Consider the following 57,671-nt stretch of genomic DNA (forward strand, 5'->3'; position numbering starts at 1 on the left):
CGTCCGCCACTCAGTCACCAAAAACTTCATCCGAAGAATCTGTCCAAAGTGCTTCGTTCGACTTGCATGTGTTAAGCACGCCGCCAGCGTTCATCCTGAGCCAGGATCAAACTCTCTAAATAAATGTGCGCATCAAGATTTTCATGTGCTTGTACTAATGAAAATCGTGCGTTCATCGAGCAGAACTTGTTCTGCGAGATTTGCTCCAGGTCAAAATCAACTCTTGGCTAATTTATCCCTTTTACTGTTTTTTAAGGATCTTTCGATCGTTCGTTTTTATGATTTTAAAAAGAACTTTCGAGGAATGTGTTTCACTGTTCAGTTATCAAAGATCAGTTTTGCATTGCCGTTTGTCTCAAACAGCTTTGCTATTATATCATGTCGTTTCCTGCCTGTCAAGAACTTTTTCAACTTTTTTTGAAGTTGGTTTATGTTTTCGACTCATCAGCAACAACTTTTGCATCATATCACAACTCACTCTATATTGTCAAGAACTTTTTTCACTTCTTTGATTCAATCGTTTTCGTCAGTTGCAACTCTGATATAATAGCATTTATTTCTGTTTTCGTCAACTGTCTTTTTACATTTTTTTACATTTTCTTTGATGTATTTCTTACATTACCTTTTCTGTTCCAGAAAGCGAACTGCATCTCTGATGTTATCCACCGGAATCAGCGTGATTTCTGTTTCCTGTCCCACACTTTTCATGCATGCTGCCGGAAGGATTACCTTTGTAAAGCCCAGTTTCTTTGCTTCCTGTACCCTCTGTTCTGCCATGCTTACCGCACGTACTTCTCCGCTCAGACCAACTTCTCCGAATACCAGTACCTTATCATCAATCACAATATCTTTATAACTCGATACCACAGCAAGCAGGATTCCCAAATCTATCGCCGGTTCATTCATACGGATTCCCCCGGCGATATTGACATATGCATCACTTGCCGAGAGATGAAGTCCCAGACGTTTTTCCAGTACGGCCATCAAAAGATTAACTCTGTTATAATCCGTACCTGCTGCCGTTCTTCTCGGCATACCGAAGTTGCTGGCACATACAAGTGCCTGGATTTCTATCAGGATCGGTCTGGTTCCCTCCATGGAGCAGGCTACTACGGAACCGGATGCTCCCTCTGGTCTTCCCGCCAGCATAAACTCCGAAGGATTTTCCACTTCCACCAGCCCCTCTTCACGCATTTCAAAGACACCGATCTCATTGGTAGATCCAAAACGATTCTTTACTCCACGCAGAATTCGGTAGGATGCATGGCGATCGCCCTCAAAATAAAGCACTGTATCTACCATGTGTTCCAGCACTCTCGGTCCTGCTACATTTCCATCCTTTGTCACATGACCAACGATAAATATGGAAACCCCAAGTCCTTTTGCTATCTGCAGCAGCACCCCTGTGGATTCTCTTACCTGCGACACACTTCCAGGAGCAGAGGACACCTCTTCGTTGTACATAGTCTGTATCGAATCGATCACAACTACTGTTGGTTTTTCTTTTTCAATCACCTGGCGGATCATGTCCAGATTGGTCTCACACAGCAGCCGCAGCCGGTCTCCAAACGCACCGATTCTCTGTGCCCGCAGTTTGATCTGTTTTAATGATTCCTCACCGGATATATAAAGAACGGATACTCGATCTGCCAGATTTCTGCATACCTGCAAAAGGAGCGTCGATTTTCCGATACCCGGATCACCACCTACCAACGTCATCGAGCCCTGCACGATCCCGCCGCCAAGAACCCGATCCAGTTCTTTGATACCTGTATGGATACGGTCTTCTTCATCCAGGGAAATCTCGGAAAGTGCTACAGGTTCGGCTTTCTTTCTTCCTGTTGCCTCCTGATGTTTTGTCTGGTTTGGACTCACAGTCTCTTCCACAAATGTATTCCAGCTTTTGCATCCCGGACACTGCCCCATCCATTTTGGTGATTCATATCCACACTCCTGACAGAAAAATACTGTTTTCTTCGCTTTTGCCATGCTCTTTCTACTCCTGTTCACCCTCATACACAACATAAGCTGCCACCCTACCGTTTTCCGGTAAGACGACAGCTTTTTCATCACAGGCTTTTGATCACTTATAATTTTTCAATCTCCACACAAACAGCTTTATCCGGGGATAAGTCTGCGCTGAAAGACAATTTTCCTCCCAAATTGGTTTTCATATGACCAACGCTCACGTCATCCAGAAGTACTTTATATTCGCAATCCGCTTCCATCTCTACTGTAATCTGTGTATTATCTGTCCCTTCTACAGAAAATACCATACCGTTATTTCCGATCTTCATATCTAAAACTGTGGTTCCCGGAACGGATTCGTATACGAACATTCCGTTTCGCTCCAGCTTTGTAATCTCCTTAAAGGTTTTTACTTTATATAAATCACCATCATATTCATAATCAGAAAGTTTCGTCTTGGTATCCAGTTCATAATTACCGAAACTGATTCCTCCAGCTGCTTCTGTTCTGATCAATTCTTTAATCGTAGCCATAATATCCTCCTAGTTTTCCTCTGTGCGTTCCGCCATCTCTGACGCTGCTTTTGTTTTGTAGATATTATATAATAAATTCAGAAAAACATCTAGTCATTGACTGAAAATTTAATAACTTTTTTAGATACAGACACAATAACCCGATCCCCTCTGTGAATCTTTCCAGCCAGTATCTCCTCTGCCATCCTGTCTTCCAATTTGTTCTGGATCGCTCTTTTCAGAGGTCGTGCACCATATTTGCTGTCAAATCCGTTTTCTGCCAGATAGTCTTTTACACTGCTTCGGACAACCAGTTCGATATCCAGCTGTTCTTTGCATCGTTTCTCCAGTTTTTTTACCAGAATATTAACAATCTGGCGAATCTCCTGTTTATCCAGCATATGGAAGACCAGGATCTCATCGACACGATTTAAGAATTCCGGCTTAAAGATTCTTCTCACTTCTTCCATAACACCGCGTTTCATATCTTCGTAGTCTTTCTTCTTGTCTTCTCCCTGAGAAAATCCAAGACGTTTTGGTTCTACGATTGACTGTGCACCGGCGTTTGATGTCATGATGATACAGGTCTGTTTAAAATCCACTTTTCTGCCCTGCGCATCTGTGATATGACCGTCATCCAGCACCTGTAATAAAATATTAAATACATCCGGATGTGCTTTTTCAATCTCATCGAACAGAATCACACTGTATGGATTTCTCCGTATCTTCTCGGAAAGCTGACCACCTTCTTCATATCCCACGTATCCCGGCGGTGAGCCGATCAGTTTTGATACACTGTGCTTTTCCATGTATTCCGACATATCCACACGGATCATCGCCTGCTCGGAGCCAAAGACTGTCTCTGCCAGTGCTTTAGACAGTTCTGTCTTACCAACACCGGTCGGTCCTAGAAACAAGAAAGAACCGATCGGCCTTGCCGGATCTTTCAGTCCCACGCGTCCTCGCTTGATTGATTTCGCCACCGCTTCCACCGCTTCTTCCTGACCGATCACCCGTTTGTGCAGTTCTTTTTCCAGGCTTGCCAGACGTTTGGACTCTTTCTGGGCAAGTTTCTGTACCGGAATCTTGGTCCAGCTGGATACGATCTGGGCAATATTTTCTTCGGTTACCTGCATTTTTTTATTTTTATAGCGCTGTTCCTGACGTTTTTTCAATTTTTCGTAGGATTCTTCCAGCTCTTTTTGTCCTTCCTGCAACTCCCGCGCTCTTGAAAAATCGCCTTCCCTGATCGCTTCCTCTTTTTTTTCGGCAAGTGCATGCAGATTCTGCTCTACCTCTTTTAACTGCGGAGGCACTGTAATACCTGTTAACTGTACCCGTGAAGATGCTTCATCCATCAGATCAATGGCTTTGTCCGGCAGATGCCGGTCTGCAATATAACGGATAGACATCTTGACTGCTGCCTCCAGCGCCTCATCGGTAATGGTGACTCCGTGATGTTTTTCATAATAAGGGCGCAATCCCTTCAGAATCTCAACTGCCTGCTCTTGCGTCGGTTCTTCTACCGTAACCGGCTGAAATCTTCGTTCCAGTGCAGCATCTTTTTCGATATGTTTTCTGTATTCTTCAATCGTGGTCGCACCGATGATCTGAATCTCCCCTCTCGAAAGAGAAGGTTTTAAAATATTGGATGCATCCAGTGCTCCTTCCGCACCGCCTGCTCCGATAATTGTATGCAATTCATCAATAAACAGCAGAATCCCCGGATGTTCCATCACTTCTGTAATTACTTTTTTGATTCTTTCTTCGAATTCACCGCGGTATTTTGATCCTGCCACCATACCGGACAAATCCAGAACAACCAGCCGTCTGTTTTTCATTTTTTCCGGCACCAGCCCCTGCGTGATCCGCTGAGCAAGTCCTTCTACTACCGCTGTTTTTCCAACACCCGGTTCTCCGATCAGACAGGGATTGTTTTTCGTCCGGCGGCTCAGAATCTGGATTACCCGACCAATCTCATCTTCTCTTCCGACCACCGGATCCATAACTCCCTGACGAGCCATCTCAGTCAGATCTCTGCTGTACTGATCCAGTGTCGGCGTGCCTGTAGCCGCTTCATTTCTGGATCGTGCATTGCCGTTATCTCTTGGATTGGCAACTTCTTCTCCCATCGCTGCCAGAACTTCATTCTGCAGTTTTCGGATATTTACTCCCATCGTGTGCAGCAGACGGGTTCCCATACAGTCAACTTCCCGCAGCATCGCAAGCAGAAGATGTTCTGTTCCTATCTTTTCACTGCGAAGATCATCTGCTTCTTCCACAGCTCCTTCCAGCATTCTTGTCGCCCGTGGGGTATATCCTGCCCGGTCCGCAGTCAGCACATTACTCTCTTCCGGTGCAATCAGTTTCCGGATCATTTCCATCAGCCGTTCTTCACTGATTCCCATGTCGCGCAGAACCATACCGGCCGTTCCCTCTTCTTCGTGTAAAAGACCTGCCAGTAAATGTTCGGTTCCGATATAACTATGTTTGTATCTGCGTGCTGTCTTTTCCGCATATTTTACCGCTGTCTTTGCCTGATTCGTATATTGTGTACTCATGCAGCGTTCTATCCTCCATTTTTCGTATCCTGTTTGCCCGCAGATTATTCTAACGGGTCTTCGGGGGATTGCTCCCACATATCATAGATTTCATCCAGCAGCCTATGTGCTTCCTGCCGGGAAATGTTATGACATCGCCCCTTTGCCAGAATGATATACAGATTCTGACGCATTTCTTCCAGTGCCAGCAGTTTGTTTGAATCGATGCAGATCACTGCACCTTTTCTCCGGTCTATAGATACGATGCCCTCTTTCCTGAGAACAGCGTACGCTTTATTTACTGTATGCATATTAATTCCGATACATTCTGCCATCTGTCTTACTGACGGGAGGGTATCTCCGTCCTGCAGTCTGGATGTGGCGATTCCAAGTATGATCTGGTTGCGAAGCTGCATATAAATTGCTTCTTCGCTGTTAAAATCTATCTCCAGCAATTCTATCTGCATCTGTTCACCCTGCTTTCTCTTTTCTGTGTGTTATACATCATATAACAGATCCCACGTTTTGTAAAGCAGACCCTTACTGATATTCCCGGATCAGACAGTATTGTTTCAAATTAAAGTTCTTTTTTAAGATTCCATACTCTTTGAACTGGAACTTTTTGTAGAATTCCAGATTTTTTTCGTTGTGTGTTTCCAGTGAAATCATCATTCCATGTTCCTGGGCATACCGGATTGCTTCATCCATCAGCATCGCTGCCATTCCGTGGTGCTGCATCCTTGGATGAACCGCCAGGTAAATAATATGCAGTCGTTTTGTCTGATGAAGTTGTTGTGTCCAGCTCGAATTCAGGTAGTCGCCGCCTTTGATAAAATTATAAAAGGTATGAAAAGACGGATCCTCCTTGATCAGATACAGATCATTTTGCAGGGTTGCCTTCGCTTCTGTCAGCAGGAAATGAAACAGATTGTAGGACTCTGTCTCATCGGATACCACCAGCACGCTGTTAAGTTCTTCGCTGTCCGCAAAAATCTCACATGTTTCATAGAATTCATCCATATCGCAGTGGAACAGCTCCGGCATCAGACGTTTTCTCACATCCGGATCCGGGATCAGTGTCTCGTACAGTGGATCGTGTGCAAAACAAATGTTTAAAAGTTCCTCTAACTTAGGTAAATCTTCTTTTTTTACCCGATATAACTTATCGCTTTCCATATTTTTCAGCGGGTTTCCCCGTCACCTTTCTTATTGTTCCTGTATCGGATGCACAAAATGTTCTTTCACGGTTTGATAAATCTCTTCCATTGTCTGTTCTGCCATTTTGTACTGTTTATCGATTACTTTTGCAAGTGCTACTGCCTCTTCCCGACAGTCTTTTTCTCCTGCTTCTTCTTTTTTCAGCAGCTGTTTTACCAGATCGTACAGATTTTCATGCTGCATCAGACGTCTGTATCCCCATTTCAGCCGTTCTTTTGGCTGATGGTACACATAATCGGTAAAATGTTCGTAGACTTCTTTATCAAACATAAATGCATAGGCATTGTTATCCACATCGTACAATTTTCTGAGTGCTATTGAAATTTCTCCTTTTTCGAGATTCTTTTTTGCTCCCTCCAGGAGGTGGATGTTTCTCAACAGTATCTCATGTGGGTAAAATACATTTCCGTACCAGTCGATGCGGACAAATGCATCCTGTTCTGTTTTGAACCGCTCCAGAAGTTCTGCTTCTGTCTGCCGCAAACTCTGATACAGTTCTTCCCGTTTTTCAGGATCTTCGCATGTTTTATATTCGCTGTTTTTCTGCATAAGCCAGCGGTAATTCTCTTCCTGTTGTTTTTTTGCGTCGCTCAGTAATCCGCTGATTGTTTCGTACTTTTCTCCCAGACAGCCGTTTTCACAGGATTTTATCAGTTCCAGTCCTTCCTGTGCTCGTTTCATAACACCGGTAAAGGAGAGTGGCACCACGGCAGTCGCATCAATAGCCAGAACCAGCAGTGCATACAGTTCATGATGAAACTGGTATACCTGTGGATCATAATATTCGTCGTTATCAAACTGAGAATGATAGTGTGTCTCCATAAAACTTCCACCGGTAAAATCATTTACCATGGAAGGGATGCCTGCGATCGCCATCGAAAAATCATCGGACCATGTCTCGATTGGTGATACAACGGATGCCTCCTCCGGGTATGCTCTGGTCAGCATCGGAAGTTCCTCCAAGAATTGTTCCAGAAACGGCTGATATTCATAACAACTTCGGATCCGTGCCCCTGCACCGTGTGCCAGGGCCGGAAGCTCAAAGTTCAGGTCGGCGATCACCTTTCCCACCCATTCTGGATGTACGGTAAATACCTGTTCGTAGGCACCTGTGGACCAGTCAAAATCCGAATCAATCACGCCCCACTCTTCTGCTGCCATCGCACAGATCAGGATCGTATTGTCCGGCTGAATCCTGGCATCGATCAATGCTTTCGCGATCCCGAACATCATGGCCACCGCCGTATTATCATCCTGAAATCCGTCAAAATACGAATCGTAATGAGCAGAAAGCACGATCAGACGGTCTTTGTGTTTTCCCTGGATCTGTCCGGTAATATTATAAGTTTTACACTCCGGCATCACCCGGCTGTCCGCTTCCAGTGTCACCCATAGCTCCCGGCTTTGCTGATTATCCAGCTGTTCTTTCAGCCACTGGGCATCTCTTCTGGATATGGAAAATGCAGGAGCATCTGCCGGTCCTGCAATATCCTGGGCATTTAACGCATCTTCATCGATCTCGCCATAGCCGCCCTGCTGCACCGCGATCAGTGCTTTTGTACCTTTCAGATGTGCCTGATATACCGGGAAATTGATCCACCATTCGTCACGTTGGTTAATGTCAACTAATACCAGTTTATTCTTTACATCGATGTCTTTATAGTCTAACTCTGTTCCTTTTCCAACATAGACCAGCGGATATTCTTCTGCCCCATCAGTCACGCAGTTTGTCTGGTAAGCTCCCAGCCGGATCTCACGTTTCTTTCCATTTTCATCCAGTACATACAGAACTGCTTTACGAAATTCCCAGCCGTCTACGGTAATCTCATCTTTCGCTACCCCGGACAGACCAATCTCTTCCATCTCTTTTTTTAACATCTCGCCGGTCAGAAACTCTGCTTTTGATCCTGCCGACCGATATCCCAGCTCCGGATTACACCGATACATCTCCATACGTTTTGCCAGTTCATAGGAATATGGAATATCCAGATGTGTTAATACTTTCTCTTTCTCGTTCATTGATACCCTCCTGCCAAACGGTGCCTGACATTTGCTGTCGGGATCGTATTCTTATGTCGGCTTTATTATACCGCGCGCACCTCTGACTGTCTATTTTAATTTTTATGCATAATTTTTCAAAAAAAGTGTTGACTTTTCTGTTTTACGGGGATATAATATCACTTGTCTTTCAGAGAAAGAAAGCGCGCGGGAGTGCTGGAATTGGCAGACAGGCAAGACTAAGGATCTTGTGGGTGTATGCTCGTGTGGGTTCAAGTCCCATCTCCCGCATACAGAGAAAAGGGCAGAAAGCTTTGATTTTATTCAGGTTTTCTGCTTTTTTTATTGTCTGAATGATACGATTTTTGTCTCACGCTGTCTCACGTTTTTGGGTGGTGGGGCTACTATATCTTGTGGTGGCTGTAGGGCGGATAAAACCAGTTGGTCTTTTTGTTCGGTGTTGGTTCGGGTGAAAATGTAATGTTTTAATTTTTATTCTATTCATACGGAATACTTTCCATTTGAACATCCGTTCGCAATGTGATATACTACATTTGTGCAATCAAATAGAAAGCAGGATGTGATTTCTGATTATTTGATGCCCTCTGATCTCATGAAAGGAGGGTGATGCCCTATGAACGCAATGGAAGTTCTTACTTTATTGTTAGTAGTTTTCGAGGCTCTATCTTACATAGACAATCATAAAAGAAGCATAAGCGTAAAAAGAAACGCAAAAAGAAATAGCATCCTCTACCGCCCAAAGTTTAGGATGCTATTTCTTTAATAGTTTTTAACAGAGGGCAAATCGGAGTTATATCCGATTACCTTTCTAATTAGATTATACACTTGAGCACTTGTTTTTGCAAGTGCTCATTTGAATTTTCCAACTAAGGTTCTATTGTAATATTTAGAATAAAATCACATTATTCACATTTTAATATTTCTTTCAATTCCCGAAGTGTCGGTGCTTTGGCATCCTTCTCCGAAAGCTGTTCACGATTGTCTTTTTCAATAGGAATCGGCCATTCTATTCCCAGTTCATTGTCTAAAGGAGTCAATGCTGTTCCTGACATTCCCGGAGCCCACTCGTTATCAAAGAAATATAAATACTCTGTTCCTTCTTCCAACGCCTGAAATCCGTTGCACACGCCCTGTGGAACAAAAACCTGTATTCCAGGTGTAATATGTACTGTTTCTACTGCACCAAATGTTTTACTGTCCGGTCTTGTATCCACATACACACCAAATACGGAACCGGTTGCCACTGTAACCAGCTTTGCCATGGCTTCTCCATGCAGACCGCGAACCGCTCCACGTTTTGTACGTGTTAAATTTATCTGTTTCCACGAAGAAAGTGTTTCCGGTAAAACTTCTGAATGGCTACTCTCACGATAGAGTTCTCTCACTGTGCCTCGATCATCCGTCACCATTTTTACATTAATAATACGCAATCCATCAATCTTTGATTCGGATGCTGAAAAAGGATATATTTGCAACGTCATCGGATACCCCCTTTTTTCTTTTTATTTTTAGTTATATCATACACAATTTACCTTATTTCTGCAAATGTTTATTGTATTTTCCCTGTGTTTCTAAAAAGTAATGTTACTGTGAACAGAAGCAAAGTAATGATCTGAACCGTCCCAGTCACTGTCAACACAATACTTCCCACTTGCACCCTTCTTTTCTCTTCGCTATAATAAATACATGACAAAATCTTATAGATAGAGTAAGAAAGGACACCGTTATGAAAGAATATAAATGGGCTACTCTCGGATGTGGCGTGATCGCCAATCAGCTGGCACAGGCGTTTGCTGCAAACGGACGGAAACTATATTCCGTAGCAAACCGTACGCACGAAAAGGCAGTTGCTTTTGCTGAAAAATATGGAATTGATAAAGTTTATGATCAGATTGACGATGTATTTTCGGATAATGAGGTGGACATTATCTATATTTCCACTCCGCATAACACACATATTTCCTACCTTCGGAAGGCTTTAAGTGCCGGAAAACATGTACTCTGTGAAAAATCCATTACCCTCAACGCTGAAGAACTGGAAGAAGCGGTTCGTCTCGCTGAAGAACATCATGTAGTTCTTGCCGAGGCCATGACGATTTTCCACATGCCAATCTACAAGGAACTTCGCAGCCGGATGGATACCGGGGAATTCGGGGAACTTCGGCTTTTGCAGATGAACTTCGGAAGTTACAAAGAGTATGACATGAAAAACCGCTTTTTCAACCGGAATCTCGCGGGCGGAGCACTGCTGGATATCGGTGTGTATGCGCTGTCTTTCCTTCGCTGGTTTATGTCCTCAAAACCGGATCAGATTCTCTCTCAGGTAAAATACGCACCTACCGGCGTGGATGAGCAGGCATCGATTTTGTTGAAAAACAAGGAGGGGGAGATGGCTACCGTCATTTTGTCTCTGCATGCCAAACAGCCAAAACGAGGAACGATCTCTTTTGATAAGGCTTACATCGAACTGTTCGAGTATCCGCGGGGCGAGGAAGCTATCATCACTTATACGGAAGACGGTCACAAAGAAGTGGTATCCGTCGGTTCTACCGACCGGGCGCTGGAATACGAAGTGGCCGATATGGAAGTGGCTGTCGCCGGAGAGGAAAACCGGATGCATCTCGACTATACGATCGATGTGATGGATATGATGACCTCGATCCGGAAAGACTGGGGGATGAGATATCCTGAGGAAGAAGAAGGTTGATTTTTTATCTTTCAAAACAGGGGCAGAAAACGATTCTTCTTTCGTCTTCTGCCCCTGTTATTTTTTACCTTATCTTATGCCTCGTCAATCGCTTTTCCAATATCATGACGATAATATTTATTATCAAACTCTACAAGATCGATAGCTTTATACGCATTCGCTCTCGCCTGTTTCAGGTCATCTCCTTTAGCTACTACTCCAAGCACACGACCACCGTTTGTCACGATCTGTCCGTCTTTCTTTGCGGTTCCTGCGTGGAATACATAGTAACCTTCTTTTTCTTTGAATGCATCCAGTCCTTTGATCGGGAAGCCTTTCTGATAAGATACCGGATACCCGTCAGATGCCAGAACGACGCACACGGCTGCATTGTCTTCGAATTCCAGATCGATCTGATCCAGTGTTCCATCGATACATGCTTCAAACACATCGACGATATCCGTCTTCATTCTCGGAAGAACGACCTGTGCCTCCGGATCACCGAAACGGGCATTGTATTCCAGAACCTTCGGGCCATCGGCAGTCAGCATCAGGCCGAAGAAAATGATTCCCTTGAATTCTCTTCCCTCTGCTGCCATCGCATCTACCGTTGCCTGATAGATGTGTGCCTTACAGAATGCATCCACTTCTTCGGTATAGAACGGACTTGGAGAGAAAGTTCCCATACCACCGGTATTCAGCCCCTGATCTCCGTCTTTCGCACGTTTGTGATCCTGTGCGGAAGTCATCGGTTTGATGGTTTTTCCATCCACATAAGTCAGAACGGACACCTCACGACCGGTCATGAACTCTTCAATCACCATTGTATTGCCGGCACTGCCGAATTTTTTATCTTCCATGATCTCTTTCACACCGTCTTTTGCTTCTTCCAGTGTGTTGCAGATCAGTACACCTTTTCCAAGTGCCAGTCCGTCCGCTTTTAAAACGATCGGGAATTTTGCAGTTTCCAGATAAGCAAGTGCTTCCTGCGGATCGGTAAAGTTTTCATAAGCAGCTGTCGGAATGTTGTATTTTTTCATCAGATCTTTGGAAAATGCTTTGGAACCTTCCAGGATCGCTGCATTTTTTCTCGGTCCGAACACACGCAGTCCTTCTGCCTCAAAAGCATCTACCACGCCGCCAACCAGCGGATCGTCCATACCGATAACGGTCAGATCAATCTCTTTTTCTTTTGCAAAAGCCACCAGTTTGTCAAACTCCATCGCACCGATATTGACACATTCTGCATATTCTTCAATTCCCGCATTGCCCGGCGCACAGTAGATTTTGTCAATTTTCGGACTCTGTGCCACTTTCCATGCGATAGCATGTTCTCTTCCGCCGCTCCCTACGATCAGTACTTTCATGTCTTTTCCTCCTATCTGGATCTTACCAGTCCGTCAACTACCTCTATCTTATCATTTGCAATCAGATCAATCGCTTTCGGCATGATCACCCATTCTGCCTCTTCCATAACTCTCCGCTGCAGAATCTCCGGGGTATCTCCCTCTTTCACCTCCACCGCTTTCTGCAGAATGATAGGGCCGGTATCCGTTCCCTCATCCACAAAATGCACAGTAGCTCCGGTTACTTTTACGCCTCTTTTCAACACACCCTCATGAACTTTCAGTCCATAATAGCCGGTTCCGCAAAAAGACGGGATCAGCGCCGGATGAATGTTGATGATTCTATTCGGATAAGCTTTTACCATGATCTCCGGAATCACAACCAGACATCCTGCCAGTACCACCAGATCTACACCATAAGACTGAATAGCCGCCAGAAGAGCCTCGTTAAATGCCTCTCTCGTCTCATACTGTTTTGGTGAAATGCATCTTGCTTCGATGCCATGTTTCCTTGCCCGTTCCAGTGCATAGGCATTTGCATTGTTACTGATCACAACGGAAATCTCCGCATTGGTGATGGTTCCGTTTGTTATGCTGTCAATGATCGCCTGAAGATTGGTACCGCCGCCTGATACCAGAACTGCCATTTTTAACATAAGGTCACTCCCTTTTCACCTTCTGTGATTTTACCTACAACGTACGGAGTATCACCTGCTGCACGCATGGCTTCCATGGTCTTGTCCACATCTGCAGGATCTACGGCAACGATCATACCGATACCCATGTTGTAAGTGTTGTACATCATCTGCTCTTCGATATTCCCTTTCTTTGCCATCAGGGTAAAGATCGGAGGGATCGGATAGCTGTCTTTTTCGATCACTGCGTGAACACCGTCTTTTAACATACGCGGAATATTTTCATAGAATCCGCCACCGGTGATATGGCTGCATGCTTTTACGGTCACACCTGCATTTTTTACATTTTTCAGTGCTTTTACATAGATTCTTGTAGGAGCCAGCAGAGCCTCTCCCAGTGTGGTTCCCAGTTCGTCATAATAGGTATCCAGGGATTCTTTTGTCATATCGAAAACTTTTCTTACAAGAGAAAATCCGTTGCTGTGTACGCCTGTGGATGCCATACCGATCAGTACATCTCCGTCTTTCAGGTTTTCGCCGGTGATCATCTCTTTTCTGTCGCAGACACCAACGGCAAATCCTGCCAGATCGTATTCCTCTTCCGGCATCAGACCTGGATGTTCTGCAGTCTCGCCACCGATCAGGGCTGCATCGGACTGTACGCATCCTTCTGCCACACCGCTTACGATCTGTGCGATCTTCTCCGGATAGTTCTTACCGCAGGCAATGTAATCCAGGAAGAATAATGGTTCTCCGCCTGCACAGGCAATATCATTCACACACATGGCAACCGCATCGATTCCAATGGTATCGTGTTTGTCCATGATCATCGCCAGTTTTACTTTGGTTCCGCATCCGTCTGTTCCGGACAGCAGTACCGGATCTTCCATCTCTTTGATCTTTTTCAGAGAAAATGCACCGGAAAATCCGCCAAGTCCGCCAAGAACTTCTTCTCTCATGGTTCTTTTTACATGTTCCTTCATCAGTTCTACGGATTTGTAACCTGCTTCAATATCTACTCCAGCTTTCTTGTAATCCATCTTGATCCTCCATCTGCTCTGCGGCACTTTTATTTTGTATAGTTCTTATATCCTACTTCTTTTAATTTTGCGTCTTTTGCTTCTACTTCTTCTTTCATTTCCTGTGTATATGCTTTCAGGCGGGAGAGCAGCGCATCATCAGATGTTGCAAGAATCTTCGCTGCGAGAATCGCTGCATTGGCTCCTCCGTTGATTGCCACGGTTGCCACCGGGATACCGGTCGGCATCTGTACGATCGAGTACAGGGAATCTCTGCCTCCCAGAGAAGTGGTGTGCATCGGGATACCGATAACCGGCATCGGGAAAATAGCAGCACACATACCCGGCAGATGGGCAGCCATACCGGCGCCTGCAATGATTACTTTAAATCCTTTCTCCTCTGCGCTCTTCGCATACTCAAAGAATACATCTGGTTCTCTGTGTGCAGAAATAATCGTCATCTCGTAATCTACGCCTAATTTTTCCAACATTGCTGCGGCTTTGCTCATCACCGGCATGTCAGAATCACTTCCCATAACAATTCCTACTTTAGCCATTGCTTGTCTCCTTTGCTCATAAATACTTATTAGTTTCTCTTATAAGTAGTTTTAATTAATTCATCTCTACTTATTAGTAATAATACTAAGTCTGTCACTTCTTGTCAATATAAATCATGAAAATTGCCAGGAACAGTCAAAAAAAGAGAACCTCTCAACCGGCTGTTCTCTTTTCTTCTCTGTTATCCGATCAGTTGTTCCAGATATTCTTTTCCTGCCAAAATATCTTTTTTCTGTTCTTCTCCTGAGATTTCTCTCTCGATGGTAATATCTCCGTCATATCCCACTTCTTTTAACCGTTCTATAAAGACCGGATAATTGACCTTTCCCTGCCCGATCGGCACTTCTTCTCCAAGGAAATGACCGTCCGTCGGGTATTTTCCGTCTTTTCCGTGGACGCCGCGCACATATTCCCCGAAGACCTCCAGCGCATCCACCGGGTTGGCTTTTCCGTACATTAAAAGATTCGCCGGATCCAGATTCACTCCCACGCATCCTTCGCCCACATCTTTTTCTATATCCTGCAGCGCCCGTTTCAATGTGACCGGAGTCTCCTGTCCGGTCTCGAACAGGAAGACCTGTCCGTTCTTTTTACACCGTTCTGCCACTTCCTTACAGGCATTCAGTGTTCCCTGATAGTTCGTATCATATGGATTTTCCGGCATATACCCTACATGGGTGACAAAATCGGTAACACCGAGTTTTTTTGCAAAATCAGAGCCTTCCAGAAGCATCCTTACCCGTTCTGCCCGGTAATCTGCCGGGACCAGACCCAGGGTCAGCTGACCATCATAAAAATCCCAGACTTTTCGGCCACCCCAGCCACACCAGAATGCACTGATGGTAATCCCGTGTTTTTCAGCTGCCGCCAGAATCGCTTCTGCTGCCTTCTCATCGTTGATAATCTTCCGCTCCCAGCATACCAGCTGACAGCTCTCCATGCCCATCGCACGGACTTCCGCAAATTTTTCGTTAATGTCTGTGTCCGCTTCCATACGGACGATCACTCCTACCCGCATATGTTCCCTCCTGCATGTTCTCAGATATACATTTCTTTTTTCTCACGAAGATACAGCTTTGCAGCTTCCCACTCTTCCAGTGCCTGTTCTACGGATTTTACGCCTTCCTGAAGCGGTGCGAGGGTGATTTCTTTGCCATCCCGCAGACATTCCAGAAAATATTTGATTTCTGTATAATATGGTCCGAGATTCGTGATGTTGATACCGGTATTCGTCTGCCCCTCATACTCCGGATGCAACTCGGGAACGATCTCTGTTCCATCAGCTTTGTATACCGCAAGCCCCGGCTGCCCTGCCTGATTAAAGTAAACAGTTCCATTTTCAAAATACGCCCGGAATCCTGCCTGGAATTTCGGTATCGGAGACACATCCCACACCCCTTCTGCCGTAGCAAATATATCACCGAACTCATAGGTGGTGATTACCTGATTGATCATACCGGAATCAAATGTCGTTGCCCGTACTTCAAAATCATCCGGCTCACCCAGCATGTATCTCAAAAAATCCAGGTCATGGATATGAAGATCCAGCACAACGGAACCACTCTTTTTCTCATCATGGAACCATCCCTCAAATCCCCAGCGGACATTGCCGCTCACACGTTGCATCACGATCGATTTAAGCTTTCCGAGTGTCTTGTTATCGTACACTTCTTTCAGATAGCGGTATTCGTCAAAGGCACGGACCACCTGTCCTACCATGACTTTCACTCCTGTTTCTTTCTGTGTCTCCAAAAGCAGTTCTCCTTCTTCTCTGGTCAGGCAGACCGGTTTTTCTACCAGAACATTCATGCCCTTTTTCATAGCTGCTACGGCATGCTCTGTATGCAGGTAGCTTGGAAGGCAGATATGTACTGCATCCAGATTTTCACGTTCGATCAGCTCCATTCCATATGTATATGTCCGCGCTTCGGGAAATTCTGCTGCTGCTTTCTGTAAAAATTCTTCCCGGCAGTCTGCCAGTGCGACCACTTCCACATCCATCTGAGAAGACAGAACTTTTAAGGACAGATAATGGGTAGTTCCCATTCCGCCACATCCAATGACTCCTACTTTCATCTTTTGATACCTCCTCTTGCTGTTTCCTGTGTATTTATGTATTATTTTGTGTTTTTTGCTTTTCTTTTTTCTCTTCTACATTAGCATTGCCTGTAATTTCTGTCAATTTTTATTTTTACCTGCTCAAATTTCAAAAGCGACCGGAAATCAACTCAGAACTTTTCAAGGTTCTCTCTGATTTCCGGTCGCTTTTTTATCCTCTGTGTACTTTTTTATTTTTCCAGTGCGTCCAGCTCTTTATTCAATTCTTCTGTTCCCGCAAGAACAAATCTTCCGTCCTGAATCAGCGGAATCTCTCTTCCATCCGCTGTCTCAACCAGGATGGCTCCCAGTTCATCATACGGAATCGTGATATCGGTGTGACAGCCCAAATATGCTTTGCTCACATCTTCTTTTCTCAGAATTGAAACTTCATTATCTCTTGCTATGATTTCTTTTCCATCCGGATTATATACTTTCGTATCTTCCGCCCAGCTGTAACAGGTATCCCCCACCGCAAAGTGCGGTCCCGTCTTTTCTGCAATCAAAATCGGAAGTTTCGCCTCGATACCATATTCTCTCGCCACCCGGTATGCCGTTGTATTGGTTCCGATCGCAAACTCACCCATCGGAAGTGTCGGGTGATGATAGAGAATATTTTCCCGGATATATTTTTTATTTTCCTCTTCGGAATCAAAATTGGTGCAGCTATACTCTGTAATCTTTCCATCTGTAAAAACCAGTTCCAGATTCTGATACTGCAGCTCATTGAGATAAACTTTTGTTACATGCAGTTTTCCGTTTGTTCCCATCAGTTTCGGGGAGGTAAAGACTTCTCCCACCGGGATATTGACATCTGCCACGCAGTTTTCAAAATTTGTCTGTTTTTCCGGATCTTCCAGCTTGTGTAGCTGTACACGCAGATCTGTCCGGTTTTCACCTTTTCCCAGAATATGCACACTCGTTCCGAGATCCAGTGCATCGATCAGCTTTTGCTGAATCTGCTGATACAGATTATAGTCCAACGTATTGATTTTTACCGTCTCACGAAAGATTTCTTCAAACTGATCTCCGATCGCCGGTACCGGATAGGCGATGATCGTGAAACTTCTCTCCTCGCCTTTGATATAGCGGTTCGTAATCTGACCAATCTCATTTTGCATATGCACTTTTAACTTCTGCTGCTTTTCCGTAAGCTTCATCGCATATTCACAGGTCTCCGGTACAAATGGCCGTTCTCCGAAGATTTCCACAACGGCAGGTCCGGCATGCACACCCGCCAGTTCCTTATAAGTTTCATATGCCCCGCGGGTTGCCCGCAGCTTCCGGCTGACAAAATCATCATCCAGATACAGTGCAATATCGTTACGATGGTCATAGTCAAACTGCGGATTCGGAATCGCTCCGTAATAGCCGATCCGGTGCAGTCCCTTATTTACCATGTGCACAGCACTCCGGTAGATCACCGGCTGTAATCCCATCTGCTCAAACTGCGTAATCGCAGCACGGATCATCCGCTCAAATCCCAGCACATACCGAATATTCACGGTTTTCTTTCTGGACAGATCTTTGCCGGTAGCGATAAAGCCTATCCGATAGCCTTCCGTATAGGTGCGCGCCATCGCAGTAATTTCTTCTTCCGGCAATGTATTTAAAAAGGCGGCGGTCTTTTCTTCCTCTTCGGTCACATATTCGCCGAACTGATACAGATAACGCAGATCCGTCAGATCTGCATCTTTTATGATCTTTACTGCAAAATCCAGAGCCGGATCCACCGCCTGGCGTATCCGTTCTTCCACCATTTCCTGACAGTAATCGTTCACATACCAGTATAAGATTTTCCTCACATTTTCCCTGGTCGGTACTTCTCCGTCCTCAAACTCACTATACACCTGTAAAAACAGTTCCAATCCTACCAGAAAATCCCATTCTTTCTGTTCCCAGGCATACACGATCATACCTTGAAGTTCCGTATACAGGAAGCTTAACAGTACACCCAGATCTTCTCCCAGTATCTTTGCCGCATAATCCGGACTTGAATAAGAGGTCGGATAATTTTCCGGCAGAATATCCTGATAATACCCGATATTTTCCAGGCGCAGTTCTTCCAGTGAAAGTTTTTTCATCTCTCCGGTTTCTACCCGGTTCCGCAGGCAGATCATCTCTTCCAGAAATCCGGCTGTCTTTGTAAAAAAATCCAGATAGGGCTCAGCCACTGTCTTTTCCTCCCGAATCTCCCGGATCCGTTCCACTGCCAGATCATATCTTTCTTTTGCTAATTCATCCACAGACATTCCCTCTACATTTCTTTTACTTTTCTCGTTTTATAATCCAATGAGAATCAATGCCAGCCATCCAACAGAAATCACTCCGTTCGCCATCGCTCCCATCACACTGAACCGATAGTTTTTCCCTTTTTCTTTAAAGCTCTTCATTCCGATCAAAAAGCCGCTGACTGAAAAAAGTACCGCCATCAGACCAAGCGCTCCGATCCAGCTTTCCGCTTTCCCTTCCCAGAAAAACGAGAGGCACGCAGATACCAGAAACAGTATCAGGGAGCAGCCGGCAAACACCAATGAAGAAAAACCACCTTCTGTCTCTTCTTTTCTGGTAAATGTGTATTTAAATTTTCTTCTCATAAATCATTCTCCTTATCCCATTACAGATCCAAAAGGACAGATATCCAAACAATACCCCCAGTGTATTTAAGATCAGATCATCCACATCAAAACATCCCACCTTAAAAATAAGCTGAATGGACTCCACCAGAAGACTTAATCCGAATCCTGACATAGTTACCAGAACACCATTCCGTAATCGTCTGCTCAGAATCGGAAGAAAGAACCCAAACGGAAGGAAGCCGATCACATTGCCTGCCAGATTCAGAAATGACACCCAGAATCCTACCCGGTGGCGATAGATCCAGAACCTTTTGATTTCCTGAAATGGTGTCAGATTGTATCGATACATCCGCTGATCAAAACTTGTCCTTCCATATTCTTCCGAGAGAAACAGAAAGTAGATCAGCAATCCTATATAAATCACAAACAGAATCCAGCTTATGACCCGGATTCTGTTTTTTGTTTCATCTTTCACTTCTTTTTTTACCCCTTGATCCCCGTACTCTGGCTGCCTTCTTTCTAAAAAGTAATCTGATATTTCTGTTTCAGAAGTTTTGCTCCTGTTACGATCATCAGCACACCGGAGACAATTCCTGTCACCAGTACCACGATGCCAAGTGCAAGGCTGGCACCGCCGCTGTGGGAAATTGTTCGGTAAATTTTTTCATTACTCATATCTTTTACCTCTTTCCCTTCTATTTTGCACCGTACTGTTCATAATATGCATCGATGGCCGCTTTTAATGTATCGTCGATCACTACTTTTCCGTTACATTCTTTGTTATACAGGCATTCTACCACATCAGCCATGGATACGATCGCTGCTGTGTCAAATCCGTACAGATCTTTAATTTCATCCAGTGCACATTTTTTTCCACCTTTTCCTACTTCCATACGATTCAGGGATACCATCAGACCAACGATTGTTACATCTGCTGCATTTCTTACTTTTGGCACAGTCTCCTCCATGGATTTTCCGGAAGTTGTAACATCCTCGATCATGATGACTCTGTCACCGTCTTTTAATTTACTTCCCAGAAAGCTTCCTTTATCTGCACCGTGGTCTTTTTCTTCTTTTCTGTCGGAACAGTAACGTACTTCTTTTCCATACAGTTCACTGTAAGCAATAGCAGTTACAACACCAAGCGGAATTCCTTTGTAGGCCGGTCCGAATAATACGTCAAAATCGTCTCCGTAGATATCATGAATCGCTTTTGCATAATATTCACCCAGTCTTTTCAGCTGCGATCCTGTCACATACGCACCTGCATTCATAAAAAACGGAGATTTTCTTCCGCTTTTCAGAGTAAAGTCTCCAAATTTTAATACATCACTCTCTACCATAAATTTAATAAAATCCTGCTTATACTGTTCCATGCTCTGTCATCCTCCTGTTTTACGGCTTGCGCCCGAATTTTTCCATATTTAGTATAAGTATACTACGTTACGCACTTTTTTTCAACTGTTGCATAAATTCCGGTCTCGCGAAAACTGAGCGGATTGCAAATATTTTTGAGGATTGTGAGAGTAAGAAGTACGACTTAATCCAATACACCGCAAAAAGGCACCAGAAGAAATATTTTTCTTCCGGTGCCTTTACCTGTTCTTATTATAGCAAAAGCCTTTGTTACTTTCTAGTGATAAATTAATAAATCTCCATTTTCACCTATCGAACAATGCCTACCATATCTTTTACTGATGTGAATCCGTTTTTCTTCATATAGTCTTCGATTCCGTCGATCACTTCCATCGTCACTGCAGGATTGTGGAAGTTGGCCGTTCCCACGGATACGGCGCTTGCTCCGGCAAGGATGAATTCGATTGCATCTTCTGCACAGGAGATACCACCCATACCGATGATCGGGATGTTGACTGCCTGTGCCACCTGATAGACCATGCGGACAGCAATCGGTTTTACGATCGGACCGGATACACCACCGGTTTTATTTGCCAGGGCAAAGGTCTTTCTGTTAATATCAATCTTCATACCGGTCAGTGTGTTGATCAGTGATACCGCATCTGCACCACCGGCTTCCGCTGCCTTTGCGATTTCTGTGATATCTGTCACATTCGGTGTCAGTTTCATGATCACCGGCTGTTTTGCAATTTTTTTGATCTGCCCGGTCAGTTCTTCCACATGGTGTGCATCCTGACCGAAAGCCAGAAATCCCGCATTTACATTTGGACAGGAAATATTGATCTCCATCATATCAATTGGTTCGTCTGCCAGCCTTTCTACTACTGCCAGATATTCTTCCGGTGCATGGCCACATACATTGACAATGATTTTTGTATCATACTTTTTCAGAAACGGGATATCTCGCTTACAGAACAGATCGATTCCCGGGTTCTGCAGACCGATCGCATTCATCATACCGCCGTAGACTTCTGCCACACGGGGTGTAGGATTGCCGCTCCAAGGAACATTTGCCACACCTTTGGTGGTCACTGCACCCAGGCGGTTCAGATCCACATATTCTGAAAATTCTTCTCCGGATCCAAAAGTTCCGGATGCAACAGTTACCGGATTTTGCCATTCTACGCCGGCAATATTTACACTCATATCCATCAGATTTCCACCTCCGTAGAAAGAAAGACCGGTCCGTCTTTACAGATTCTCTTGTTGTTCACGTTGCTGTGTGCATCTTTTTCTTTTGACTTGCAGACACATGCCAGACAGGCACCGATACCGCATGCCATACGCTCTTCCAGTGAAATATAACATTCGATGTTATTTGCCTCGGCATACTGTTTGATCGCCCGAAGCATCGGTGTCGGACCACAGGCATAGATGATATCCGCTTCCAATTTCTGTTCCCGGATCGCATCCATTACATTTCCTTTTGTTCCCACACTGCCATCTTCTGTGGAAATATACAGTTCTCCGGCTGCTTCGAATTCTTCTTTTAAGAACGTCTGCGCGTTACGGTATCCCACAACGATCTGTTTTTTCTCACACTGCATCTGTTTTGCCAGTTCCAGGATCGGCGGTACTCCGATACCTCCGCCCATCAGAAAAGCTCGTTTTCCTTCTGCTTTTTCTACTGGGAAGCCATTTCCCAGCGGTCCGATCACCGGGATCGTATCTCCGGCTTTCAGTCTGGAAAACTCTTCGGTTCCGGTCTTCGCTCCCGTGACACGATACACCAGACGAAGTCGGCTGTTTTCCCGGTCGATCTCACATAGACTGATCGGACGCGGAAGTAGTTTGCTTCCATCCTTACTATACAACGATACGAACTGTCCCGGTTTTGCTTCTTTCCCAATGTTTTTCGTCTGGATCCACATGCTGAAGATTCCGTCACCAATTTCTTTCTGACGGATCACAGTACAGATTTCTTTCTTTTTCATGTTCGATACTCCTGTCTTTTCCAGTTTATTTTGCCGCCTGCAGTGCACCGTCGATATCTGCGATCATATCTTTTACCGCCTGACGAGATGCCTCTGCAAAGTTCTGAGATCCAAACTGTGCATATGCTTCCTGTTTGTATGCTGCGATGATACCTCTGGAAGAGTTGATGATCGCACCCAGTCCGTCTTCATTAAAGAAATGTACCAGATCTTTTCCTCTTCCGCCCTGTGCGCCGTAGCCAGGTACCAGAATAAAAGTCTTCGGCATCAGTTTTCTTAATACTTTTCCCTGTTCCGGATAAGTTGCTCCTACGACCGCGCCGATATAACTATAAGAATCTCCCATATGTTCTTTGCCCCATGCGTCTACCTGTTCTCCTACCCACTCATACAGCGGACGACCGTCGATCAGACGATCCTGGAATTCTCCACTGGACGGATTGGATGTTTTTACCAGGATAAACAGACCTTTGTTTTCTTCTTTGCAGACCTTGATGAACGGTTTGATGCCGTCAGAACCGAGATACGGATTGACCGTAGCGAAATCCTCATCAAATCCTGCGAACTGCTGGGAACCTACTTTTACTTTTCCCAGATGCCCTACCGCGTAGGCCTCGGAAGTAGAACCGATATCTCCACGTTTTACATCACCGATAACTACCAGTCCTTTTTCATGGCAGTAATCCACGGTCTTTTTAAACGCTTTCACACCTTCGATACCAAACTGCTCATACATGGCAACCTGTGGTTTTACCGCCGGGATCAGATCATAGGTAGCATCCACAATCTCTTTGTTGAACTGCCAGATGGCTTCTGCTGCTCCTTCGAGTGTCTCACCATACTCTGCAAATGCACGTTTCTGGATATGTTCCGGTACATAATTTAACATCGGATCAAGACCTACTACGATCGGTGCATGTGTTTTCTGGATTTTTTCAATCAATTTGTTAATCATCTGTTTTTCTCCTCGCCTTTTGCTTTCTGTATGTTGCCTTTTCTTGTTTTATTTATCTTCGTACACGACTCTTCCACCACAGATCGTCACTTTAACTTTACCGTTTACTTTTTTACCCTGGAACGGTGTGTTCTTACCCTTCGATACAAAATCTTTCACATCGATCACATAAGATTCTTTCGGGTCGATCACAACCACATCCGCATCTTTTCCTGGTTTCAGGGAACCTTTGTTTGTAAGATGCAGGATCTGCGCCGGATTGTAACTCATTTTTTCTGCCATCTGCATCGGTGTGATCCATCCTTTGTCCACCAGTTCAGTGATAGTCAGCGATACACTGGTTTCCAGTCCCACGATGCCGAATGGTGCGCTCTTCATAGAAACACCCTTTTCCACCATCGTATGTGGTGCATGGTCGGTGCTGATCACATCAAAGACATCATTTTTCAGTCCTTCCAGAAGTGCCTGCCGATCTTCTTTTGTGCGCAGTGGCGGATTCATCTTATAATTAGTATCACCTTCCACGATATCATCCGAAGTCAGTGTAAAATGATGGGGGCATACTTCACCGGTTACAGAGATTCCTTCTTCTTTTGCCAGACGCAGCATCACTTCACTGTCTTTTGTGGAACAATGACAAAGATGCAGGTGGCATCCGGTATCTTTTGCGATCAAAATATCTCTTGCTACAATAGTATCCTCCACTGCGTTACAAATTCCAGGCAGACCAAACTTCTCGGAATTGGTATCTTCGTTCATACAGCCTCCGTTTACCATATGAATATCTTCACAATGTGCCAGTACCGGAATATTCATGCGTGCTGCAATCTGCATCGCTTCTTTATAAATCTGAGCATTCATAACAGATTTTCCATCCTCACTGATCGCCGGCGCGCCCGCCTGAACCATCCCTTCAATATCAGAAAGCTCCTCGCCTTTCATCCCCTGAGTGATAGCTCCTGCCTGCAGGACATTGACCAGATTACACTGCATTGCTTTATTTTTTACATAAGAAAGCCGTTCCGGATTATCAATGACCGGTTTTGTGTTTGGCATGGCAACCAGCGTGGTAACACCACCCCTTGCCGCAGCCTTCGATCCGGTAAATACATCCTCTTTATGTGTCAGCCCCGGATCACGCAGATGTACATGCATATCGATCAGCCCTGGCATGACGTAGCAGCCTCTGGCATCAATCACCCTGTCCGCTTTATCCTTGATGTTTTCTTTTACTTCCTGGATCTTATCATCTTCCAGCAGTACATCTGCAACCTGATCCAGCTTTGTATCCGGATCGATCACATGACCATTTTTTATCAGGATTTTCATATTGCATCCTTTCCTGAAGCTTCTGCATCTTTTGCATATCTTCACACTTTTTTTCGTTCCCTCTCTCTGTAAGGAACCCTGGTTTCCATCTACTATCATACACGAAAACTGTACTGAAATAAAGCCTTTTTCTGCTTGACTTTTACAAATATTCCAACTATAATGAGCATTGTAGAAGGAAATTGGATATATCTAATATTACCCATCGGGCTGAACGGGATTATTATTTATTTTATCAATGCTAATCTCCAGAGCCGGGTGGATTTTTTTATCTCTGGAATTATTCTTCTGCATTATATTTTCTATTTATTTTATTTTATGGAGGTAATATCATGAACAAGGGAACTGTAAAATGGTTCAATGCTGAAAAAGGCTATGGTTTCATCACAGGAGAAGACGGAGCAGATGTATTCGTTCATTTCTCTGCAATCCAGGGAGAAGGCTTCAAATCCTTAGATGAAGGACAGGCTGTAACTTATGATTTAACCGAAGGCGCTCGCGGAATGCAGGCAGCTAACGTTGTAAAATTATAATTTTTAAGAACAACAGAAAACCGGCAGACTTTTGATAGTCTGTCGGTTTTTTGTTGCTCCTTTTTATTAAAACTCATTTCACCTGTCTGTTTCTGCGCTCTGGCCAGCACATCGTTTCCCCACTTTTATATAAAAACAGCGAATATGCCGAGAGGTATTTTACTTTACAGAGCAGCAGCTTACTGTAAAATCAAAATTGGTCCACTGGATGATTATTGATATGTAACGCAACAAAAAACAGACCCTTACGGATCTGTTTTTTATTGCTTGAATTAAGCTTCCTGAGAAACGATTTCTCTCTTGTTGTAGGAACCACAAGCTTTGCATACTCTGTGAGGCATCATCAGCGCACCACATTTGCTGCATTTTACCAGGTTCGGAGCAGCCATTTTCCAGTTTGCTCTTCTTTTATCTCTTCTGGCTTTAGATGATTTATTCTTTGGACAGATGGACATCAGTTACACCTCCTTAAAATTCTTAAATATATCACTGATAACAGCCATTCTGGGATCTAAATCTGCCGTATCGCAATCACAGGATCCCTGATTCAGATTTGCTCCACAACGGCTACAGATTCCTTTACAGTCCTCTTTGCAGAGTACCCGCATTGGCCAATTGATTAGTACTTCATTATGCAGCAGCTTATCGGTATCCAGCTCTTTGTTCTGGATAAAACTGCTTTCATCCAATGCCTCAATCCGTTCTTCCTCGGACAGCTTCATATCAATCTCCTCATCGTAATCGACCGGACACGATACCAACACCGGCTCCAGACATCTGGAACATGGAATCCATACAGCAACCTGACCTCTTGCACAGATATTCAGAATCTGATTCTCCTTGTGCTTGATTGTCAACAGCACCGGCTCCTTCTCTCCATAAGAAAACTCACCCAGTTCACAGGAAAAAGTATCTCCTGACGGCAATATTTCCACCTGTTGTTGCTTTCCTTCATGAGTCAGTAATTTGGATAAATCAATCAGCATAATTCACTCCTAACCACACTTCTCCAATTATACAGAAGCATTTTCTTTTTGTCAACTGTTTTTTTCCTGACAACCTGCAATATTTCTGAAATATTCTTTTAATATTTACAGATTATCCTTTCTTTCAGTGGGAAGAAAATCCCCTTCGGCTTACAGTCAAAAGGGGACTTTCTTCTATTATATACTATTTTATATACTATTTTATATACTATTTCATATACTCTCTGATCTTATACCAGAGCTACTGTTTCACGGCAGATAGCCAGCTCTTCATTCGTCGGAATTACTGCAACTTTTACTTTTGAATCAGAAGTAGAAATTACAATTTCTTCTCCTCTGTGTCCGTTAGCATCTTTGTCCAAAGTAACTCCCAGATAACCCAGATAGCTTACTACTTTTTCGCGTACCGGAATTGCATTCTCACCGATACCTGCGGTAAATACGATTGCATCTACTCCGTTCATAGCTGCTACATAGCCACCAACGAATTTTGCGATGCCGTATGCCAGAACGTCAATTGCATTTGCTGCATCCTGGTTTCCGCCTTCTGCTGCTTCGTTCAGGTCACGGAAGTCACTTGACAGACCGCCGGACAGACCGAACAGACCGGATTTTTTGTTCAGTACATTCATCATACCGGAGATATCCAGGTTTTCTTTCTTTGCGATGAATTCCATGATAGCCGGATCGATGTTACCGGAACGGGTTCCCATAACAACGCCTTCCAGTGGAGTCAGACCCATGGTTGTATCTACACATTTACCGTTTACTACGGCACTGATAGAAGATCCGTTACCCAGGTGGCAAACGATTACTTTTGAGTTTTCCGGATTCAGTCCCAGGAATTCTACCGCACGTTTGGATACGAAGCTGTGGCTTGTACCGTGGAAACCGTATCTTCTTACTTTGTAGTTTTTATAGTATTCCAGTGGCAGACCATACAGATATGCTTTTGCAGGCATGGTCTGATGGAAAGCGGTATCAAATACTGCTACCTGCGGTACACCTGGCATCAGTTCGCCGCATACACGGATACCGATCAGGTTTGCCGGGTTGTGCAGAGGTGCCAGATCGTTGCACTCTTCTACGGCCTGGATTACTTCGTCTGTGATAACTACGGAAGACGCAAATTTTTCTCCGCCGTGTACGACACGGTGTCCGATTGCATTTACTTCTTTCAGGCTTGCGATTGCACCTGTTTTTTCATTGGTCAGGGCATCCAGAACCATCTGGATCGCTTCTTTATGTGTCGGCATGGAAGCTTCTGTGATTTCTTTGTCGCATCCTGCTTTCTGGTATACCAGTCTTCCGTCAATTCCGATTCTCTCACAGAGACCTTTTGCCAGAACTTCTTCTGTATCGGAGTTGATCAGCTGATATTTCAGAGATGAACTTCCGCAGTTGATTACTAATACGTTCATGTTTTCTTCCTCCAATTAAACATACTTTTATGTATCTGTTTTATTCCGCCTGGCACTGTACTGCTGTGATTGCAACAACACCAACGATATCTTCTGCTGAGCATCCACGGGACAGGTCGTTTACAGGTTTTGCGATACCCTGTGTTACAGGTCCGTATGCTTCTGCTTTTGCCAGTCTCTGTACCAGTTTGTATCCGATGTTTCCTGCATCCAGGTCAGGGAAGATCAGAGTATTTGCTTTTCCTGCTACTTCACTTCCCGGAGCTTTGGAAGCACCAACGCTCGGTACGATAGCCGCATCCAGCTGGAATTCTCCATCCAGTTTCAGGTCCGGATTCTGTTCTTTTGCGATTCTTGTAGCTTCTACAACTTTATCTACATCGGCATGTTTTGCACTGCCTTTTGTAGAATGAGACAGCATAGCTACTACAGGTTCTTCTTCAACCAACAGTTTGAAGGATTCTGCGGAGGAAGCTGCGATAGCTGCCAGTTCTTCCGGATTCGGATTCTGGTTCAGTCCGGAATCTGCAAATACGAAAGTACCGTTTGCGCCATATTCGCAATCCGGAACTACCATCAGGAAGAATGCGGATACCAGTTTTGTTCCCGGTTTTGTTTTCAGAATCTGCAGACACGGTCTCAGTGTATCTGCTGTAGAGTGGCATGCACCGGATACCATTCCGTCTGCATCACCCATTTTAACCATCATAACACCGTAGTACAGATACTGGTTTAACAGAATCTCTTTTGCCTGTTCCGGTGTCATACCTTTTTTGCTTCTCAGTTCTACCAGTTTGTCAATATATCCCTGGGTTTTTTCGGATGTAGCAGGATCTACGATCTTTGCACCGGAAATATCCAGTCCTTCACTGCCTTTTTTGATTGCTTCCTCGCTACCAACCAGAACAACATCTGCGATTCCTTCTTTCAGGATCTGTGCAGTTGCTTCATATGTTCTTCTGTCTTCGGTTTCCGGAAGTACAATTACCTTCTTATCAGCTTTTGCTCTTGCTTTGATTGTGTCAATAAATCCCATGATTTCATGACTCCTTTCCTATTTTGCTCACTACATAAAATTATACTCTTTTTCCTTTACAGTGACAAGGTTAGTTAATTTTTTAACATATCTTCGCTATTTCTCCGGAAAGCCTTGTTTTTCTACATCTTCCCTGTTAGAATGAGAAAATAATTTATGTATTTTTTGAGGTGCAACCATGAAAATTGCCGGAATCATTGCGGAATATAATCCGTTTCACACTGGACATGCTTATCATATACAAAAAACAAGAGAACTTACAGGAGCCGATTATATCATTGTTGTCCTGAGCGGAGATTTTGTACAGCGGGGAGCACCTGCCCTGTATTCCAAGCATCTGCGCACCCGGATGGCACTTCTCGGTGGTGCGGATCTTGTCTTCGAGCTGCCGTCAACCCATGCCTGCGAGAGTGCAGAATTCTTTGCACAGAATGCCGTCGGACTTCTTGACGGACTCGGTTGTGTGGACGTTCTTTCTTTTGGAAGCGAAAGCGGAACGATTGAACCGTTTTTGAAACTCGGGTCTTTTCTCTCCGCTGAGACACCGGAATACCAGAATCTTATAAAAAAATATCTAAAAAAAGGAGAATCCTTTCCAAAAGCGCGCAGTCTCACTCTCCAGGAACTACTTTCAGACACCGATGCCGATACCGGAACCTTTTTGCAGACACCGAATAATATTCTCGGTGTGGAATACTGTAAAGCACTCTGTCGGCAGAACAGTACGATTCGGCCGCTTACGGTAAAACGTGAAGGAAATGCCTATCACGACAACTCATTGAATGGACAGTTTCCCTCTGCATCTGCCATCCGTGCCCTGTGGAAATCTGCGGACTGTAAGATGTCAGACGCTGCTGTGTCTTCCTGTTTTCCGCCCGCCATATCTGCGCTTCTTTCGCAGACTTTTTCCTGCCCACAGTTTCTGGATGAGGAAGATTTTTCTCCTTATCTTCGCTGGCTTCTGTTTTCTTCTGACAAGGCTCAGCTTGCAGCTTATCAGGATGTTACACCGGCCTTTGTACAGCGTCTCTTTCACACCAGAGGTTCTTATGAAAGCTGGGGACAGTATGCAGCACTCTTAAAAACGCGGGAACTCACCTACAGCCGGATCTGTCGTATGCTGATGCACTGTCTGCTGCAGATTTCCCATGTCCCTGCACTTTCCTACGCAAGGCTTCTCGGTTTTCGCCGTCAAGCAGCACCGGTTCTTTCTGAGCTCAAAAAACACAGTTCCATTCCGGTCATTACAAAAGCAGCAGATGCATCTTCCCTGTTGTCCGACGAAACCGCAGCTGTTTTTTCAAAAAATGTGGAGATTTCAAATCTTTACGAGACTGTCTGGTGTGAAAAATATCGCACCACATTTGTGCATGAATACCGAAAACCTCTCGTAATTCTTCCCTGATAACGATATCTTTTTTCTGCAGATAACTGTTTTTCCTGTTATCTGCAGTTTTTTACTGTTTACTGCTTTTCTCTTCCGATATTTTAAGATGATTGACTTCTACATCATCGTGAGAGTATTCGTCGAAGAATACTTTCCTGTTTTCAAAAGTTGCGCTTCCGTCTTCTATCGTCAGATCTGCTGTCACTTCCGATCTGATCTTTTGAACTCCATTCACGGTATCTGTCGGAGTATTGACCACAGTCACATTGGCATCCTCCGAGATAACACCTGTCAGAATATACCGTGCCGTCAGAGGAAGTTCTTCTATCTGGTAAATTCCTGCAGGAATTCCGGTGATCTCGGATTTTCCGATGATATATTCCTGTTGTTTTTCCATTTCTTTTGTGAATGATATCACACTTTGATACCAGTGTTCTTCCCCATTCAGATCTTTCCCTGAAATTTTGAAAAAGAACGTGGGATTACCGTGTGCCCATACCAGCTCATCTGTCCGAATTTTTTTATAGATCGTAAATTTTCGTTCCGGATAGTTCCAAGCTTCAAGTTCCAGTGTCGTCGTTCCAGGTTCCGTTACGGTAATTTCCTGCTGCCAGATTCCACAGTAATGCTGTGGCGACTTTGTCTCCCGGATCAGGAACTTTCCCTGATTCGCTTTATCTGCAATCACTTCTTTTCCTGTCTCATACTGTTGTTTCTGACTGTTATAAGATAATGTCTGAAGTGCCTGATCACTGTACTTTTCCTCCTCTTGTATCCACGGATAAATCTGGAATTGTGCTCCTGTAAGTAATTTTCTGGATTTGATATCATATTTTTTTACATATACATTTGCCTTCGGTTCTTTTTTCTCATCATAAAAGATACACGGCTGTTCCACACGGTCAGAATAAAAACCATTCTCATTCATACGTATTTCACGACCTCCATACTGGCGGTAGTTTTCTTCATCCAGACTGTTTGCCAGCTGGTATGTCTTTTTATAGTTTTCCGGCGCACGCTCTTCTTTGATCAGAAACCAGCCATCTTTTGTCTGTGTATAAGAAATGTTTTTTATCTGGTAACTTCCATCCTGCATATCCTGGAAATTGCCGATCTTTTTGCTGTATCCATTTCCGTCATATGCCCACAACGAAAACAGTGCACCTTTTAAAGTTCTCTGTGTCTCCTGATCCTTTTTGTAGATTGTCAGATTCCTTGTCACTTTTTCAATATTCAAATCGGCTCTTGCCTGTTTTCTTGTCGTACCTCCGGAAGCATCCCAGGTCAGCAAGCAGATACTCTGGAAATTTGAAGCTGAATTGCTTTTATAGATTCCTCCACCCCAGTATCTTGGCAGGGAAGCTGTCACCGTGATCGGTATCTGCATGCCTGTCAGCTGCCATTTTCTGTACTGTGCCTGTGGAATCGCTGCCCGAAAATCTGCGTATGTCTGATTACCGTTTTTTTCAATCTGAACGCCCTGTGGAGCACTGATCTCATAACCTGTCAACTGTTCGCGAAAATCATATCCATAATAGGACTGAAAGTTTCCATGAAAGTTCCCTCCTGAAAGGTACCTTCCATTTTGCAGGCTCCAGCTGTTATTATAACCATTCAGAGAAAACGTACAGCTTTCCATATCCAGCCATCCGTCAGCACTAAACCCACCATAATTACTTGTTTCATTGGCTGCTGCCACAATTTTACTGATCCGGTCATAGGCGAGATTTTTTTCTGCTGTTGTGGCATTACTTTTGTCCATCCCGTTTCTCGCCGCTGCAAGGGTAAATTCTCCATTCAGAATGTGTACAGCTACCTGCGTTACAAAGTAGTCCATCTGCCAGTCACCGGTAGAATATGGCTCATAACGGCATGGATATCCATAATACAGCGCACCGTAATACAGTGCATAGGCAACTTTTCGGTTACTCCAGCCTTTAAACTGCATCTTAAGTCCTCCGATTGGGCAGTCCTTTTGATATTCCACACAATAGACATATCTCCATTTTCCACCCCCGTCAACGTTCTTATCATCCCCGACAATATATTTCATTCCCATGCCAAGGTTCGGGCAGGATGCAGAACCTTTTCCACCGGATGGCCATAAAAATTTGTCATATCGAACATTTGCTACCGGCTGTTCGCTGCTGTTGTCAAAAGAATATGTATCTATCTCTTCCTCGCTGTTTTCCAGATAGAACAGCCCATCTTCTGTCTCCGGTATTTTGTCTGCTTCATCCTTTTCCGGATTCTCTTTCTCCTCACTTTCGTGACTGATCTCCTGCGATTCTTCTGCCGACGGTTTCGGATCATCTGAATCCTGTGTTTTTTCCTGCGTAATCTCCTGCTGTTCTTCTTTGCCGCTATCTGTTATTTCACTTTCTGCCTCTACCGGTACTGTATCGTCGATGTCGGCTCCGTAGATTCCGGTTGCGTTGCCGACAATGACGAAAGAAAGTAAGATTCCCAGTACACCATGCCCGATTACTTTTCTTTTCCATATTTTCAAACCGTCTTCTCCTTTCCGCTTTTCCATATTTCCTTCTGTTGTAATATGATCAGTAATATACCGACTGCAATAGTTCCCAGCCAGATACTCCTCCTTTTAAACACAGATATCAAATATCCCACATAAGGGAGTGAAAAGATCATTTTCCCAAGATATTGTTCATACGATACTGCTCCGGGATCACTGACCTCATTGGCATCTCCCTTTGTTCTCCATATTCTGCTGTTTTTATCTGTTTCCACGACTCTGTGAAGAACCGATATTCCCCCTGATAACCCATAGGCAATAATATCTCCTTCTTTTATATTTTCCTGTTTGATCCATCTGTTTGTGTATACGATACTTCCCACCGGAACTGCAGGTTCCATAGATCCGCTGATCACCACACGTGGTGTACATCCTGCAGTCTGTGGGAGAAGGAACAGGCAAAATCCTGCCATCCCCACAGCCGTCAGAAAGAATCGCAGAATTCTTTCTGTCGCTTTTATCATCTGCTTTTTATTCCTTTCTTCCTGATGCTTTCTTTTCCAAGAACTACAACTGCCAGTACAGCTCCCGCAATACCGGTTATAAGATAGTGCCCCGGATACTGGCTGTCTCCCGTTTTTGCCACTTTCACTATCTGAGTCTTTTGTGGTGCTCCCGTGGTAAACCAAAACTTTACCTGACCGGTTTGTGCCGCATATACATTATCTGCCTCTTCCGGAAGAGAAAATAAGAATTCTACTTGTTTATCCTTTCCCGGAAGAATTTCTCCCAGAGACTGATTTTGTTTTAACATCGTCTCTGTCACCGTTCCCTGATAGAGAATCTGTATCTGATCTTTCTCTCTGACCTGCACAGTAAGTTCCATTTTTTCCAGAAGTGGTGTCATCTGCGGGGCTTCTGCCCTGAAAAATACTTCCCGTTTATGATCTGCTCCATTTCTGATCACAACTTTTCCGGACTGACTTTTTCCCGGCATAAATGTCTCCAGTTGTTTCATACACCCTTCCTGTTCCATCGTGAACCCCTGCAGATCCGATGCAATCACGAGTTCCATCTGGTCTTTGTCACCATCCTGTTCTTCTGCTTCTCCTTCCATTGCCTGGCGAATAACAAACTGCTTCGTCTTCATCCCCCACGGATCACTGACAGAAAAATCAGGAAAAAAACACTCTGCCTGTACTGCTTCCGCCCATACACTCGCCTGCCATCGGTTCTCTGCCTCAGGACTTTCTTTCCATTCTGCAGGTAACCGGATTCCCCGGAAAAAGTCAACGCTCTCCCCGCTCTTTACCACTTCCTTACAGTAAAAATACTCTCCATCCTGCACCCATTCACTGCCAATCCCTTCCAGATTGTCCGCAGACAACGGCTGATCCGATGTCTCCTCCGATGTAAATACTATTTTCGCACGCACATAACAATCTGCTCCATCATTAACGATCCGTGGAATCTTGGATATCAGCCCACCCGGAAGTACATTTTCTTCTGTTTCCCATGGAACTTCCTTTTCCCCATTCATCCGATATTCTTCCAGATGAATCGCTACTTTTCCACTGTTTGCCTGATACAGGACATAAGCTTTCGGCAATCCGTAGATTCCTGAGATTCCGATCAACAGTAACCCACATAACAAAGCACTGATTTTCCCTGTTTTTTTCATACCTGCCCACCTTCCTGCCGCTCCATCATCCGCGCAAATGCTTCTTTTGCACTACTGTGTCCAGCTGCCTGTACTGTCTCGGTATATATCGTCAGATCAAATCCATCCGTAATTTTCTGTTTTTTCCAGTGAATTCCTTTCAGAAAAAGTTCCGTGCTTTCCTGTGGCTGTACTATCTTTTTATAATAGTAATATCCATCGTCTGCTTTCTCCCACAAAGTACTCCCCATCAGAAGTTCACTTCCTTCTTCCGCCTCCTTGTTGCTGAACAGGTAAACCGCCCTCACATACATGGGAACCATTCCTGTATTCGTAAAACCAGCTTCTTTTTTAATGATTTTCCCCGGTGTAAGTTCCTGATCCGGAAATTCTTCCCTGATCTCTACTTCATTCATCCCAACAGAAAAAGAATTGACTCGTTGGCTCTGATCGGTAAACCAACTGTAGATTCCATGTGTACCGACCGCAACCAGCATACTGAAGCAGACGATCCCCGCTATGGATAAAATTTTTTTCATCCTCGTCACTCTCCTCTGTTAAGAAAATCGTTCCGTAAGTTCTCTTTGATTGGTGATAATATTCCAGATTTCAGCTGCATCTTTTGTTCCGCCATTCAGATCCGTTGTCTGTATCCCATATGCCTGAATATTGATCTTATAGGTATTTTCCTCCAGTCCCTGTCCTTCCATCGCATTGATAAAGGTCACCTGATTAAACAGTGGTTTTGTTGTCTCCTGTGGTTTTACTACGGTACAGATTCCCTGTGCCCCTGCATACGCATACAGATGTTTTGCCGCAACCTTCTTTCCACTTTCATCGCTCACGTCCATAGTTCCCAGCAGTTTCCAGGAATTATCCACCTGATAGTTATATAACTCTCTCATCGCCAGTGGATTTCTCGTACCATCATTATTTACTGAAATGATCTGTCTGCATGGAACTTCTACTGTCATATAGATAAATGCATCATTATTTCCCGTATTTTTCACCTGTGGATCCTTGATGATCGTCTGATTCGGCGTCATACGCTCTGCTTCATCCGGAATCTTATTGCCGTTATCATCCGGTTTTTTCTCCCATTTTGGTTCTTCCAGCTCAATCGTTACTTTACCCACAGTAAACGTATTTACTTTCTCATCCTGATCAGTAAAATAAGCAGATACAGAGCCTGCAAAAAGAACAGTTACCAACGCTGCCGCACCAAGATAATTTTTCCATGTTTTGTTTTTCATTGTGTATTTCTCCTTTGATTTGTTTCTGATATGCTTTTTTTGATATGTTTGTTGATATGATTGTTGCTATGTTTGTTGACGTGTTTTAGATATCGTACCAGATATATATATATTTAATGCTCTGTTTTCCTATCACCTGCTCTCCTGTTCATGGACGCAAAAATCCCTCCGGGTATAAAGATTTTATCCATCCTGTTTTAATTTTTTAAAATTGGAATCTTTGGCAGAACTGCCGGAATGAACCTATGAAAAAGGTTCTATCAGATAAAGAACTATCTGATAGAACCAAGTATAACAGTCTCTCCAAAAATACGCAAGTATTTTTTCAGGAATCTTTTAGTTTTTAAAACTGTGGATCGGTGCCGGAATTCTTCCTCCGCGATTGATGAAATCATCACACCGGAAAGTATTCACAGGCATTACCGGTGCATAACCGAGTAATCCACCAAACTCTACAGTTTCGCCCACACCTTTTCCGATGACCGGAATCACACGGACTGCTGTGGTTTTCTGGTTTACCATACCGATTGCCATCTCATCTGCGATCATACCGGAAATTGTAGTTGCCGGTGTATCTCCAGGAATCGCGATCATATCCAGACCTACCGAGCAGACACAGGTCATGGCTTCCAGTTTTTCCAGAGACAAAGCTCCCAGATTGACCGCATCGATCATTCCCTGATCTTCGCTGACCGGAATAAATGCCCCACTTAAGCCACCGACATAAGAGGAGGCCATAACACCGCCTTTTTTCACCTGGTCATTTAACATGGCAAGTGCTGCTGTGGTTCCCGGTGCGCCTACACGTTCCAGACCGATCTCTTCCAGAATCTGAGCAACAGAATCTCCTATTGCCGGAGTCGGTGCCAGAGACAGGTCTACGATACCAAAAGGTACGTTCAGTCTTTTCGATGCTTCCTGTGCAACCAGCTGTCCGACACGGGTAATCTTGAATGCAGTCTTTTTGATAGTTTCACACAAAACTTCGAAGTTCTCACCTCTTACTTGTGACAGGGCGTAATTAACAACACCAGGTCCGCTGACGCCCACATTGATGATTGCATCTGCTTCTGTCACCCCATGGAAGGCACCCGCCATAAACGGGTTATCATCCGGTGCGTTACAGAATACGACCAGTTTTGCACATCCCAGAGAATCATCTTCTTTGGTGGCTTCTGCTGTGGCAAGAACCATCTCACCCATCAGTTTTACAGCATCCATGTTGATACCTGTCTTTGTGGAACCGAGGTTTACGGAACTGCAGACACGCTCAGTCTCGGCAAGAGCCTGCGGGATAGAACGGATCAGCAGTTCATCTGCTTTTGTCATACCTTTTGATACCAGTGCAGAATAACCGCCTATGAAGTTTACACCTACTTCTTTTGCTACTTTATCCAGTGTCTTTGCCAGCGTAACAAAGTCTTCCGGTGTTTTACATGCTGCACCGCCGATCAGTGCGATCGGTGTAACTGAGATTCGTTTATTTACAATCGGGATTCCGTATTCTTTGGAAATATCCTCACCGGTCTGTACCAGATTTTTGGCCAGTCCTGTGATTTTATTGTAAACCTTCTGATTGACTTTCTCCAGATCGCTGTCGATACAATCTAACAGACTGATACCCAGTGTGATCGTACGCACATCCAGGTTTTCCTGCTCAATCATCTTATTGGTCTCGTTTACTTCAAACATATTAATCATTTTTCTGCCCTCCTGCGCCGGTCTCAGATACGATGCATCTTGTTAAAGATATCCTCATGCTGACAACGGATATTTACACCGATTTCTTCACCCAGTGTGTTGAGTTCTTCTGCGATCTCACCGGTTGTTTTCTCACATGCACTGGCATCTGTGATCATCATCATGTTGAAGTAGCCATCCAGGATAGTCTGTGTGATATCAAGGATATTCACCTGATTATCTGCCAGATAAGTACAAACTTTTGCAATGATTCCTACAGTATCTTTTCCTACTACTGTGATAATTGTTTTTTTCATCTTTCTTCTCCTTTACACTTCTACTACTTCTGATGCTGTATCTCTGTGAACGACATCAATTCGGAAATCCTTTGCTTTGTATGGATTATCACCCATTGTCACCTCTGCACAGACGGTTTCATAAGCCAGCGCCTCGTAGTTGTTTTCTCTGCTCAGATGTCCCAGCAGGATCTGTTTCATATTATCATGAAGTAGCCGACAAAGCAACTGTCCTGCCGTTTCATTGGATAAATGACCTTTATCACCTAATATTCTGCGTTTCAGATAGTAAGGATATTTACCTACCTGAAGCATATTTACATCGTGATTTGCTTCCAGAAGTAATGCATCCAATCCTTCCAGATTTTTCACGATATACTCATCATAAACGCCCATGTCCGTGGCAATTCCCACTTCTCTGTCGCCCTGTCCGATTCGATAAGCAACCGGTTCGGCAGCATCGTGAGAGATTCGAAAAGGATGAATCGTAAGATCTCCGATCGGGCAGTCCTGATCCGGTGTCACTTCATGAAAAATGCCTTCCGGCATTTTCCCAAGACTCCCGGAATTTTCCATAGCACGGATCGTTCCCTGTGTAGCATAAATCGGCACTCCGCATTTTCTTGCCACTACACCCAGACCCTTAATATGATCCGAATGTTCATGCGTGACCAGAATACCATCCAGATCACCTGTAGTAAGATCCAGAGAATTCAGTCCGAACTCCACTTTCTTTCCGCTGATTCCCGCATCTACCAGAAGATGCGTCTTATCACTTCCCACATATATACAATTTCCGCTGCTTCCGCTTGCAATACTACATAACCTCATCAATCTGCATCCTTTGCATCTTTTGTTGAATCTGTTCTTTTGTTTTTTCAAAATCATCACTGTTGTCAATCTCAAAATCACAGTGATCACTGAATTCTTCCTCACTGAGCTGATTTCTGAAAATACTGCGGCATTTTTCTTCCGAATATCCTCTGTTTTGCTTCAATCGCTCCATGCGGGTCTCTTCATCTGCATAAATATACCATAATTCATCACAGATTTCATCATATTTATCTTCAATCAACAGAGCTGCTTCTACAATAAAAATATTTGTCTCATTCTCTTCTTCTCGTTTTATTGCTTTTTTGATATATTCTTTCACTGCCGGGTGAACAATTCCATTCATCTTCGTAAGCATTTCTTTGTTCTCAAATACAATTTTTGCAATCAGTTCCCGGTCCAGCGTCTGATCTTCTTTCACGATTTCCGTTCCAAACAGGTCAACAATGGAACTGTAGCAGGCTTTTCCCGGCCGCATGACCAGATACCCCACTTCATCTGCTTCCACAACAGTTGCATTCCAATGTTCTGCAATATATCCCAGAACCTCACTTTTTCCGGCACCTACGCCACCGGTTACTCCTATCACCTTCATCTGGTATCTCCCCTTTCTTTTGTTATCGTTTCGCTCATTCCGTTAACTGTTATTTTGCTTCATACCAGTTTTCGCCTGTGTGCATATCCACTTCCAGCGGAACAGACAGTACTGCTGCCTGACGCATCTCCCGCTCCAGGATCGCCGATACCTGCTCCACTTCTTCTTTTGCCGTCTCAATCAGCAACTCATCGTGCACCTGCAGCACCAGACGGGAACGGAGATTTTCTTTCCGAAGTGCCTGGTTGACCCGGATCATGGCGATCTTAATAATATCTGCAGCGGTTCCCTGAATCGGAGAATTCATGGCAATTCTTTCCCCGAAAGAACGCTGCATAAAGTTGCTGGATTTTAATTCCGGAACCGGACGGCGGCGGCCGAACATCGTAAGACTGTAACCATCCGCTTTTGCTTTTTCCACTTCTCCGTCCAGATAACTCTTGATTTTCGGATAAGTGGCAAAATATTTTTCAATATAATCTGCTGCTTCTTTTCTTGTGATGCTCAGATCCTGACTCAAACCGAAAGAACTGATTCCGTAGACGATTCCGAAATTTACTGCTTTCGCATTTCTTCTTTGCAGAGGTGTTACCTCATCGAACGGGATATGAAAAACCTGAGAAGCTGTCATCCGGTGGATATCCTGTGCTTCCCGGTACGCTTTGATCAGCATCTCATCTCCGGAAAGATGGGCAAGAACACGCAGTTCAATCTGAGAATAATCCGCATCCAGAAATACAAAACCATCCCGTGGAACAAATACTTTTCGGATCAGACGTCCCAGTTCCATACGCACCGGGATATTCTGCAGATTCGGTTCCGTACTGCTGATTCTTCCTGTCGCAGTGATAGTCTGATTAAAAGTTGAATGAATTCTTCCGTCTGCTCCGATATATCCCGCCAGTCCATCTGCATACGTGGATTTTAATTTTGTCAGCTGCCGGTATTCCAGAATATCGGCAACAAACGGATAGTCCGGTGCAAGTTTGTCCAGAACATCCGCTGCTGTGGAATATCCGGTCTTTGTCTTCTTTCCACCCGGCATCTTCATCTTTTCAAACAGAATCACACCCAGTTGTTTCGGTGAATTGATATTGAAATTTTCTCCGGCTTCCTCATAAATCTTCTCTTCCAGTTCCCTGATCCGTACCTCTAATTTTTCACCGTACAGCTTCAGTTCTTCTCCTTTTACAAGGATTCCCTCTTTTTCCATATCATCAAGAGTGAATACCAGCGGCATCTCAATATCTTCAAACAGATCCCACATACCTGCTTCCTGCAGTGCTTTTTTCAGTGTGTCTTTTCCATGAAGTGCCACATATGCCTGGTAAGCTCCATACGCTGCCACCTGTTCATTATCTGCTTTTTTCGGATCCGGCTTTTTCATACCGGAGAATACTTCTTCCTGCGACGGAAGCTGTTCTCCCAGATATTCTTTTGCCACATCGTCATAGGTGTAATCGTTTTTCAGCGGATTCAGCAGATATGCACCGATACCAAGATCAAAGATTCCTTTCCGTTCCGGAATCTCTATCTTTTTACGGATCGCTTTCACATCCCAGGCACCGATCTGCGAATCTCCGGCAAAAAGCTGTTCCAGGTGACCACATAACACACCTTCCGTCTGAAAACCTTCCACCGGGAAATATACTGTATTCTGATCTTCCAGTGCTACCGCAACGCCGCGTACTCCGTCCATACCGTCAATAACAGCGATTCCTATCTGTTCTGCCTGTTCTGCCTGTTTCCAGATATTCTCCGCTTCTGCGAAATCTTCTACGATACGCCAGGAAGGGAGTGCTTTTTGTTCTGTCTCCTGCTGTCCAAATCTGGATAAGAGATTTTTAAATTCCAGCCGTTTAAAATAATCATATGCTTCCGGTGTATACAGGTTTCCCATTCTTGCATCTTCCCAGGAAAATTCTACCGGACTTTCTGTATCAATAGTCGCCAGTTTTTTACTGAGCACTGCAAGGTCATAGTGATCCCGCAGCGATTCTTTGGCTTTGTTCGGTTTGATTTCTTCGAGATGTTCATGCGCATTCTCAATAGAACCGTAAGCAGCAATAATTTTTGTCGCCGTCTTTTCTCCAACACCCGGAATTCCCGGAATATTATCTGCTGTATCTCCCATCAAGGACTTCAGTTCAATAATCTGCGCTGGTGTCACCTGATACGTCTCAAGTACTTCTTTTGCGTGATAATCTTCTATCTGTGTTTTTCCGCCCTTGGTCTTTGGAATTCGGATCAACACATGATCTGAAGCAAGCTGCAAAAGATCACGGTCACCGGACAGAATTGTCGCATCTATCCCTTTCTTTTCTGCCATTCCCGCAATAGTTCCCAGCAGATCATCTGCCTCATATCCTTCCATTGTAACAATGGCTACCTTCATTGCCGTCAGAACCTCCTTGATCAGCGGAACCTGTTCCCGCAATTCTTCCGGCATGGGTTTTCTTGTACCTTTATATGCATCATACATTTTATGGCGGAATGTAGGTGCATGAAGGTCAAACGCAACCGCCAGATATTCTGGTTTTTCTTCTTCCAGCACCTTCGTCATAATATTTAAAAATCCGTACACAGCATTTGTATGCAATCCCTCCCAGTTGGTCAGATTCGGCAGTCCATAATAGGCACGATTCAAAATACTGTGTCCGTCAATCAGTAAAATTTTTTCACTCATATTTTATTCCTTTCTCAGACTTTTACAAACTGAACAACGAATGTAAATTAAAAAGTCTGGGCAGTTCCAGATGTCCCATATAGGAAAGTCCCAGAACCAGTATCACTATAAAAAAAAGCACACCAAGAAGAACCGCTGTTTTCCGGAGAATATTTCTCCTTCTCACACGCCGTTCTCTGGTGTGCAGATCTTCCTGCAACATCTTTGGAATATTATAAGATTCCAGATTTTCCTCTTCCAGATATCGCATACCCACACTGATAATATAATAGGTCTCAAGCTCATCATAGCACTCCTGACAGGATGTTACATGTTCCAGAAACTCTTCCAGTTCCCTCCCGTTTAATGTATGATTGATATATGCCTCTATTTTTGTCAGTGCTTCTTCACATTTCATATTGATTCCTCTCTCTGCGCCGATAGCTTACCGGACAATCCCGAACTGGCTTCATCATACCACGAAACCGGGAAAAATTGAAGAGGAAACCTTATTCTTTATATTTTCGTATAATTGCCACATAACTGACGATCAGTAAAATCGCCGCTCCGCTCCATGCACAGATCTCCGCATAAAAAATTCCATCCTCACCGATCAGTTTCGGCAACAACAGTGCCACAACCACTCGCATGCAGAATTCCACAACACCGCTGGTAAGCGGTATCAGTGTATTACCCAGTCCCTGAATGGCTGAGCGATAGACATACAGAAGATATAAAACCCACAGAAATATTGCCATTATAAACAGATATTTATATGCAATATCCAATACCTGTTTTACCTGCCCCGCTTCTCCGGATACAAACAGTGACAGGATATTTCTTCCGGTAATTACCATCACACCGGATATCACAATAGATGTAATCAGTGCCATGTAAACGCCACTGCGAACACCATTTCGGATCCTGCGATATTCTTTTGCACCGAGGTTTTGTCCTACATACGTGGTAATGGCATAGCCATAGGATACCGATGCCATCTCAAGCACACCGTACAACTTATTAGCAGCTGTAAATCCTGCCACAAACAGGAATCCAAATCCATTCACAACGTACTGTACCGTAAGTCCTCCTACAGAAATAATCACATTCTGTATTGCCAGCGGAGCTGCCAGTTTTAAAAGCCGCAGACTCATCGCCGGCTGCTGATGAAAATCTTCTCTTGTCAGACGCACATCCGGAATGTGCCACAGGACCGACAGACAATACGCTGCTGAAAACCCCTGTGCGATCACCGTGGCAATCGCTGCTCCCAGTACACCCCAGCCAAACACTGCCACAAACAGAAGATCCAGTCCCACATTGATAAACGCTGCCATAATCATGGCAATCAGAGGAGATCTGCTGTTTCCCAGTGCCCGCAGGATTGCGGCAAAAATGTTATACGCTGCAATGATTGGAATTCCTGCAAATACCATTCGTATATACATCAAACTCAGTCCGATAACATTCTCCGGAGTATGTAAAAACTGCAGTACCTGTTGAACGGTCACTTCGCTCAATACCAGTACAATTATTGAAAGTATCGCTGTCAGTACATAGCTTTTTGCTACTGCTCTTTTCAGATTTTCTTTCTCTCCTGCACCGTAATACTGGGATATCAGAATTGAAAAGCCCTGCGTCATCCCTGTCATGATACCAAATACCAGCCAGACAAGCCAGTCTGCAGCCCCCACTGCTGCCAGAGCTTCCACACCGACCACCTGACCGACGATCATCGTATCTGCCATCACATAAAATTGCTGGAACACGTTTCCAAGCATCAGTGGAATGGCAAAGGCGATGATCAGTTTCCCAGGGGATCCGCTGGTCATATTTTTTTCATTTACCGCCATAATTATTTCCTTCCCGTCCCCTTTTCTTGCTTTTATTTGATTTATTGTAACTGTTCAGTACCTTCACAGTTACGAGCCAAAACGCCTTGCGAGATACTACCTACTGAATAGTTACGATTTATTTTACCTAAGAGTCTGAGGGATCACAAGTTCTGTTTTTCACAAAGTTTTTCGATATTTTTAGTAATTATTACCGCGATTTTTGTTCCTGCAACTTCTGTCAGCACCACATCCCCGATGTACACTGGAGCCTCTACAACCACTTCTTTTAACTGTCGGATGCAGTCCATCACTGCACTCTTCGGAATATCTGAAGCTGTCTTTACCGGTACCACCGGAAGGCTGCCACCATGTACCCGCACTGTCGTTGTCACAATTCTTGTCGGGTTGGTCACCTCTTTTTTCCCGTATTCTGCTCCTCTTTTACAGGTATTTCCTTCTACCTTTTCCACCTGTCCGTCTCTGATTGTAACCTGCAGCTGACATCCCATGGGGCAGCAGATACAGGTCAGTTTTTTCTCTTCCATGGTTTACTCCTCCTCTATGCTGATGGTTATGTCATTCCCGATATTGTCCGGTGAGAGAGAATCTTTTTTTATGTATACCGTCTCCATCTCTCCCGGTGCCATTATGGGACGTTTTTTTCTCAAAAGTACGGTATCACCGGATCGTACCATAATGCTTGCCCTCTGATACACCTGTCCCACCCGGAATCTCACCGGCAGTGTTTCATCCATACAGGCCGGACGGATCTTTGCCGGAACTGTATAGCGCACACCGGATCCACATTTTACCGGAATCTCTTCTGTTTCTTCTGTTCTTCCTGCGTTTACATATGCAGCCGCGCAGGTTCCTGCCATAGTTGCCTCCTGAGATACAAAATCCACCAGATCATGCACATGCAGGACGTTACCACAGGCAAATATACCCGGAATACTGGTTTCCAGGCTCTCATTTACCACAGGACCGCCGGTCACCGGATGAAGCTGAACACCGAGTTTATCAGAAAGTTCATTTTCCGGAATCAGTCCCACGGATAACAGCAGGGTGTCACAGGCATACTCTTCTTCCGTTCCCGGAATCGGCTTCCGGTTTTCATCCACCTGTGCCAGTGTCACAGATTCCACCCGTTCTTTTCCTTTGATATCCACCACTGTATGACTTAATTTCAACGGGATTCCAAAATCATCCAGACACTGGACAATATTACGTTTCAGTCCGCCGGAATACGGCATCAGTTCTGCCACAACTTTGACTTTCGCACCTTCAAGCGTCATTCTCCTTGCCATGATCAGTCCAATATCTCCGGAGCCAAGAATCACAACTTCTCTGCCCGGAAGATATCCCTCAATGTTAACCAGCCTCTGGGCAGTTCCTGCAGAATAGATGCCTGCCGGACGATACCCCGGAATATTCAAAGCCCCTCGCGGCCGTTCCCTGCACCCCATGGCAAGAATCACCGCTTTCGCCTGAATGGTAAATAATCCGTCTTTCCGATTCAGGGCTGTGATTTCTTTTTCCGGACTGATATCCAGAACCATCGTCTCAAGAAGGCAGGAAATCTTTCTCTTTTCTGCTTCCACCTCGTACCTTTTTGCATATTCCGGTCCTGTCAGTTCTTCCTGAAATGTATGCAGTCCAAATCCGTTATGAATACACTGGTTTAAGATACCTCCCAGTTCTTTGTCACGCTCCAGGATCAGAACATCCTGTATCCCCTGGTCGTATGCTGCACAGGCTGCGGCAAGACCTGCAGGTCCTCCACCGATAACTACGATATCATATGTTGTCTTCATCTTACTCCTCCTCGCCTACAGGCTGTCCTTATTGTATCCTCTGATCAGCCGGGAATCTTTTCCGGCCTTTGTGATTGTCTCCATCGGCACTTTCCATTCTCTTGCCAGAATCTCCATGGTTTTCGGAGAGCAAAAGCCTGCCTGACATCTTCCCATACCGGCCCTGGTTCTCCGTTTCACCCCGTCAAGTGACTTCGCGGGAATCAATCGATGAATGGCTTCCACAATTTCCCCCTCTGTCACCGTCTCACACCGGCAGATTACATTGCCGTAGGCCGGATTTTCCCGGATCAGCTCCTGATAAGCTTCTCTGGAAAGATTTTTCGGATTCACAAGCCCTTTTCTTTTCTCCACAAAATGCTTTTTCTTCTTTGCACACAAATATCCGGTTACAAGTTCTGCCACCAGTTCTCCGATTGCCGGTGCACTGGTAAGTCCCGGCGATTCGATTCCCGCACAGTCAAAAAATCCCTCTGCATCTTCCGCTTCCCGAATGATAAATTCATGTCCGTCCTCATGGGCTCTCAGCCCTGCAAAAGAAGTAATCACCTGGCGAAGCGGCAGATTTGGAACACTTCGCATTGCTTTCTGTGCCACTTCATCCAGACCTGTTTTTGTGGTATTCGTTCCTTCTTTTTCCTCAATATCCACAGCCGTTGGCCCCACCAGAAGATTGCCGTGAGTAGTAGGTGTCACCAGGACTCCTTTCCCGTATGCTCCCGGTATCTGAAAGATCGTATGGTGTACGGTTGTGCCCGCTTTTTTGTCCAGCAGATAATACTCTCCCTTCCGTGGTGTAATACGGATCTTTTTTTCACTGACCATATTGTGAAAAACATCCGCATAAACACCCGCTGCATTTACCACACAACGGGTCTCATATGTTTTCTCTCCGGCATGGATCCGATATCCACCTTCCGTCTTTTCTATCTGCTCCACCGCCGTATCAAAATAAAATTCTGCTCCGTTTTGACAGGCATTTTCCGCAAGAGCCAGATTCAGTTCAAAAGGACACACGATACCACCGGTCGGTGCATACAGTGCAGCATATACTTCTTTGGAAAGATCCGGTTCCATCCGGCGTACTTCTTCGCCGGAAAGAATCTGAAGTCTTTTTACCCCATTTTCTTCACCCTGTTTTTTCAGTTTTTCCAGGCGTTCCATTTCATCTTTTGCAAAACATAACACCAGAGAACCGTTTCTCTCGAAAGGAATATCCAGATCTTCTGTCAGTTGTTCCATCATCTGATTCCCCCGTACATTCATCTTTGCCATCAAACTGCCGGGACGGGCATCAAATCCGGCATGAACGATCCCGCTGTTCGCCTTGGATGTTCCACAACATACATCCTCTTCTTTTTCCAGTACTCCCACTTTCAGATCATACCTGGATAATTCCCGGGCAGTCGCACTTCCGCTTACACCGGCTCCTATAACGATTACATCATACATACTGTTTCCTCCTGTAACTCAATAAAAAAGACAGACAGAAAAGCACCCGTCACCGGATGTTTTTCCTGCCTGTCTCTGTTCTCTGCAAGTTCTTATTTGATTGTTTACTTTACCTTGACTGCTGTTGTTCTCAGTCTTCTTCTTTTGCCCAGTTAAATGAATAACGGACCGCCTTTTTCCATCCCTTCATCCGTTTTTCCTGTTCTTCCACAGTAATCTCCGGTTCAAAGGTACGGTCAATAGACCAATTGGCTCTTACCTCTTCCTGATCCCTCCAGTATCCCACAGCCAGTCCCGCAAGATACGCGGCACCCATCGCTGTTGTCTCCACACAGGACGGACGTTTTACCGGAGCCTGTATCATATCTGCCTGGGTCTGCATCAGAAAATCATTGGCACTTGCTCCGCCATCTACTTTCAACCCGTTCAGCCGGATCCCCGCATCTGCTTCCATAGCCTTGATGACATCATGTGCCTGATAAGCTATTGATTCCAGAGTTGCCCGGATAATATGGTATTTGTTGACTCCACGGGTCAGACCCACAATGGTTCCTCTGGCATACTGATCCCAGTACGGTGCGCCCAGTCCGGTAAATGCCGGAACCACATAGCAGCCGTGGGTATCTTTTACTTTCTTAGCCATATACTCGGAGTCTGCCGCGGAATCAATCACCCGCAGTTCATCGCGCAGCCACTGTATCGCAGCTCCAGCCACAAAAATGGATCCTTCCAGTGCATAATAAACTTTCCCATTGATTCCCCAGGCGATGGTTGTAACCAGCCCATTTTCCGAAAATACCGGCTCTTCTCCGGTGTTCATCAACAGAAAACAACCGGTTCCATAGGTGTTTTTTGCATCTCCCGGTGTAAAACAGGTCTGTCCGAACAATGCAGACTGCTGGTCTCCTGCCGCTCCACCGATGGGAATCTTTCCTCCAAAAAATGCCGGATCCGCGCAACCGTATACACAGCTTGACGGCATCGGTTTTGGAAGCATACATCTTGGAATATTCAATTCTTTCAAAATATCTTCATCCCAGTCCAGAGTATTAATATTGAACAACAATGTACGGGATGCGTTGGAATAATCTGTCACATGAACAGCTCCCTTTGTCAATTTCCAGATCAGCCACGTTTCCACTGTTCCGAATAACAGATCTCCTTTTTCTGCTTTTTCCCGTGCACCCGGTACATTATCAAGGATCCATTTTACCTTTGTACCGGCAAAATATGCATCTATGATCAAACCGGTTTTTTTACGAAAAACTTCTGTCAGTCCTTTTTCTTTCAGAGAGTCACAGTACTCTGAAGTTCTGCGGCACTGCCAGACAATCGCCCGGTACACCGGTTCTCCGGTATGACGATCCCACACGATAGCAGTTTCTCTCTGATTCGTGATCCCAATAGCTGCGATATCTTCCGCTGATGCTCCAATCTTTGACATAGCCTCCACCGCTACCCCAAGCTGAGTGGACCAGATTTCACTGGCATCATGCTCTACCCAGCCCGGCTTGGGAAAATACTGGGTAAATTCTTTCTGTGCCACACTGCACATTTTTCCCTTTTCGTCAAACAGGATGCAGCGGTTGCTGGTTGTTCCTGCATCCAGTGCCATTACATATTTTGCCATTCTTTCCTCCCAAAACATTTCAAAAGTAAAAGAGCAAACGAAACCAAAGCGGCGCGCGCCGCCAGGTAAGCTCGCTCTTTTCTCCTGCTTCATTATATTCATGGTCTGCATACCATACTTTTGTATATATAGTACCATATACTATCTTTTTGAGCAATATTTTTTGTTATTTTGTAACTGTTCAATAACGTTCTCAATCAAACTGATAATGCCGGATGATCACCTGTAAGCTTTCACGTCCCTGATACATATTGATATCCGGGTAGTATACGATAGAAATTTTCCTTTTTCCTCTCCCTTCTTCCGCAAATTCATCTCCATTCCCGAAGTACACACCGTCCATCGGATATCCGTTTTCATCCGTCAGACGCATCTTTACCACGTTCCGGTTCTTCCCGAACACACGCATCTGGCTGATCCACAGATTTTTCTGTGCAAACAGTGGTTTCTCATTTCCTTTTCCGAAGGGTTCGAGCAGTGACAGTTCCTGCACCAGATCTTTTCGGATATAATGAATTGGCATCGGCACATCAATCGTCACCTTTTCCACAAGATCTTCTTCTGTCAGTCCTGATTGTTCATTAAGTTTTCTTCGGAAACGTTCCACATTTTCTTCTTCCAGTGAGAGACCTGCTGCCATCGGATGTCCACCGAACTTTGTCAGATATTCTTTGCACTCGCAGAGTTTTTCATACATCGAATACGATTCGATCGACCGTCCGGAACCTTTGACACCCTCTTCTCCTCTTGTCAGCACGAAGGAGGGTTTATGGTATCTCTCCCGCAGCCGCCCGGCAATAATGCCCGCCAGACTCTCATGACATTCCGGAAGAAAGACTACCAGAACCGTATCTTCCATCATAGATGTGGATTCCACCTGCTCGATGGCTTTTTCCAGTCCCTGTGCCGTCATCTCCTTACGGCTCTCATTCAGATTTTTCAGGTCACCTGCCAGTACGGCCGCTTCCTCTCTGCTATCTGCCAGCAACAGCTGTAATGCCCGTTTTGCCGTATCCAGTCGTCCGGAAGCATTCAGACACGGACCAAGAATGAATCCGATATGGTACGGACTGATATTCTCCGGTTCCAGATTATTTACCCGGATCAACTCCTGCAGACCAAGGTTCGTGGTGTGATGAAGCCTTTGCAATCCTTCTTTCACCAGAATCCGGTTTTCATCCTGCAGATCCATCACATCACCGATTGTAGCGATTCCTGCAAATGGAAGCATTTTGTCCACCAGATCCACTTCCGGTGCCATTTTTTCATATAACGCTTCCATCACTTTCATTGCAACTACTGCACCGCAGAGTCCTGCAAAAGGATAGGAACAGGCCTTCTGTTTTGGATTGACTATGGCATCTGCAGGTGGCAGAATCTCCTTTCTTCCCCCTTCCAGATCTTCAAACGGCACCTCATGATGATCTGTCACGATCACGGTCATTCCCAGATCTTTTGCTTTCCGTATCTGCGTCACTGCAGCGATTCCATTATCACAGGTAATAATCGTATCTCTCCCCTCCTGCCAGGCCTGTTCAATCAGATGTTCATTGATTCCATATCCGTCTGTGATCCTGTTTGGAATCATCATATCCACATCACCTCCAAGCCCCCGGAGACTCTCCAGTAAAATATATGTAGACATTACTCCGTCAATATCATAATCTCCGATGATCCGGATCCTGTTTCTGTTTTCTATTTTCTCCTGCAGGATAGCCACTGCCTTTTCCATATCTTTCAACAGCCAGGGACTGTAAAAATCTTTCCGGCTTCCGTGAAGATATTTTTCAATTGCTTTCTCCCCGATCACATCACGGTTGCGGATAATCCTCGCTGTAACCTGATCAATGCCAAACCGTTCTCCGATCCCTTTAAAATCAGCCCGCTTAGCTGCTACCATCCATTTTTCCATGTTGTCTGCTCCTCATCTTAGCTGTGATTGAAAAAAGCTGCTGCATCGCTGCAACAGCTTTTTGATTACCCATTTCTTCTACTTTGTACTTTTTCCTGATTTCGTTTTCATGACATACCACAGAGCACCGGTGATACATACAGAAGAGTAAGCACCACATACGATACCTACCATGATCGGAAGTGCGAATTCACGGATAGAAGATACACCCATAACAAATACTACAAATATGGTAATAAATGTAGTGAAGGATGTATAAATACTTCTGGTCAGTGTCTGGGTAATACTCATATTTACCAGTTCTTTCAGATCCGCTTTCTTGCCGGCACTCTTCAGATTCTCACGGATACGGTCGAAAATAACGATGGTCGCGTTGATAGAATAACCAACTATCGTCAGCATGCAGGCAATAAAGGTATTACCTACAGAGATTCTTGACAGTGCATAGAATGCAAGTACTACCATTACATCATGTAACAGTGCCAGAACCGCACTGGATGCAAAACGTACATCTTTGAAACGGAACCAGATATACAGCAGCATACAGATCGTAGCGATCAGGACTGCCACAATCGCATCTCTTCTCATCTCAGAACTTACCGTAGAGGAAATACTCTCTGCGGTGATCTTGCTGTCATCCACACCAAAGCTGTCTACCAGTTTCTGGTTCAGTTCTTCTCTCTCATCCAGGCTCAGAGATCTTGTCTTAATGATAACCGCATTGCTGTCAGCGACTTTGGATATCTGAATATTTGCATCACCGGTTACTTCCTGTACTACCGGTTTTACCTGGCTGTCAAGGTCATCGATGGACATGTCATCATTGAAAGTTACGTTCGTAGACGTACCACCCATGAACTCCAGGCTGTAGTTCAATGCTTTTCCGTCTTTTGCATGGAACACGCCCATTCCAACCGGAACAAGCAGAATCAGGATAACAGAAATCGTAAAGAATAATTTTCTCTTTCCGAGGAAATCGATGGTTTTTCTTTCTTTCTGTTTTCCGTAGAACTTTTCATCCCGAAGTCCCACTGCATAGAATGCGTTCACCAGCAGTCTGGAAATTACCAGTGCGGTAAACATGGAAAGAACGATACCAAGAGCCAGTGTCATGGCAAATCCTTTGACACTTCCGCTTCCCATTGCTCCCAGAACAGCAGCTGCGATCAGAGTTGTGATGTTACCGTCCACAATGGCGGACATAGCTTTCTCGAAACCGGTCTTAATGGCGCTTCTTACACTCTTACCTGCTGCAATTTCCTCACGGATACGTGCATAGATAATAACGTTTGCATCCACCGCCATACCGATGGAAAGAATGATACCTGCGATACCCGGAAGGGTCAGCGTCAGGTCAAAAGCATTCAGCATTACCAGTTCCAGTCCGGTATAGATAGCCAGTGACAAAGCAGCTACCACACCCGGCAGAGCGTAAACGATAATCATAAAGATTCCGACCAGTACCAGACCGATGGCACCGGCGATCAGGCTTGTCTTGATTGCCTGCTGTCCCAGCTGTGCACCTACCACGTTAGAACGAAGTTCTTCCAGTTCCAGTTTCAGAGAACCGATACGGATAATAGATGCCAGTTCTTTTGCTTCTTCGATGGACTGCTGTCCGCTGATCTGTGCTTTACCGTCAGAGATCACACTTTGTACAACCGGTGAACTGATAGTTTCTCCGTCATATACGATAGAGATTCTTTTTTTCAGGTTTGCTGCAGTTGCCTCTGCGAATTTTGTGGTACCGTCTTTGGTCAGTGTCAGTTCTACGACATACTGTTTGCTTCCGGTTGTCTGATCTTCTGTGACACCGCCGTCTGCACCTGCGATATCGCTTCCGTCCAGAACTACGTTGCCGCTTTCATCCTGGAATTCCAGAGATCCCGGTTTACCAAGATCTTCCAGAATCTTATTTGCATCGGTTACACCAGGAATCTCTACGGTGATACGGTCATCACCTTCCTGATATACCTGTGCTTCTTCACTGTAGTCTTCCACACGTTTCTGAAGTTTATAGACGGTATCATCCATATCTTCCTGAGACGGATCGTCTCCTTTTGCCTGGTATGTGATACTTACACCACCGGACAGATCCAGACCGGTCTTGATATTTTTTGCAGACCCGGTTCCGGTCGGGCCGAATCCCACAGCGGTTGTAAAGGCTAACAGACCAATCAGAACCACTGTAAGAATCAGCACAAGAACTCCCTGTTTTTTCTTCATCTTCTTATACCTCTTCTTCTGCCATAGCAGCTTTTATCATGATTGCACACTCTACGCGCTTACGTTCCAGCTCGCAGCCCACTTCGTAAACATCATCGATTTTCCCTTTGAAGTTATAGGAGTTTGCCGCACAGCCACCACTGCAGTAGAATCGTGCAAAACATTTCTTACATGCCTCTTTTGCATAGACGTTGCAATTTTTAAAATCTTTACAGATTGCAGGTTTTGTGATTCCCTCGTCCACATTACCAAGAAGGAAATCTTCGTTTCCTACAAACTGATGGCACGGATACAGGTCTCCCCATGGGGTAACTGCCAGATACTCTGTTCCTGACCCACATCCGGACAGACGTTTGTATACACAAGGACCCCCGGTCAGATCAAGCATAAAGTGGAAGAAATTAAATCCGTTTCCTTCTTTATTTCGTTTGATCATCTCTTTTGCCAGGGTATCATATTCTTCAAACAATTTCGGAAGGTCTTCCGGCTGCAGTGCATAGTCCGCATCCGAAGGTGCTACAACCGGCTCTACAGATATCTGTTTGAATCCCAGATCTGCCAGGTTCAGTACATCCTTGGAAAAGTCAAGATTATAATGGGTAAATGTACCGCGGGCATAATATTTGTCCTGGTTACGGCTCTCTGCCCATTTCTGGAACTTCGGAACTACCAGGTCATAGCTTCCGGCACCTTTGCGGAACGGACGCATATGATCGTGGACTTCTTTTCGTCCGTCGATACTCATAACCACATTGCCCATCTCTTTATTACAAAACTCCATCACTTCATCGTTAACCAGAACACCATTGGTGGTCAGGGTAAAACGGAAGTTTTTATTATGTATCTTTTCCTGCTCTCTTCCGTAAGCTACCAGGTCTTTGACAACCTGCCAGTTCATCAGAGGTTCCCCTCCGAAAAAGTCTACTTCCAGATTTCTCCTGCTTCCGGAGTTGGCAATCAGAAAATCCAGTGCTTTCTTTCCTACTTCGTAGGACATCAGTGCACGTCTTCCATGATATTCTCCTTCTTCCGCAAAGCAGTACTTACAGGCCAGATTACAGTCGTGGGCAATATGCAGGCACAGTGCTTTGACTACAGTTGGCCGTTCTTTAAAATGCTCTATCGCATTTTCATAAATGTCCTCGGTAAACAGCATTCCCTCATCGGTCAATTCCTGAATCTCTTTAAGAGCTGTCTTCAGGTCTTCTCCGGAATAAGAAGACGACAGTTTTTCTGTCACTTCTTCGTTGGAACATCCCTGATCCAGCAGGGCGATACAGTCATATACAATATCGTCCACCACATGAACGGATCCGCTGTTTACATCCAGAACAATTGCGTATCCATTACTTTTATACTGATGAATCACTTATTTGTTCTCCTTTTTCTTTTCTTGAGCAGCAGCATCTTCTGCTTCGATATACAATGTAATCACAATTGATCCACCGGATCAATTCTTGATATGCTATGTAACAAAAAGCAAGCAGCGGCTTTTGGACCGCTGCCTGTATGTTCCAAGCATCATAGAGCCTGCTGATTTCTTATTTTGTGTTTTCGCAGCTCTGATTTCCTACTGTACAAGAAGTCTTGCAAGCAGACTGGCAGGATGTCTGACATTCACCACATCCACCTTTTTTCATTGTGTTCTGTAAACTTTTTGTATTTAAAGTTTTAATATGTTTCATTTTGCTTCCTCCTTATGTTATTACTTCTTGCATTATAGCATATGTTCTTTCATTTTCAAAGAGTTTTTTTCGCAACTTCCGGCTATTTTCACGATCTGCCACTGTTTTCAGGCTCCCGTCACCATTGCTCCCAAAGTTGACGACCCTGCACAGATAAGAAGTGTAAGAAATGCACCTTTTACCCCCGATCCCGTACCTCCACCGGAAAAGATGGTAAGCAGCATCAGAATACCCCAGTATATACTGCCAAGTATCATTCCCCACAGATATCTTTTTCTTTCTGCTGTTTTTCCCATATAAATTCCTCCCGATAATCCGGATAGAATATAAACAGCCAGAATACCAGCGGACACTTTTCTCTCATCCAGCTGGTACTTCAGCAACAGCAATGCCAGAAGCAAAAGCCCTGCCCCGCTGACCAGATAGGACACGATCAGACCTTTTATGACTCTGCTGCTCTTTTGTATCCAGATGTTTTTCCCTGTATCCAAAAAAATCCCTCCCATACAGTACTATATGGGAGGGTTGTACATTCTATACCTTATCGGCTTCAGATTTCTTTTTTTCGGTTTTTCTTGCCTGCGATACCAAGTGTTGCAAGCGCTGCTGCCGCGAGTCCTGCATACCAGGCTGTCTGCTGATAGTCTCCGGTCTTCGGATTGACTCTTTTCAGTGTCGTACCGTAAGCCTGCTGTGTCTGGCTCTTCTGTGTGTTTTTCTTTGTCACACTGCCGGATGTGCTTCCGTTTGAACTGCTGCCTGTATTTCCTGCGGACACATTCGGTGTCAGTTTTGTCGTAGTACTTCCGGAAGTTGTTGTATTTTTATTTGTATATGCCTTATCCGTATTGCCTACCAGAGACTGGCTTCCTGCAATCTTCAGACCTGCCACATTGTACGGACTGAAAGAAGTTGTCACAAAGCTCAGTGTTCCGTCTGCATTATAAATCGGAGTAATATACTCGATGCTTCCATCTTTCAGATAATGAATCACAACAAGCTGTGTATAGAGCTGATCGTCCGGTGCCGGCATCGTGATGCGCACCTGTTGTCCGTTCAACTGATATTCATTATCATTCATCATATCCCACAGCTTCATCTCATATGGGCTGATAAAAGTATCTACATTCTGACCGTTCAGAACGGAACTGTCAGATTTATCATTATTCAACTGTACCTGAAACTGTATGTACCATGGAAAATCACCGTCTACCGTAACGTCGTTGCTTGTTCGGTTGACCGTCTTCGCCTGTTCCTGGGCTGTCTGTAACAGTACCAGACTGTCAGCCTCTATATAAGCTTTCTGTGCTTCAGACAGTGCCTCGTATTCTTTTGTAGCCGCTACGATTGCTTCTACCTCTTCCGTTGTCGTCACTTCGCTTGGAAGGAAATCCAGCTGTTCCTGTACCGTTGCAATCTCATTCATCTGCTCCCAGGTAAGTCCGGATCCTTCTGTGCTTTCTGTATCTGCCGGTGTCTCTGGTACGGTATCAGACGGTACCTCCGGCTGTGGTTTTGGTGTCTCAGGCGTTGGTGCTGCCGGATCCGTTGGCGGTACTTCCGGTTCCGTCGGAACATCCGGCACTTCTGTTGGCTCCGGGGTAATCGTTGTGTCCGGATGTGTCACTTCTGAACCCGGATCTGCCGGTTCCGTAACCTCAGGTGTTGGCTGTGGCGTGCTCTCCGGCTGCGGTGTGACTTCCGGTGTTGTTGTCGGTTCCGGTGTCACTGTAACCTCAGGTGTTGCTTCCGGAGTCGGTGTGACTTCCGGTGTATCGGTTGCTTCCGGCGTTGGTGTGACTTCCGGTTTCAGAGAACTTACGCGAACAGTAACCTTTCTGGTCACAGTTTCGCTGTCTTCGTCCCATCCTTTTTCCTTGCTGTAATCAATCTTTTTCGCGTCATAGGGATGGAAAACCACCTGATAGTCTGTCTCGTATTCTGTTGGAACTGCATCCTCTTTTTCCCAGGAAAATACTCCGTCTCCATCGCAGCCTTCCAGGGAAATCTCTGACAGTGCTTTTGTATCTTTTACCGTAATTACTTTCGGAACATAAACTTTTTCTTTTTCTGCTGCTCCTTCTACTTCACCATCGCCGGTGATATCCTCTGTATACAGGCGGACATTATCCAGCTTCAGACAGCCGGTCACGAGAACCAGTGCATCTTCAAAATCTTCTGCGCGGCGGATAGAAACTCCGGATGGTAATTCCCAGGTTTCTTCCTCATCTACAGTAACTGTACCACAGATTCGGATCACACCGCAGGATCCTGCAAGTTCTGCTGCCTTTTCAAAGCTTTTTACTGCCTCATCCTGGCTCTCGCCGCTATTCTTATCATTTCCCGTTTTTCCATTCAGATATACGATGGTTTTTTCTTCTTTCTTTTCCCCATCCTGAGTATCTTTCTGGTCTTTTGCAGACTCCGCATATACCATCTGACCGGTTGTGGAAGAAAGAACCATCACAGATGCCATCACCATTCCCACCGTCTTCATGTATCGCTTCGCTGCCGGTTTATTATTTTTCTTCATTATCCACATCTCTCCTGCTTTGTATTCTCGGCTGCGGTTTCACAGCTTTTTTACTACTTTCACAGTTATTCAATTTTATATTATAACATATACTTCTCTTTTTCAACACCCCAAAAAATATGATTTTACAAGAATTTGTCTTGATTTTTGAATCGAATTCCTGTATATTCAAGTACAACTACTACATATTTTCAAAGGAGTGAATATTTTTGGATTCTGGCGACGCCATACAACTAATTGTGTTACTGCTGTTAATTTTGCTTTCCGCATTTTTCTCTTCCGCAGAGACGGCCATGACTACAGTCAACAAGATCCGTATCATGTCTCTTGCTGACGATGGGAATAAAAAAGCAAAAACCTTATTGAAAATTATTGAAAATCCGGGAAAGCTTCTGAGTACGATCCTGATCGGCAATAATATTGTCAACCTGTCGGCATCTTCTCTGGCAACCACCTGGACCACGAGAGTTCTTGGTAATGCCTTTATTGGTTTTATCACCGGCGTTCTGACCTTGCTGATTCTTCTGTTTGGTGAGATTACTCCGAAAACCCTGGCAACATTACAGGCAGAAAAAATCTCTCTTGCCTATGCACCGGTAATCTATCCTCTGACCAGGCTGCTGACTCCTGTAATTTTCCTTGTGAATCTGCTTTCGCGCGGTGTCTTATTTCTGCTTCATGTAGATCCCGATGCCAAGCCAAATGCCATGACAGAGCAAGAACTTCGTACCATCGTGGATGTCAGTCATGAAGACGGTGTCATCGAGAGCGAAGAACGGCAGATGATCTATAACGTTTTCGATTTTGGTGATTCTCAGGCCAAGGATGTGATGGTTCCCCGTATCGATATGTCTCTGATTAATGTGGATGCCACTTATGACGAAGTAATTCAGGCATTCCGCGAAGACGGTTATACACGTTATCCGGTCTATGAAAATTCAACAGATACCATCA

52 protein-coding genes, 1 tRNA gene and 1 rRNA gene (1 of these 54 running past the window's edge) are annotated in these 57,671 nt (G+C 44.6%); 5 read left to right on the forward strand and 49 right to left on the reverse strand.

Annotated elements, in window-relative coordinates:
* The 7 genes from FYJ57_RS03960 to FYJ57_RS03990 form a co-directional block, all read right to left on the reverse strand.
* Positions 1 to 122, reverse strand: a 16S ribosomal RNA gene (locus tag FYJ57_RS03960); the annotation flags it as partial.
* A gap of 496 nt (positions 123 to 618) precedes the next feature.
* Positions 619 to 1,989, reverse strand: a complete 1,371-nt coding sequence (gene radA / locus FYJ57_RS03965; RefSeq protein ID WP_154431624.1) for a DNA repair protein RadA — start codon at positions 1,987 to 1,989, stop codon at positions 619 to 621.
* Positions 1,990 to 2,087: 98 nt separating this feature from the next.
* Entirely contained in the window at positions 2,088 to 2,501 is a 414-nt protein-coding gene (locus FYJ57_RS03970; protein ID WP_022171234.1) for a hypothetical protein, read from the reverse strand.
* A gap of 89 nt (positions 2,502 to 2,590) precedes the next feature.
* Positions 2,591 to 5,041: an ATP-dependent Clp protease ATP-binding subunit gene (locus tag FYJ57_RS03975; RefSeq protein ID WP_154431625.1), complete on the reverse strand. Its 2,451-nt coding sequence runs from the start codon at positions 5,039 to 5,041 to the stop codon at positions 2,591 to 2,593.
* Between the two features lie 44 nt (positions 5,042 to 5,085).
* Positions 5,086 to 5,487 carry a GntR family transcriptional regulator gene (locus tag FYJ57_RS03980; RefSeq protein WP_022171236.1) on the reverse strand — a complete coding sequence of 134 codons (402 nt, stop codon included), beginning with the start codon at positions 5,485 to 5,487 and terminating at the stop codon, positions 5,086 to 5,088.
* 73 nt (positions 5,488 to 5,560) lie between these two features.
* Positions 5,561 to 6,196 carry a GNAT family N-acetyltransferase gene (locus FYJ57_RS03985; RefSeq protein WP_022171237.1) on the reverse strand — a complete coding sequence of 212 codons (636 nt, stop codon included), beginning with the start codon at positions 6,194 to 6,196 and terminating at the stop codon, positions 5,561 to 5,563.
* Between the two features lie 30 nt (positions 6,197 to 6,226).
* Positions 6,227 to 8,257, reverse strand: a complete 2,031-nt coding sequence (locus FYJ57_RS03990; protein WP_154431626.1) for a M28 family peptidase — start codon at positions 8,255 to 8,257, stop codon at positions 6,227 to 6,229.
* 186 nt (positions 8,258 to 8,443) lie between these two features.
* Between FYJ57_RS03990 and FYJ57_RS03995 the strand changes: the two genes are divergently transcribed.
* Positions 8,444 to 8,527: transfer RNA gene (locus tag FYJ57_RS03995), tRNA-Leu, on the forward strand.
* Between the two features lie 632 nt (positions 8,528 to 9,159).
* Here FYJ57_RS03995 and FYJ57_RS04000 read toward each other — a convergent pair.
* The gene (locus FYJ57_RS04000; RefSeq protein WP_022171240.1) at positions 9,160 to 9,738 is read right to left on the reverse strand and encodes a dTDP-4-dehydrorhamnose 3,5-epimerase family protein; all 579 of its coding nucleotides are present in this window, start codon (positions 9,736 to 9,738) and stop codon (positions 9,160 to 9,162) included.
* 245 nt (positions 9,739 to 9,983) lie between these two features.
* On the opposite strand from FYJ57_RS04000, the gene FYJ57_RS04005 reads away from it, so the two are divergent.
* The gene (locus tag FYJ57_RS04005; protein ID WP_154431627.1) at positions 9,984 to 10,964 is read left to right on the forward strand and encodes a Gfo/Idh/MocA family protein; all 981 of its coding nucleotides are present in this window, start codon (positions 9,984 to 9,986) and stop codon (positions 10,962 to 10,964) included.
* A gap of 74 nt (positions 10,965 to 11,038) precedes the next feature.
* On the opposite strand, the gene purD is transcribed toward FYJ57_RS04005, so the two are convergent.
* The 15 genes from purD to FYJ57_RS04075 form a co-directional block, all read right to left on the reverse strand.
* Positions 11,039 to 12,310 (reverse strand): phosphoribosylamine--glycine ligase, encoded by a 1,272-nt coding sequence (purD, locus tag FYJ57_RS04010; protein ID WP_154431628.1) that lies wholly within the window; start codon positions 12,308 to 12,310, stop codon positions 11,039 to 11,041.
* 11 nt (positions 12,311 to 12,321) lie between these two features.
* Positions 12,322 to 12,945 carry a phosphoribosylglycinamide formyltransferase gene (gene purN / locus FYJ57_RS04015; RefSeq protein WP_022171243.1) on the reverse strand — a complete coding sequence of 208 codons (624 nt, stop codon included), beginning with the start codon at positions 12,943 to 12,945 and terminating at the stop codon, positions 12,322 to 12,324.
* On the reverse strand, positions 12,939 to 13,964 hold the full coding sequence (purM, locus tag FYJ57_RS04020; RefSeq protein WP_022171244.1) for a phosphoribosylformylglycinamidine cyclo-ligase: 1,026 nt from the start codon (positions 13,962 to 13,964) through the stop codon (positions 12,939 to 12,941). The genes purN and purM overlap by 7 nt, the downstream gene beginning before the upstream one ends.
* 29 nt (positions 13,965 to 13,993) lie before the next feature.
* Entirely contained in the window at positions 13,994 to 14,500 is a 507-nt protein-coding gene (gene purE / locus FYJ57_RS04025; RefSeq protein WP_022171245.1) for a 5-(carboxyamino)imidazole ribonucleotide mutase, read from the reverse strand.
* A gap of 182 nt (positions 14,501 to 14,682) precedes the next feature.
* Positions 14,683 to 15,519, reverse strand: coding sequence for a sugar phosphate isomerase/epimerase family protein (locus tag FYJ57_RS04030; protein ID WP_154431629.1), 837 nt, complete (start codon positions 15,517 to 15,519; stop codon positions 14,683 to 14,685).
* 20 nt (positions 15,520 to 15,539) lie between these two features.
* Positions 15,540 to 16,577 carry a Gfo/Idh/MocA family protein gene (locus FYJ57_RS04035; protein ID WP_154431630.1) on the reverse strand — a complete coding sequence of 346 codons (1,038 nt, stop codon included), beginning with the start codon at positions 16,575 to 16,577 and terminating at the stop codon, positions 15,540 to 15,542.
* Between the two features lie 212 nt (positions 16,578 to 16,789).
* The gene (locus FYJ57_RS04040) at positions 16,790 to 18,850 is read right to left on the reverse strand and encodes an aminopeptidase (RefSeq protein WP_154431631.1); all 2,061 of its coding nucleotides are present in this window, start codon (positions 18,848 to 18,850) and stop codon (positions 16,790 to 16,792) included.
* A 30-nt stretch (positions 18,851 to 18,880) separates the two neighbouring features.
* A complete protein-coding gene (locus FYJ57_RS04045) occupies positions 18,881 to 19,195 on the reverse strand; it encodes a hypothetical protein (protein WP_022171249.1) in 315 nt (104 codons plus the stop codon).
* The gene (locus FYJ57_RS04050) at positions 19,179 to 19,652 is read right to left on the reverse strand and encodes a VanZ family protein (protein ID WP_117524219.1); all 474 of its coding nucleotides are present in this window, start codon (positions 19,650 to 19,652) and stop codon (positions 19,179 to 19,181) included. The genes FYJ57_RS04045 and FYJ57_RS04050 overlap by 17 nt, the downstream gene beginning before the upstream one ends.
* Positions 19,653 to 19,696: 44 nt before the next feature.
* Entirely contained in the window at positions 19,697 to 19,852 is a 156-nt protein-coding gene (locus tag FYJ57_RS15105) for a hypothetical protein (protein WP_022171251.1), read from the reverse strand.
* A 20-nt stretch (positions 19,853 to 19,872) separates the two neighbouring features.
* On the reverse strand, positions 19,873 to 20,553 hold the full coding sequence (gene pyrE, locus FYJ57_RS04055; RefSeq protein ID WP_022171252.1) for an orotate phosphoribosyltransferase: 681 nt from the start codon (positions 20,551 to 20,553) through the stop codon (positions 19,873 to 19,875).
* A gap of 289 nt (positions 20,554 to 20,842) precedes the next feature.
* Entirely contained in the window at positions 20,843 to 21,745 is a 903-nt protein-coding gene (locus FYJ57_RS04060; protein WP_154431632.1) for a dihydroorotate dehydrogenase, read from the reverse strand.
* Positions 21,745 to 22,527: a dihydroorotate dehydrogenase electron transfer subunit gene (locus FYJ57_RS04065; protein ID WP_154431633.1), complete on the reverse strand. Its 783-nt coding sequence runs from the start codon at positions 22,525 to 22,527 to the stop codon at positions 21,745 to 21,747. The genes FYJ57_RS04060 and FYJ57_RS04065 overlap by 1 nt, the downstream gene beginning before the upstream one ends.
* A gap of 25 nt (positions 22,528 to 22,552) precedes the next feature.
* Positions 22,553 to 23,482 (reverse strand): orotidine-5'-phosphate decarboxylase, encoded by a 930-nt coding sequence (gene pyrF / locus FYJ57_RS04070; protein WP_022399842.1) that lies wholly within the window; start codon positions 23,480 to 23,482, stop codon positions 22,553 to 22,555.
* 48 nt (positions 23,483 to 23,530) lie between these two features.
* On the reverse strand, positions 23,531 to 24,811 hold the full coding sequence (locus tag FYJ57_RS04075; protein ID WP_154431634.1) for a dihydroorotase: 1,281 nt from the start codon (positions 24,809 to 24,811) through the stop codon (positions 23,531 to 23,533).
* A gap of 332 nt (positions 24,812 to 25,143) precedes the next feature.
* On the opposite strand from FYJ57_RS04075, the gene FYJ57_RS04080 reads away from it, so the two are divergent.
* Complete coding sequence (locus FYJ57_RS04080) at positions 25,144 to 25,344, forward strand: cold-shock protein (RefSeq protein WP_022171257.1); 201 nt, start codon at positions 25,144 to 25,146, stop codon at positions 25,342 to 25,344.
* 272 nt (positions 25,345 to 25,616) lie between these two features.
* Here FYJ57_RS04080 and rpmF read toward each other — a convergent pair whose 3' ends face one another.
* From rpmF to pta, 4 genes are all read right to left on the reverse strand, one after another.
* The gene (gene rpmF, locus FYJ57_RS04085; RefSeq protein WP_022172627.1) at positions 25,617 to 25,799 is read right to left on the reverse strand and encodes a 50S ribosomal protein L32; all 183 of its coding nucleotides are present in this window, start codon (positions 25,797 to 25,799) and stop codon (positions 25,617 to 25,619) included.
* Between the two features lie 3 nt (positions 25,800 to 25,802).
* Complete coding sequence (locus FYJ57_RS04090) at positions 25,803 to 26,330, reverse strand: YceD family protein (RefSeq protein ID WP_154431635.1); 528 nt, start codon at positions 26,328 to 26,330, stop codon at positions 25,803 to 25,805.
* Between the two features lie 230 nt (positions 26,331 to 26,560).
* Positions 26,561 to 27,751 carry an acetate/propionate family kinase gene (locus FYJ57_RS04095; protein ID WP_106493355.1) on the reverse strand — a complete coding sequence of 397 codons (1,191 nt, stop codon included), beginning with the start codon at positions 27,749 to 27,751 and terminating at the stop codon, positions 26,561 to 26,563.
* Positions 27,752 to 27,791: 40 nt separating this feature from the next.
* Positions 27,792 to 28,787: a phosphate acetyltransferase gene (gene pta, locus FYJ57_RS04100; protein ID WP_022172630.1), complete on the reverse strand. Its 996-nt coding sequence runs from the start codon at positions 28,785 to 28,787 to the stop codon at positions 27,792 to 27,794.
* A gap of 178 nt (positions 28,788 to 28,965) precedes the next feature.
* Here pta and FYJ57_RS04105 point away from each other — a divergent pair, with 178 nt between their 5' ends.
* Positions 28,966 to 30,192 (forward strand): tRNA(Met) cytidine acetate ligase, encoded by a 1,227-nt coding sequence (locus FYJ57_RS04105; RefSeq protein WP_154431636.1) that lies wholly within the window; start codon positions 28,966 to 28,968, stop codon positions 30,190 to 30,192.
* Between the two features lie 52 nt (positions 30,193 to 30,244).
* Here FYJ57_RS04105 and FYJ57_RS04110 read toward each other — a convergent pair whose 3' ends face one another.
* The 22 genes from FYJ57_RS04110 to FYJ57_RS04215 form a co-directional block, all read right to left on the reverse strand.
* The gene (locus FYJ57_RS04110) at positions 30,245 to 32,683 is read right to left on the reverse strand and encodes an MSCRAMM family protein (protein WP_154431637.1); all 2,439 of its coding nucleotides are present in this window, start codon (positions 32,681 to 32,683) and stop codon (positions 30,245 to 30,247) included.
* The gene (locus FYJ57_RS04115) at positions 32,680 to 33,174 is read right to left on the reverse strand and encodes a signal peptidase I (protein WP_154431638.1); all 495 of its coding nucleotides are present in this window, start codon (positions 33,172 to 33,174) and stop codon (positions 32,680 to 32,682) included. The genes FYJ57_RS04110 and FYJ57_RS04115 overlap by 4 nt, the downstream gene beginning before the upstream one ends.
* Positions 33,171 to 34,331, reverse strand: coding sequence for a hypothetical protein (locus FYJ57_RS04120; RefSeq protein ID WP_154431639.1), 1,161 nt, complete (start codon positions 34,329 to 34,331; stop codon positions 33,171 to 33,173). The genes FYJ57_RS04115 and FYJ57_RS04120 overlap by 4 nt, the downstream gene beginning before the upstream one ends.
* A complete protein-coding gene (locus FYJ57_RS04125; protein ID WP_106493361.1) occupies positions 34,328 to 34,849 on the reverse strand; it encodes a TasA family protein in 522 nt (173 codons plus the stop codon). Before FYJ57_RS04125 ends, FYJ57_RS04120 begins: the two co-directional genes overlap by 4 nt.
* Positions 34,850 to 34,867: 18 nt before the next feature.
* Positions 34,868 to 35,563 (reverse strand): SipW-dependent-type signal peptide-containing protein, encoded by a 696-nt coding sequence (locus FYJ57_RS04130; protein WP_154431640.1) that lies wholly within the window; start codon positions 35,561 to 35,563, stop codon positions 34,868 to 34,870.
* Positions 35,564 to 35,899: 336 nt separating this feature from the next.
* Positions 35,900 to 37,264 carry a PFL family protein gene (locus FYJ57_RS04135; protein WP_022172637.1) on the reverse strand — a complete coding sequence of 455 codons (1,365 nt, stop codon included), beginning with the start codon at positions 37,262 to 37,264 and terminating at the stop codon, positions 35,900 to 35,902.
* A gap of 23 nt (positions 37,265 to 37,287) precedes the next feature.
* On the reverse strand, positions 37,288 to 37,560 hold the full coding sequence (locus tag FYJ57_RS04140; RefSeq protein ID WP_022172638.1) for an ACT domain-containing protein: 273 nt from the start codon (positions 37,558 to 37,560) through the stop codon (positions 37,288 to 37,290).
* Positions 37,561 to 37,572: 12 nt separating this feature from the next.
* Entirely contained in the window at positions 37,573 to 38,370 is a 798-nt protein-coding gene (locus tag FYJ57_RS04145; RefSeq protein ID WP_154431641.1) for an MBL fold metallo-hydrolase, read from the reverse strand.
* Positions 38,357 to 38,965, reverse strand: coding sequence for a dephospho-CoA kinase (gene coaE / locus FYJ57_RS04150; protein WP_154431642.1), 609 nt, complete (start codon positions 38,963 to 38,965; stop codon positions 38,357 to 38,359). The genes FYJ57_RS04145 and coaE overlap by 14 nt, the downstream gene beginning before the upstream one ends.
* A 49-nt stretch (positions 38,966 to 39,014) precedes the next feature.
* Positions 39,015 to 41,651, reverse strand: a complete 2,637-nt coding sequence (gene polA / locus FYJ57_RS04155; protein ID WP_154431643.1) for a DNA polymerase I — start codon at positions 41,649 to 41,651, stop codon at positions 39,015 to 39,017.
* Positions 41,652 to 41,673: 22 nt separating this feature from the next.
* The gene (locus FYJ57_RS04160) at positions 41,674 to 42,048 is read right to left on the reverse strand and encodes a zf-HC2 domain-containing protein (protein ID WP_154431644.1); all 375 of its coding nucleotides are present in this window, start codon (positions 42,046 to 42,048) and stop codon (positions 41,674 to 41,676) included.
* Between the two features lie 91 nt (positions 42,049 to 42,139).
* A complete protein-coding gene (locus tag FYJ57_RS04165) occupies positions 42,140 to 43,483 on the reverse strand; it encodes an MATE family efflux transporter (RefSeq protein ID WP_154431645.1) in 1,344 nt (447 codons plus the stop codon).
* A gap of 143 nt (positions 43,484 to 43,626) precedes the next feature.
* Entirely contained in the window at positions 43,627 to 44,010 is a 384-nt protein-coding gene (locus FYJ57_RS04170) for a DUF1667 domain-containing protein (RefSeq protein ID WP_022172644.1), read from the reverse strand.
* A 3-nt stretch (positions 44,011 to 44,013) separates the two neighbouring features.
* On the reverse strand, positions 44,014 to 45,279 hold the full coding sequence (locus tag FYJ57_RS04175) for an NAD(P)/FAD-dependent oxidoreductase (protein WP_154431646.1): 1,266 nt from the start codon (positions 45,277 to 45,279) through the stop codon (positions 44,014 to 44,016).
* A gap of 15 nt (positions 45,280 to 45,294) precedes the next feature.
* Positions 45,295 to 46,731 (reverse strand): NAD(P)/FAD-dependent oxidoreductase, encoded by a 1,437-nt coding sequence (locus FYJ57_RS04180; RefSeq protein WP_154431647.1) that lies wholly within the window; start codon positions 46,729 to 46,731, stop codon positions 45,295 to 45,297.
* A 130-nt stretch (positions 46,732 to 46,861) separates the two neighbouring features.
* The gene (gene glpK / locus FYJ57_RS04185) at positions 46,862 to 48,361 is read right to left on the reverse strand and encodes a glycerol kinase GlpK (protein ID WP_022170792.1); all 1,500 of its coding nucleotides are present in this window, start codon (positions 48,359 to 48,361) and stop codon (positions 46,862 to 46,864) included.
* Positions 48,362 to 48,554: 193 nt separating this feature from the next.
* A complete protein-coding gene (gene recJ / locus FYJ57_RS04190) occupies positions 48,555 to 50,273 on the reverse strand; it encodes a single-stranded-DNA-specific exonuclease RecJ (protein ID WP_154431648.1) in 1,719 nt (572 codons plus the stop codon).
* 78 nt (positions 50,274 to 50,351) lie between these two features.
* Complete coding sequence (gene secD, locus FYJ57_RS04195) at positions 50,352 to 52,499, reverse strand: protein translocase subunit SecD (RefSeq protein WP_154431649.1); 2,148 nt, start codon at positions 52,497 to 52,499, stop codon at positions 50,352 to 50,354.
* 4 nt (positions 52,500 to 52,503) lie between these two features.
* On the reverse strand, positions 52,504 to 53,868 hold the full coding sequence (gene scfB, locus FYJ57_RS04200) for a thioether cross-link-forming SCIFF peptide maturase (RefSeq protein ID WP_328597430.1): 1,365 nt from the start codon (positions 53,866 to 53,868) through the stop codon (positions 52,504 to 52,506).
* Between the two features lie 172 nt (positions 53,869 to 54,040).
* Positions 54,041 to 54,184, reverse strand: coding sequence for a six-cysteine ranthipeptide SCIFF (gene scfA / locus FYJ57_RS04205; protein WP_022172544.1), 144 nt, complete (start codon positions 54,182 to 54,184; stop codon positions 54,041 to 54,043).
* A gap of 107 nt (positions 54,185 to 54,291) precedes the next feature.
* Positions 54,292 to 54,675, reverse strand: coding sequence for a TIGR04086 family membrane protein (locus FYJ57_RS04210; protein ID WP_205839907.1), 384 nt, complete (start codon positions 54,673 to 54,675; stop codon positions 54,292 to 54,294).
* Positions 54,676 to 54,734: 59 nt separating this feature from the next.
* On the reverse strand, positions 54,735 to 56,717 hold the full coding sequence (locus FYJ57_RS04215; protein WP_154431651.1) for a hypothetical protein: 1,983 nt from the start codon (positions 56,715 to 56,717) through the stop codon (positions 54,735 to 54,737).
* 209 nt (positions 56,718 to 56,926) lie between these two features.
* Between FYJ57_RS04215 and FYJ57_RS04220 the strand changes: the two genes are divergently transcribed.
* On the forward strand, positions 56,927 to 57,671 hold the 5' portion of the coding sequence (locus tag FYJ57_RS04220) for an HlyC/CorC family transporter (RefSeq protein WP_117524265.1). It continues 542 nt past the right edge of the window; only the first 745 of its 1,287 coding nucleotides appear in the window; its start codon is at positions 56,927 to 56,929; the stop codon falls past the right edge of the window.

Source organism: Oliverpabstia intestinalis, from assembly GCF_009696065.1.
Classification (GTDB): Bacteria; Bacillota; Clostridia; order Lachnospirales; family Lachnospiraceae; genus Oliverpabstia; species Oliverpabstia intestinalis.

Excerpts from the sequence above, each read along its gene's own strand:
- radA (WP_154431624.1), bottom strand. The coding sequence starts at position 1,989 with ATGGCAAAAGCGAAGAAAACAGTATTTTTCTGTCAGGAGTGTGGATAT.
- FYJ57_RS03970 (WP_022171234.1), bottom strand. The coding sequence starts at position 2,501 with ATGGCTACGATTAAAGAATTGATCAGAACAGAAGCAGCTGGAGGAATC.
- FYJ57_RS03975 (WP_154431625.1), bottom strand. The coding sequence starts at position 5,041 with ATGAGTACACAATATACGAATCAGGCAAAGACAGCGGTAAAATATGCG.
- FYJ57_RS03980 (WP_022171236.1), bottom strand. The coding sequence starts at position 5,487 with ATGCAGATAGAATTGCTGGAGATAGATTTTAACAGCGAAGAAGCAATT.
- FYJ57_RS03985 (WP_022171237.1), bottom strand. The coding sequence starts at position 6,196 with ATGGAAAGCGATAAGTTATATCGGGTAAAAAAAGAAGATTTACCTAAG.
- FYJ57_RS03990 (WP_154431626.1), bottom strand. The coding sequence starts at position 8,257 with ATGAACGAGAAAGAGAAAGTATTAACACATCTGGATATTCCATATTCC.
- FYJ57_RS04000 (WP_022171240.1), bottom strand. The coding sequence starts at position 9,738 with ATGACGTTGCAAATATATCCTTTTTCAGCATCCGAATCAAAGATTGAT.
- FYJ57_RS04005 (WP_154431627.1), top strand. The coding sequence starts at position 9,984 with ATGAAAGAATATAAATGGGCTACTCTCGGATGTGGCGTGATCGCCAAT.
- purD (WP_154431628.1), bottom strand. The coding sequence starts at position 12,310 with ATGAAAGTACTGATCGTAGGGAGCGGCGGAAGAGAACATGCTATCGCA.
- purN (WP_022171243.1), bottom strand. The coding sequence starts at position 12,945 with ATGTTAAAAATGGCAGTTCTGGTATCAGGCGGCGGTACCAATCTTCAG.
- purM (WP_022171244.1), bottom strand. The coding sequence starts at position 13,964 with ATGGATTACAAGAAAGCTGGAGTAGATATTGAAGCAGGTTACAAATCC.
- purE (WP_022171245.1), bottom strand. The coding sequence starts at position 14,500 with ATGGCTAAAGTAGGAATTGTTATGGGAAGTGATTCTGACATGCCGGTG.
- FYJ57_RS04030 (WP_154431629.1), bottom strand. The coding sequence starts at position 15,519 with ATGCGGGTAGGAGTGATCGTCCGTATGGAAGCGGACACAGACATTAAC.
- FYJ57_RS04035 (WP_154431630.1), bottom strand. The coding sequence starts at position 16,577 with ATGAAAGTAGGAGTCATTGGATGTGGCGGAATGGGAACTACCCATTAT.
- FYJ57_RS04040 (WP_154431631.1), bottom strand. The coding sequence starts at position 18,850 with ATGTCTGTGGATGAATTAGCAAAAGAAAGATATGATCTGGCAGTGGAA.
- FYJ57_RS04045 (WP_022171249.1), bottom strand. The coding sequence starts at position 19,195 with ATGAGAAGAAAATTTAAATACACATTTACCAGAAAAGAAGAGACAGAA.
- FYJ57_RS15105 (WP_022171251.1), bottom strand. The coding sequence starts at position 19,852 with ATGAGTAATGAAAAAATTTACCGAACAATTTCCCACAGCGGCGGTGCC.
- pyrE (WP_022171252.1), bottom strand. The coding sequence starts at position 20,553 with ATGGAACAGTATAAGCAGGATTTTATTAAATTTATGGTAGAGAGTGAT.
- FYJ57_RS04060 (WP_154431632.1), bottom strand. The coding sequence starts at position 21,745 with ATGGATATGAGTGTAAATATTGCCGGCGTAGAATGGCAAAATCCGGTA.
- FYJ57_RS04065 (WP_154431633.1), bottom strand. The coding sequence starts at position 22,527 with ATGAAAAAGAAAGAAATCTGTACTGTGATCCGTCAGAAAGAAATTGGT.
- pyrF (WP_022399842.1), bottom strand. The coding sequence starts at position 23,482 with ATGATTAACAAATTGATTGAAAAAATCCAGAAAACACATGCACCGATC.
- FYJ57_RS04075 (WP_154431634.1), bottom strand. The coding sequence starts at position 24,811 with ATGAAAATCCTGATAAAAAATGGTCATGTGATCGATCCGGATACAAAG.
- FYJ57_RS04080 (WP_022171257.1), top strand. The coding sequence starts at position 25,144 with ATGAACAAGGGAACTGTAAAATGGTTCAATGCTGAAAAAGGCTATGGT.
- rpmF (WP_022172627.1), bottom strand. The coding sequence starts at position 25,799 with ATGTCCATCTGTCCAAAGAATAAATCATCTAAAGCCAGAAGAGATAAA.
- FYJ57_RS04090 (WP_154431635.1), bottom strand. The coding sequence starts at position 26,330 with ATGCTGATTGATTTATCCAAATTACTGACTCATGAAGGAAAGCAACAA.
- FYJ57_RS04095 (WP_106493355.1), bottom strand. The coding sequence starts at position 27,751 with ATGAACGTATTAGTAATCAACTGCGGAAGTTCATCTCTGAAATATCAG.
- pta (WP_022172630.1), bottom strand. The coding sequence starts at position 28,787 with ATGGGATTTATTGACACAATCAAAGCAAGAGCAAAAGCTGATAAGAAG.
- FYJ57_RS04105 (WP_154431636.1), top strand. The coding sequence starts at position 28,966 with ATGAAAATTGCCGGAATCATTGCGGAATATAATCCGTTTCACACTGGA.
- FYJ57_RS04115 (WP_154431638.1), bottom strand. The coding sequence starts at position 33,174 with ATGATAAAAGCGACAGAAAGAATTCTGCGATTCTTTCTGACGGCTGTG.
- FYJ57_RS04120 (WP_154431639.1), bottom strand. The coding sequence starts at position 34,331 with ATGAAAAAAACAGGGAAAATCAGTGCTTTGTTATGTGGGTTACTGTTG.
- FYJ57_RS04125 (WP_106493361.1), bottom strand. The coding sequence starts at position 34,849 with ATGAAAAAAATTTTATCCATAGCGGGGATCGTCTGCTTCAGTATGCTG.
- FYJ57_RS04130 (WP_154431640.1), bottom strand. The coding sequence starts at position 35,563 with ATGAAAAACAAAACATGGAAAAATTATCTTGGTGCGGCAGCGTTGGTA.
- FYJ57_RS04135 (WP_022172637.1), bottom strand. The coding sequence starts at position 37,264 with ATGATTAATATGTTTGAAGTAAACGAGACCAATAAGATGATTGAGCAG.
- FYJ57_RS04140 (WP_022172638.1), bottom strand. The coding sequence starts at position 37,560 with ATGAAAAAAACAATTATCACAGTAGTAGGAAAAGATACTGTAGGAATC.
- FYJ57_RS04145 (WP_154431641.1), bottom strand. The coding sequence starts at position 38,370 with ATGAGGTTATGTAGTATTGCAAGCGGAAGCAGCGGAAATTGTATATAT.
- coaE (WP_154431642.1), bottom strand. The coding sequence starts at position 38,965 with ATGAAGGTGATAGGAGTAACCGGTGGCGTAGGTGCCGGAAAAAGTGAG.
- polA (WP_154431643.1), bottom strand. The coding sequence starts at position 41,651 with ATGAGTGAAAAAATTTTACTGATTGACGGACACAGTATTTTGAATCGT.
- FYJ57_RS04160 (WP_154431644.1), bottom strand. The coding sequence starts at position 42,048 with ATGAAATGTGAAGAAGCACTGACAAAAATAGAGGCATATATCAATCAT.
- FYJ57_RS04165 (WP_154431645.1), bottom strand. The coding sequence starts at position 43,483 with ATGGCGGTAAATGAAAAAAATATGACCAGCGGATCCCCTGGGAAACTG.
- FYJ57_RS04170 (WP_022172644.1), bottom strand. The coding sequence starts at position 44,010 with ATGGAAGAGAAAAAACTGACCTGTATCTGCTGCCCCATGGGATGTCAG.
- FYJ57_RS04175 (WP_154431646.1), bottom strand. The coding sequence starts at position 45,279 with ATGAAGACAACATATGATATCGTAGTTATCGGTGGAGGACCTGCAGGT.
- FYJ57_RS04180 (WP_154431647.1), bottom strand. The coding sequence starts at position 46,731 with ATGTATGATGTAATCGTTATAGGAGCCGGTGTAAGCGGAAGTGCGACT.
- glpK (WP_022170792.1), bottom strand. The coding sequence starts at position 48,361 with ATGGCAAAATATGTAATGGCACTGGATGCAGGAACAACCAGCAACCGC.
- recJ (WP_154431648.1), bottom strand. The coding sequence starts at position 50,273 with ATGGAAAAATGGATGGTAGCAGCTAAGCGGGCTGATTTTAAAGGGATC.
- secD (WP_154431649.1), bottom strand. The coding sequence starts at position 52,499 with ATGAAGAAAAAACAGGGAGTTCTTGTGCTGATTCTTACAGTGGTTCTG.
- scfA (WP_022172544.1), bottom strand. The coding sequence starts at position 54,184 with ATGAAACATATTAAAACTTTAAATACAAAAAGTTTACAGAACACAATG.
- FYJ57_RS04215 (WP_154431651.1), bottom strand. The coding sequence starts at position 56,717 with ATGAAGAAAAATAATAAACCGGCAGCGAAGCGATACATGAAGACGGTG.